The organism is Pedobacter sp. WC2501 (assembly GCF_052682415.1).
The window spans coordinates 3342380-3400050 of record NZ_JBQZFI010000001.1; the positions used below are offsets into that span (position 1 = coordinate 3342380).

42 protein-coding genes and 1 tRNA gene (2 of these 43 running past the window's edge) are annotated in these 57671 nt (G+C 39.9%); 31 read left to right on the forward strand and 12 right to left on the reverse strand.

The window, feature by feature from the left end:
* From ACUN24_RS14280 to lpdA, 4 genes are all read right to left on the reverse strand, one after another.
* A protein-coding gene (locus tag ACUN24_RS14280; protein WP_132396499.1) for a hypothetical protein crosses the window boundary here: on the reverse strand, window positions 1-134 show its start. The gene continues 226 nt to the left of window position 1, outside the view; 134 of the gene's 360 nt are visible here — the first part of the coding sequence; its start codon is at window positions 132-134; the stop codon falls past the left edge of the window.
* A gap of 391 nt (window positions 135-525) precedes the next feature.
* Window positions 526-1089: a GNAT family N-acetyltransferase gene (locus ACUN24_RS14285; protein ID WP_445563093.1), complete on the reverse strand. Its 564-nt coding sequence runs from the start codon at window positions 1087-1089 to the stop codon at window positions 526-528.
* Window positions 1089-1928 (reverse strand): MBL fold metallo-hydrolase, encoded by an 840-nt coding sequence (locus tag ACUN24_RS14290; protein ID WP_445563094.1) that lies wholly within the window; start codon window positions 1926-1928, stop codon window positions 1089-1091. The genes ACUN24_RS14285 and ACUN24_RS14290 overlap by 1 nt, the downstream gene beginning before the upstream one ends.
* A 215-nt stretch (window positions 1929-2143) precedes the next feature.
* Entirely contained in the window at window positions 2144-3532 is a 1389-nt protein-coding gene (gene lpdA, locus ACUN24_RS14295) for a dihydrolipoyl dehydrogenase (RefSeq protein ID WP_445563095.1), read from the reverse strand.
* 602 nt (window positions 3533-4134) lie between these two features.
* On the opposite strand from lpdA, the gene ACUN24_RS14300 reads away from it, so the two are divergent.
* The gene (locus tag ACUN24_RS14300) at window positions 4135-7299 is read left to right on the forward strand and encodes a TonB-dependent receptor (protein ID WP_445563096.1); all 3165 of its coding nucleotides are present in this window, start codon (window positions 4135-4137) and stop codon (window positions 7297-7299) included.
* A gap of 189 nt (window positions 7300-7488) precedes the next feature.
* Entirely contained in the window at window positions 7489-7800 is a 312-nt protein-coding gene (locus tag ACUN24_RS14305; protein WP_445563097.1) for a hypothetical protein, read from the forward strand.
* Between the two features lie 449 nt (window positions 7801-8249).
* Here the strand turns inward: ACUN24_RS14305 and ACUN24_RS14310 are convergent, their stop codons facing one another.
* The gene (locus tag ACUN24_RS14310; protein ID WP_445563098.1) at window positions 8250-9431 is read right to left on the reverse strand and encodes an AIR synthase related protein; all 1182 of its coding nucleotides are present in this window, start codon (window positions 9429-9431) and stop codon (window positions 8250-8252) included.
* Between the two features lie 716 nt (window positions 9432-10147).
* The gene (locus ACUN24_RS14315; RefSeq protein WP_121283457.1) at window positions 10148-12322 is read right to left on the reverse strand and encodes a glutamine synthetase III family protein; all 2175 of its coding nucleotides are present in this window, start codon (window positions 12320-12322) and stop codon (window positions 10148-10150) included.
* Between the two features lie 202 nt (window positions 12323-12524).
* On the opposite strand from ACUN24_RS14315, the gene ACUN24_RS14320 reads away from it, so the two are divergent.
* Entirely contained in the window at window positions 12525-13373 is an 849-nt protein-coding gene (locus tag ACUN24_RS14320) for an energy transducer TonB (protein WP_445563099.1), read from the forward strand.
* 325 nt (window positions 13374-13698) lie between these two features.
* On the opposite strand, the gene purL is transcribed toward ACUN24_RS14320, so the two are convergent.
* Window positions 13699-17403 (reverse strand): phosphoribosylformylglycinamidine synthase, encoded by a 3705-nt coding sequence (gene purL, locus ACUN24_RS14325; protein ID WP_445563100.1) that lies wholly within the window; start codon window positions 17401-17403, stop codon window positions 13699-13701.
* 247 nt (window positions 17404-17650) lie between these two features.
* On the opposite strand from purL, the gene gloA2 reads away from it, so the two are divergent.
* From gloA2 to fbp, 4 genes are all read left to right on the forward strand, one after another.
* Window positions 17651-18031 carry an SMU1112c/YaeR family gloxylase I-like metalloprotein gene (gene gloA2, locus ACUN24_RS14330; protein WP_445563101.1) on the forward strand — a complete coding sequence of 127 codons (381 nt, stop codon included), beginning with the start codon at window positions 17651-17653 and terminating at the stop codon, window positions 18029-18031.
* Between the two features lies 1 nt (window position 18032).
* Window positions 18033-18734, forward strand: a complete 702-nt coding sequence (locus ACUN24_RS14335) for a tRNA1(Val) (adenine(37)-N6)-methyltransferase (protein WP_445563102.1) — start codon at window positions 18033-18035, stop codon at window positions 18732-18734.
* A 190-nt stretch (window positions 18735-18924) separates the two neighbouring features.
* Window positions 18925-19416 (forward strand): metallophosphoesterase family protein, encoded by a 492-nt coding sequence (locus tag ACUN24_RS14340; RefSeq protein ID WP_445563103.1) that lies wholly within the window; start codon window positions 18925-18927, stop codon window positions 19414-19416.
* Between the two features lie 19 nt (window positions 19417-19435).
* Complete coding sequence (fbp, locus tag ACUN24_RS14345) at window positions 19436-20515, forward strand: class 1 fructose-bisphosphatase (RefSeq protein WP_445563104.1); 1080 nt, start codon at window positions 19436-19438, stop codon at window positions 20513-20515.
* On the opposite strand, the gene rnhA is transcribed toward fbp, so the two are convergent.
* Window positions 20512-20982 carry a ribonuclease HI gene (rnhA, locus tag ACUN24_RS14350; protein WP_132396469.1) on the reverse strand — a complete coding sequence of 157 codons (471 nt, stop codon included), beginning with the start codon at window positions 20980-20982 and terminating at the stop codon, window positions 20512-20514. The genes fbp and rnhA overlap by 4 nt on opposite strands.
* A 175-nt stretch (window positions 20983-21157) precedes the next feature.
* Here rnhA and ACUN24_RS14355 point away from each other — a divergent pair.
* The 3 genes from ACUN24_RS14355 (at window position 21158) to ACUN24_RS14365 (ending at window position 22936) form a co-directional block, all read left to right on the forward strand.
* Window positions 21158-21231, forward strand: a tRNA-His gene (locus tag ACUN24_RS14355).
* A gap of 928 nt (window positions 21232-22159) precedes the next feature.
* Entirely contained in the window at window positions 22160-22708 is a 549-nt protein-coding gene (locus ACUN24_RS14360; protein ID WP_445563105.1) for a DUF6934 family protein, read from the forward strand.
* Window positions 22709-22747: 39 nt separating this feature from the next.
* Entirely contained in the window at window positions 22748-22936 is a 189-nt protein-coding gene (locus ACUN24_RS14365) for a hypothetical protein (protein ID WP_445563106.1), read from the forward strand.
* Window positions 22937-23266: 330 nt separating this feature from the next.
* Here ACUN24_RS14365 and ACUN24_RS14370 read toward each other — a convergent pair whose 3' ends face one another.
* Both ACUN24_RS14370 and infC read right to left on the reverse strand, forming a co-directional pair.
* A complete protein-coding gene (locus ACUN24_RS14370; RefSeq protein ID WP_445565139.1) occupies window positions 23267-23464 on the reverse strand; it encodes a transposase in 198 nt (65 codons plus the stop codon).
* Window positions 23465-23581: 117 nt separating this feature from the next.
* Window positions 23582-24151, reverse strand: coding sequence for a translation initiation factor IF-3 (gene infC / locus ACUN24_RS14375; protein WP_445563107.1), 570 nt, complete (start codon window positions 24149-24151; stop codon window positions 23582-23584).
* A gap of 765 nt (window positions 24152-24916) precedes the next feature.
* Between infC and ACUN24_RS14380 the strand changes: the two genes are divergently transcribed.
* From ACUN24_RS14380 to ACUN24_RS14405, 6 genes are all read left to right on the forward strand, one after another.
* Window positions 24917-25786, forward strand: a complete 870-nt coding sequence (locus ACUN24_RS14380) for an STAS domain-containing protein (RefSeq protein WP_445563108.1) — start codon at window positions 24917-24919, stop codon at window positions 25784-25786.
* Window position 25787: 1 nt separating this feature from the next.
* Window positions 25788-26195 carry an STAS domain-containing protein gene (locus ACUN24_RS14385; protein WP_138820174.1) on the forward strand — a complete coding sequence of 136 codons (408 nt, stop codon included), beginning with the start codon at window positions 25788-25790 and terminating at the stop codon, window positions 26193-26195.
* Complete coding sequence (locus ACUN24_RS14390) at window positions 26176-26589, forward strand: anti-sigma regulatory factor (protein WP_445563109.1); 414 nt, start codon at window positions 26176-26178, stop codon at window positions 26587-26589. The genes ACUN24_RS14385 and ACUN24_RS14390 overlap by 20 nt, the downstream gene beginning before the upstream one ends.
* An 88-nt stretch (window positions 26590-26677) precedes the next feature.
* Window positions 26678-27589, forward strand: coding sequence for a serine/threonine protein kinase (locus ACUN24_RS14395; protein ID WP_445563110.1), 912 nt, complete (start codon window positions 26678-26680; stop codon window positions 27587-27589).
* 1 nt (window position 27590) lies between these two features.
* Window positions 27591-28799, forward strand: a complete 1209-nt coding sequence (locus ACUN24_RS14400) for an ATP-binding protein (RefSeq protein WP_445563111.1) — start codon at window positions 27591-27593, stop codon at window positions 28797-28799.
* 178 nt (window positions 28800-28977) lie between these two features.
* A complete protein-coding gene (locus ACUN24_RS14405; protein ID WP_445563112.1) occupies window positions 28978-30513 on the forward strand; it encodes a serine hydrolase in 1536 nt (511 codons plus the stop codon).
* 182 nt (window positions 30514-30695) lie between these two features.
* On the opposite strand, the gene ACUN24_RS14410 is transcribed toward ACUN24_RS14405, so the two are convergent.
* A complete protein-coding gene (locus ACUN24_RS14410) occupies window positions 30696-31967 on the reverse strand; it encodes a hypothetical protein (RefSeq protein WP_445563113.1) in 1272 nt (423 codons plus the stop codon).
* A 610-nt stretch (window positions 31968-32577) separates the two neighbouring features.
* Between ACUN24_RS14410 and ACUN24_RS14415 the strand changes: the two genes are divergently transcribed.
* From ACUN24_RS14415 to ACUN24_RS14425, 3 genes are all read left to right on the forward strand, one after another.
* Complete coding sequence (locus ACUN24_RS14415) at window positions 32578-34572, forward strand: glycoside hydrolase family 97 protein (RefSeq protein WP_445563114.1); 1995 nt, start codon at window positions 32578-32580, stop codon at window positions 34570-34572.
* A gap of 13 nt (window positions 34573-34585) precedes the next feature.
* The gene (locus ACUN24_RS14420) at window positions 34586-36376 is read left to right on the forward strand and encodes a glycoside hydrolase family 2 protein (RefSeq protein ID WP_445563115.1); all 1791 of its coding nucleotides are present in this window, start codon (window positions 34586-34588) and stop codon (window positions 36374-36376) included.
* Window positions 36377-36437: 61 nt separating this feature from the next.
* Window positions 36438-36665, forward strand: coding sequence for a hypothetical protein (locus tag ACUN24_RS14425; protein ID WP_445563116.1), 228 nt, complete (start codon window positions 36438-36440; stop codon window positions 36663-36665).
* 58 nt (window positions 36666-36723) lie between these two features.
* Here the strand turns inward: ACUN24_RS14425 and ACUN24_RS14430 are convergent, their stop codons facing one another.
* The gene (locus tag ACUN24_RS14430; RefSeq protein WP_445563117.1) at window positions 36724-36891 is read right to left on the reverse strand and encodes a hypothetical protein; all 168 of its coding nucleotides are present in this window, start codon (window positions 36889-36891) and stop codon (window positions 36724-36726) included.
* Here ACUN24_RS14430 and ACUN24_RS14435 point away from each other — a divergent pair.
* The 12 genes from ACUN24_RS14435 to ACUN24_RS14490 form a co-directional block, all read left to right on the forward strand.
* Window positions 36872-40957 (forward strand): hybrid sensor histidine kinase/response regulator transcription factor, encoded by a 4086-nt coding sequence (locus ACUN24_RS14435; protein ID WP_445563118.1) that lies wholly within the window; start codon window positions 36872-36874, stop codon window positions 40955-40957. The two genes, ACUN24_RS14430 and ACUN24_RS14435, sit on opposite strands and share 20 nt — an antisense overlap.
* Window positions 40958-41074: 117 nt before the next feature.
* On the forward strand, window positions 41075-42187 hold the full coding sequence (locus ACUN24_RS14440; RefSeq protein ID WP_445563119.1) for an alginate lyase family protein: 1113 nt from the start codon (window positions 41075-41077) through the stop codon (window positions 42185-42187).
* Between the two features lie 10 nt (window positions 42188-42197).
* Window positions 42198-43076, forward strand: a complete 879-nt coding sequence (locus ACUN24_RS14445) for a glycoside hydrolase family 16 protein (protein ID WP_445563120.1) — start codon at window positions 42198-42200, stop codon at window positions 43074-43076.
* Between the two features lie 12 nt (window positions 43077-43088).
* Window positions 43089-44237 carry a glycoside hydrolase family 88/105 protein gene (locus ACUN24_RS14450; RefSeq protein ID WP_445563121.1) on the forward strand — a complete coding sequence of 383 codons (1149 nt, stop codon included), beginning with the start codon at window positions 43089-43091 and terminating at the stop codon, window positions 44235-44237.
* A gap of 5 nt (window positions 44238-44242) precedes the next feature.
* Complete coding sequence (locus ACUN24_RS14455) at window positions 44243-45187, forward strand: DUF4886 domain-containing protein (RefSeq protein ID WP_445563122.1); 945 nt, start codon at window positions 44243-44245, stop codon at window positions 45185-45187.
* Window positions 45188-45375: 188 nt separating this feature from the next.
* Window positions 45376-45498 (forward strand): hypothetical protein, encoded by a 123-nt coding sequence (locus ACUN24_RS14460; RefSeq protein WP_445563123.1) that lies wholly within the window; start codon window positions 45376-45378, stop codon window positions 45496-45498.
* Window positions 45499-45771: 273 nt separating this feature from the next.
* Entirely contained in the window at window positions 45772-48942 is a 3171-nt protein-coding gene (locus ACUN24_RS14465) for a SusC/RagA family TonB-linked outer membrane protein (RefSeq protein ID WP_445563124.1), read from the forward strand.
* Window positions 48943-48955: 13 nt separating this feature from the next.
* Entirely contained in the window at window positions 48956-50629 is a 1674-nt protein-coding gene (locus ACUN24_RS14470; protein ID WP_445563125.1) for a RagB/SusD family nutrient uptake outer membrane protein, read from the forward strand.
* Between the two features lie 33 nt (window positions 50630-50662).
* On the forward strand, window positions 50663-53485 hold the full coding sequence (locus tag ACUN24_RS14475) for a SusC/RagA family TonB-linked outer membrane protein (protein WP_445563126.1): 2823 nt from the start codon (window positions 50663-50665) through the stop codon (window positions 53483-53485).
* A gap of 12 nt (window positions 53486-53497) precedes the next feature.
* Window positions 53498-55153, forward strand: coding sequence for a RagB/SusD family nutrient uptake outer membrane protein (locus ACUN24_RS14480; protein ID WP_445563127.1), 1656 nt, complete (start codon window positions 53498-53500; stop codon window positions 55151-55153).
* A gap of 71 nt (window positions 55154-55224) precedes the next feature.
* Window positions 55225-56421: a glucuronyl esterase domain-containing protein gene (locus ACUN24_RS14485; protein WP_445563128.1), complete on the forward strand. Its 1197-nt coding sequence runs from the start codon at window positions 55225-55227 to the stop codon at window positions 56419-56421.
* A 635-nt stretch (window positions 56422-57056) separates the two neighbouring features.
* A protein-coding gene (locus tag ACUN24_RS14490) for a DUF4832 domain-containing protein (RefSeq protein WP_445563129.1) crosses the window boundary here: on the forward strand, window positions 57057-57671 show its 5' end (the start). It continues 1374 nt past the right edge of the window; 615 of the gene's 1989 nt are visible here — the first part of the coding sequence; its start codon is at window positions 57057-57059; the stop codon falls past the right edge of the window.

Here is a 57671-nt window from a genome sequence, read left to right on the forward strand (position 1 = left end):
AGACAGTTGTAACGTGCAAACTTTCCACCAAAATCTACATAAAAGCAGTTTAATTTATCTGATTGATAAACAGAACCCTGGGTATTTGAGAATACGTTAACCAGTTCGTTGATATCGATACATGCTTTTTCCATTGATTACAAAAATTGGTATTATTTAGATTAAATACAAATAAAAGAGAAAATAAATTTTGAAGGTGCTGAGTGCGGGATGTTTTTCGGGTTGCCAAATCTGCGCTATAAAAATATTATACGTTTTATTTATTATTGATAGAATACCAAAAGTGATTTACTTGTTAGAACGTAGTACTTTATAACAATTGCCGGTTAAAAGAAATGAGCTATAATGACCTTATATTTCTTAAATGGTAAATAGCTGAAGCTGGTACATAAAGTAAAATGTCTGAAAAAAGTACATCGCATATTTAAACCATATAAGTTATGTAAGGAAATATAAGCAGCGTTATGCCTATCCTTAAAGTAATTTTAGTTACTTAAATTGGTTAATAACTGAGGTGATTATTCGCTAACAATTGATCTTAAAAACCATGTGATGGTATAATCCTCCCATAAAGTGTTTTTCGTTCTGGATAACGAAATTCATTTTTTCGTAGAGCCTTAATGCATTTGGGTTATTTTGTTCTACCAATAAGCCGACATTATGGTGGCCAAGCTGTTTAGCCCAGTCTATACCCGCTTTAATCAGCTGTTTTCCAATTCCTTTTCCCTGGGCAGAAGGATTGACGCTGATACTGTCGAGGTAAAACTCCCCGGCTTCGGTTTCAGTGCCTTGATTAAGGCCGCTTGCCTGGTAGTATTCATTTACATAATTAAGAAATGGTTTGCGGAGTTCGGGCAGTTTTCCTCCATCATAAGCGTTCAATGATCCCAAAACTTTCCCTTCTTTTTCAAAAACCAGTGTATTTTCATAACTGTATTGATTGCCCCGCTGCATAAAGAAGTGTTTTAAAATTTGATTGATCACATTTTCATCTTCAACATTGGTTAGTTTCTGTGCCAGTTTGCCCATTGCCTGGATAATCAATGGCACTACTGCTGTAGCATCTGAAGGGCTTGCTGGTCTGATCATTATATGTCGCTCAGGTTAAAGGTTTCTGCTACGCGGATTCCCTTTTCTGTGCGTTGAAGGGTACAGCATTCGTTAATGGGATCATGCTCTAAGTATAATATATAGTTGTTATTAACCGCTTCTTCTAAAAAGGCTTGTTTTTCGGTTAGCGTTTTTAAAGGGAACATGTCATAAGCCATAACGTAGGGCAGGGGCAAGTGACCGACCGAAGGTAAAAGATCGGCCATATATACGATTGTCTTTCCTTTATAATTGATTTTAGGCAACATCATGGCATCAGTATGGCCATAAGCAAAGCTGATATTGATATCCTTTTGCCATTCTGTATTTTCTTCTTCGGCTACAAATTTTAGTTGTCCACTTTCCTGGATTGGTAAAATGTTTTCTTTTAAAAATGAAGCTTTTTCCCTTGCATTTGGTTCTACCGCCCATTGCCAATGTTTTTCATTGCTCCAATAGTGTGCATTTTTAAAGGCTGGGATCAGTTTTTCATTTTCTCTCACTATAGCTCCGCCCACATGGTCGAAGTGCAGGTGTGTAAGGAAAACATCAGTAATATCTGTAGTGTTAAAGCCCAAATGTGCCAGCGATTTTTCCATCGAATCATCCCCATGCAGATAATAATGACTGAAAAACTTTTCGTCCTGTTTGTTTCCAATTCCGGTATCCACTAAAATCAACTGGTTGCCTTCTTCTATTAACAGACAACGCATGGCCCAGGTACAAAGGTTGTTCGCATCAGCTGGATTGGTTTTTTGCCAGATGGTCTTGGGTACAACGCCAAACATAGCGCCGCCGTCTAATTTAAATAAGCCTGTGTTTATGGTATGGAGTTTCATTTAGGGTTTAGGGTTTAGGGTTTAGGGTTTAGGGTTTAGGGTTTAGGGTTTAGGGTTTAGGGTTTAGGGTTTAGGGTTTAGGGTTTAGGGTTTTAAAAAAAATGGACTATAAAAATACAAAAACCCTTTAGGATTAACTAAAGGGTTTTTGTAAATGATATTGGTTTTACTTACCGATGTGACACCTTATGCCTTCCACCTTTAAACCCTCTACCTTATAAGTGTATCACTTCTCCGTAAGCATCAGCGGCAGCTTCCATAATGGCTTCGCTCATGGTAGGGTGAGGGTGAACAGATTTAATCATTTCGTGACCAGTAGTTTCCAGTTTACGGGCAACTACGATTTCGGCAATCATTTCAGTAACATTGGCACCGATCATGTGTGCGCCTAATAATTCGCCGTATTTAGCATCGAAAATTAATTTTACGAAACCATCTTTAGCACCGGCAGCACTTGCTTTACCTGATGCAGAGAATGGGAATTTACCGATTTTTAATTCGTAACCAGCCGCTTTAGCTGCTTTTTCGGTATAACCTACTGAAGCGATTTCTGGGGTACAATAAGTACATCCCGGGATATTATTGTAATCTAATGCTTCAACATGCTGACCAGCGATTTTTTCTACACAGATAATGCCTTCTGCAGAAGCAACGTGGGCTAAAGCTTGTCCGCCTACCACATCACCAATAGCATAATAACCTTTAACTGAAGTATTGTAGAATTCGTCGGTAATAATTTTGCCTTTTTCCGTTTTGATACCTGTTTCTTCTAAACCGATGTTTTCGATGTTGGCTACAATTCCTGCTGCTGAAAGCACGATGTCTGCCTCGATAGTTTGCATGCCAGAAGCTGTTTTAACAGAAACCTTGCAACCTGCACCGCTGGTATCAACCGATTCAACACTTGCTGAAGTCATTACATCGATACCCACTTTTTTCAGGCTGCGCAATAATTGTTTAGAAACGTCTTCGTCTTCCACCGGAACAACGTTATCCATAAATTCTACAATGGTTACTTTGGTACCCATAGTTGCATAGAAATAAGCAAACTCTACACCAATTGCGCCAGAACCTACTACTACCATGCTTTTTGGTAATTCAGGAAGTACCATAGCCTGGCGGTAGCCGATAATTTTTTTGCCATCCTGTTTCAGGTTCGGCAATTCTCTTGAACGGGCACCTGTAGCAATGATGATATTTTCAGCACTTAGTTCCTGTTGAGAACCATCCGCACCTTTAACCTCTAACTTGTTTCCTGGTTTTACTTTACCCGTACCCATAATGACGTCAATTTTATTTTTTTTCATTAAAAATTGAACGCCTTTGCTCATGCCATCGGCAACACCACGGCTGCGTTTTACCACAGCAGCAAAATCTGCAGTTGCACCAGCAGTAGTAATTCCGTAATCAGCAGCATGATTAATATATTCGAAAACCTGAGCGCTTTTTAAAAGTGCTTTAGTAGGGATACAGCCCCAGTTTAAACAAATACCACCTAATGATTCACGCTCAACAATTGCAACTTTTAGTCCCAACTGAGAAGCTCTGATTGCAGCTACGTAACCACCTGGGCCGCTGCCTAAAACAATAACGTCGTAATTCATCTGTTTTTAATCTATTTTAAAGAGATTTGTTTTTAATTGTTTTATACCTGTAATCTGCTTCATATCCCTTGACAAGGGTTGCCTACAACCTGATTACAAAAGTTAAAAGATTTTCACCTCGCAACAATCCTTCAAAACTAAAAAAAAAATGTCAATTGAATAGGGCAATGTTGAGATAGCTTTTAAAAATTACAATGGATGAATATTGCTTTGAATATTTTATGCTAAAACAATAGCTATAATCAAGTTGATTTGCAGAATAATATATTGGTTAGGTAACAAAAAGTTAAATAACCGCGATGTAATGGTTGAAAAAATGGTGTTAATATATATTATTCGAAAAATACCAATATTAACATAAGTTTTATGCTTAAATTATAATCAACTGATTGTTTCTTTATTAAAAATTTAGCTTTATTATCAAAGTGTTGATAAACTGAAAGTTATAATCTGCCCAATATGTGTTAAATGTTGAAAAGTTTTGCCTGACTTAATAATTATTTAACATTAGATGTTAAAATGTGTTAAATTTAATTAGGACATTTGCAGCATAATATCATTAATTAGATTATCAACAACAAAAAACATTTAAAAAACAAAGTATGAAGAAATCTTTACTTTTAAGATTAGTACTGGTTATTGTTGCATTTGTAGGTATTACCATTGGTGCTAATGCACAGGTAACCTCATCATCAATGGCAGGAACAATTAAGGATGCCAAAGGCGCCTTACCTGGGGCGAGTGTTAAAGCAACACATACACCAACTGGTACAGTATATTCTGTGTCGACAAATAATGATGGCCGTTTTGTAATTAATAACATGCGTGTAGGCGGTCCTTATATTTTTGAAATCAGTTTTGTTGGCTATCAACCAGAAAAAGTAACTGGAGCAATGTTAAAGTTAGGTGAGCCTTACTTATTAAACCTTGTTTTAAGTGAAAATGGTAAACAACTACAAGAAGTTGTGGTTGCTGGGAAAAGAGACGCCGTATTTAGCAGTAAGAAAGTAGGTGCTTCTACCAATGTTAGTAAGGATCAAATTCAAAATTTACCATCTTTATCACGTTCATTACAAGATTTTACACGTTTAACACCACAAGCTAATGGTAATTCATTTGGTGGTATTAACAATCGTTTTAATGGCTTAACTATTGACGGAGCTGTAAATAATGATGCTTTCGGTTTAGGAAGTACAGGTGCTCCAGGTGGTCAGGCAAATACTCAACCGATTTCTTTGGATGCGATTCAAGAACTTCAGATTGTTTTAGCTCCATTTGACGTTACGAACAGTAATGCAATTGGTGGTGGAGTTAATGCTGTTACCCGTTCTGGATCAAATACTGTAGAAGGTTCGGCTTATTTTTTCGGAAGAAATCAAAACACAATTGGTAAAAGTGTTGATGGTACAAATACCAAAGCATTACCTTTCCATAATTTTACTTACGGTGCAAGAGTAGGTGCCCCAATTATTAAAGATAAATTATTTTTCTTTGTAAGTGCCGAAAGACAAAGTATTGTTCAACCAACAACTTTTAACTCAGGTGATGTTGGTGCAGTTTCTACAGCTGAGCTTCTAAGAATCGCTAAAGTTGCTAAAGATCGTTACGGCTATGATGCAGGTGGTATTGACGCATTTGATGCAGAAACTAGAAGTGATAAATTATTTGCTCGTTTAGATTGGAATATCAATTCAAAAAACCAACTAACCTTGCGTCACAACTATATTAAAGCTTATGATGATAACATTTCAAGAAGTGCAACATCTTTCCGGTTTGCAAGTAACCTATATCGCTTTAATGATCAACAAAATAATTCAGTATTAGAGTTAAGAAGTGCTATTTCAAGTACTTTATCTAATAATTTAATTATTGGTTATTCTAGAATTAGAGATACAAGAGCTACTGTTGGCGATTTATTCCCGCAAATCAGAATTAATGGTTTAGGTACTGGTAGCCAATCTGCTACTTTAGGTTCAGAAGCATCTTCAACAGCGAATGAATTAGATCAGGATATTTTCGAATTTACTGATAACTTTAAAATTTTCGCAAATAAACATACTTTCACAATTGGTACACACAATGAGTTTTATAAAATTAGAAACTTATTTGTGAATAATTTAGCCGGAAGTTATGCATGGAATAACTTAGCGGACTTTGAAGCCAATACTAAACCTTCTGCAGCTACAAGTACTTCAAAAATTCCAGGAGATCCAAGACCTGCAGCTAGATTTAGCGCTGCACAGTTAGGATTTTACTTCCAAGATGAAATAGATGCCTTTAAAGGTTTTAAATTAATCGCTGGTTTAAGAGTAGATGTACCGCTAATTTTTGATACTCCGTTAGCTAACCCTGATGTTGTTGCTACTTTTCCTAATTACAGAACTGATCAGGTCCCAAGTGGTCAAATACTTGTTTCTCCTCGTTTGAGCTTTAATTGGGATTTAACAGGAGATCGTTCGGTTCAGTTGAGAGGTGGAGGTGGATTATTAACAAGTCGTGCTCCATTTGTATGGATATCTAATCAATTTTCAGGAAACGGTATGTTAACTAGTTCTGTTAGCGCACCAATTGGTACAGGTACTTTTATTCCAGATGTAAATAATCAATCGGCTGCTGGTGGTGTTGCTGGTACAACTTCACAAATTAGTTTAATTGATAATAATTTCAAATTACCTCAGGTTTTTAGAGCCAATTTAGCAGTTGATTTTAAATTACCTGGTGGAGTTCAGGCAACAATCGAAGGATTGTATTCTTCTACAGTTAACAATATTTCATATAAAAATTTAAATATTAAACCTTCTGTAGCGTCAATTAATCCCGCTTTGTCAGGTGGTGCCGATACCCGCCCACTTTTTGTAAATACAACGGCAGGTAGAGTAAACGGAGCTAAGTTTACTGAGGTTTATTTGTTGCAGAATACAAGAAGTGGTTCAGCTTATAACGTAACTGCTCAGTTGCAAAAATCATTTGACTTAGGGTTATATGCTTCAATTGCCTATACTTATGGCAAGTCAGAAGATATTAACTCAGGTTTTAGTAGTACAGCAAGTTCTGGTTTCGGAGGTGTGTTAATTTCTGGCGATCCTCAAAACCCACCTTTAGCTTATTCTAACTACGATCTTCGCCATAGAGTAGTTGGTGCTTTAAATTATTCAATTAAATATGGTAAAAATAAAGCTTCAGCAACTACTTTCTCATTATTCTATGTAGGTAAATCTGGAACCCCATTCTCATATATCTACAATGGAGATCTGAACGGTGATAATTCAATTTCTTCTGGTAATCCTAGTAATGATTTGATTTTTGTACCTCGTACATTAAGTGATATTAAATTAATTCCTTTAGCTGCTTCAGGGTCTTTACCTGCTCAATCGGTAGCTGAACAATGGGCTGCATTAGATAACTACATTAGCAACGATCCTTATTTAAGTAAAATTAGAGGTCAATATTCTGAGCGTAATGTTGCAAGAATGCCATGGGAACATCAGTTTGACGTTCGCATTATGCAAGATCTAGGTATTGTATTTAAAGGCACTAAAAATTCATTACAGCTTTCTGTTGATATTATTAACGTTGGTAATCTGATCAATAAAGATTGGGGCAGATCTTATTTTATTAATAATACTGCATACTCACTTATCAATTATGTAACAACTAGTGGCGGTGGTTTTACATTCAGAGCACCAACTGGTGGTGTTCCATACGCACCATCTTCTTTCCTATCAAGATGGCAAGGACAAGTTGGCATTCGTTATAACTTTAATTAATACTTAATCAATTTATATTATGAAGCTCCGATCAAATCGATCGGGGCTTTTTTTATAATTACTGAGCTGTTTATAAACGCTATTTAGATAGCTTAGAGTAAATGTTGAATTTGGTTAGCTGTGTTAAAGACCGATATTGTCGTAGCGTTTATTAACCATGATACGTTTTTGTAATAAAACTAAAATAATATGAAAAATCTCATCTATTTAATGCTCTTGTTTTTATGCTTTGCTTCTTGTAAAAAGCTAACTGTAAAAGAAGAAAAAACATTTTATGAAATTAATGTACCTAAACCTAATGGATACCTTACCAGTGCGATACGTGTTACACTCATGGTAGATGGCAAAGCAGATATTGTGCCGGGTGGTGATGTAGCAGATAGAGGTACTTACAAAGTCAAGGGTAAAAAGCTTACTGTTACAGCAGGAAAAGAATATGAATTTGAAATCATATCGGAAACAGAAATTAAGTACGCTGAACGGATTTTGAGGTTGCAATAATTTATTTAGATAAGTAAAGGTTTTGAAACGCCCCGATCATTCGATCGGGGCGTTTGTTTTTACCAGGTTTTTAAAATAAATCAATTTTTATATGGTAGTTGGTATAGTAAAATAGCCACTTCATGTAAAAATAAGAATTGCTTAATAGTTGATGTATATTTTTATAAAGGAAAACAAAAAAACTATTATGAACAAAGTACGCTCTTTCTTTAAAATAACATACTATTCAATATGAGGAATTATTAATGCCTGGAAATAATAGCGATCATATAGCTACTTACGATACTAATTTTTTAGTGGATTACGGCTTGTAAAGTGGTTTTATAAATGTGATGACTAGTATTGGTGCAAATAACCCGAATCATTTTATCTCATTTAATGTGAGCTAAAAATTGAGTAAAAAAGGGCTGAAATAAAATTTCAACCCTTTTTCATTAAGTTCTATTATCTTAATTATAAATAAAAGTTCCTTTTTCGCTTTCGATGGTTACCTGTTTCTGATCGCCTTTTTCTACCCGACCGATAATTTGTGCATCGATATTAAAGCTTTTTGATATCTCGATGATGTTATCTGCAATTTCTTGTGGTACATATAGCTCCATACGGTGACCCATATTAAATACCTTGTACATTTCTTTCCAATCTGTACCCGATTGTTCCTGTATGAGCTTAAATAGCGGCGGAATAGGGAAGAGGTTATTCTTGATGACGTGGATATCATCATTGATGAAATGCAATACCTTGGTTTGCGCACCACCACTGCAATGTACAATACCATTGATCTGGCTGCGGTAGCTTTCTAAAATCTTTTTAATTACAGGCGCATACGTGCGGGTTGGCGATAATACCAGTTTACCAGCAGTGGTTTTGCCGAAACCTTCAATCTCGATTTCTTCGGCTAATTGTTTTTTTCCGGAGAAAACCAGGTCGAAAGGAACGGCCGGATCAAAACTTTCAGGGTAATTATTGGCAACAGCTTTTTCAAAAACATCGTGACGGGCAGAGGTTAATCCGTTCGATCCCATGCCACCATTGTATTCGGTTTCGTAAGTCGCTTGTCCGGATGAGGCTAAGGCCACAATTACGTCGCCAGGTTTAATGTTATCGTTGCTGATGATGTCTTCGCGCTTTAAGCGACAAGTCACCGTAGAATCGACGATAATAGTTCTTACCAGATCGCCAACATCGGCAGTTTCACCACCTGTGGAGTAGATGGAAATGCCCTGTTCGCGCAAATCGGACAGAATCTCTTCTGTTCCGTTAATTACGGCCGCGATTACTTCGCCGGGAATCAGGTTTTTATTCCGCCCGATGGTTGAGGATAACAAAATATTATCGGTAGCACCCACGCAGATCAAATCGTCGATATTCATGATAATGGCATCTTGTGCAATACCTTTCCATACCGAAATATCACCGGTTTCTTTCCAGTATACATAAGCTAAAGAAGATTTGGTACCGGCACCATCGGCGTGCATGATGTTGCAATAATCCTCGTCACCACCTAGAATATCGGGGATGATTTTGCAGAACGCTTTAGGGAAAATTCCTTTGTCGATGTTTTTGATGGCATTGTGCACATCTTCTTTTGAGGCAGAAACGCCACGTTGATTGTACCTGTTATCACTCATGTTGCCGCAAAGATAGTTTTTTAAGGTGGAAGGTAAAAGGGGAGAAGATAGAAAGGTTGGTAGAAAGTCCGAAGTCTGGAGTCCGAAGTCCGGAGTCGATGGTGCAGATATTAATTTGCGTTGGGGTTTTACTTGCACGGGCTTTTCTTTACAATATAATTGAAAAAGGTTTTGGAAGTGAACGTTCGTTTTTCCTGGCGGCCTGCAGTCCCGCTTTTCCTACTGCCGTTTTAAATTCTGGCGATTAAAAAACTGTCGATTAAAACGGCATCCTTACAATCGGGCTTAGGTACAGCGGGCTGGTTCCTTGTGGCTGGGTTTTTCCCTGCACAGGCCTATCTGAAATAAACCTGATTGCATGGATGCTGTAAACGATGAATTAAAGACATAGAAAAAATTTACAGCAGGAAGGAAAGCAGGAGTGTTTTAACCGATGAGCACAGGTATTGCTTTCCCAAAAAAAAAGCATTTGCCAACGTAAGTAATTTCGATTAGATCCTGACCACGAAGTAGCTATTAGACCTTTGAAACTATAAAAATTGCTAATAAAACAAGTTCAGGATGACGCTACTTCGGAACTGCAGCTGATGGACTTACTTAGTAGCGATCGTTGTAAGATTGCTTCATCGTTCCTCTTACAGCAATGACGGATTTATGAAACAAAAAAGGCGTAGAGTATAAACCCTACGCCTTAGACCTTTTAGCTTACGCCTTTCTTATTTCATGAATAATAATTCTCTGAATTTTGGTAAAGGCCAAACGCTATCGTCAACAATTTGCTCTAATTTATCAGCGTGGTAACGGATGATATCGAAGTAAGATTTAACTTTCTCATCGTATGCAATCGCTTTTTCGCGGGTATCTTCGATTTTGTTGGTTACTTTACGTTCTTCTAACATCGCATCGATATTGGTTTTCACAATTTCTAAATGCTCAGTTAATTTTTTAACGATATCAATAGAAACTTTGCTATCTACACCAATTGCTTTTAATCCCTGTACGTTTGCGATTAAAGAATTTTGGTAAGCAATTGCAGCAGGAATGATAGCGGTGTTCGCTACTTCGCCCATTACACGTGCTTCGATCTGTAATTTTTTGTAGAAGTTTTCTAACATGATTTCATGACGGGCATGAATCTCACGTGCACTGTAAATACCAGTAGTAGCAAATAACTCAGCAGATTTCTCCGTTAAATAAGCATCTAAAGCTTTTGGTGTAGTTTTGATGTTTGATAAACCGCGTGCTGCAGCTTCATCTTCCCACTCCTGGCTATAACCATTTCCTTCGAAACGGATGTTTTTAGATTCTTTGATGTATTTTTTGATCACCGTTAATAAAGCGATGTCTTTTTTATCACCTTTTTTGATCAATTTATCAACTTCAACTTTAAATTTAACCAATTGCTCGGCCATAATTGCGTTTAAGATCGTCATCGGAGCAGAAGAGTTTGCTGAAGATCCAACCGCTCTAAGCTCAAATTTGTTACCTGTAAATGCGAAAGGTGAAGTACGGTTACGGTCGGTATTATCTAATAAAATTTGAGGGATTTTAGGGATACCTAACCAAAGTGCATTGTCTTCCTTGATTTTTTTGCTGATACGTGAGTGCTCAATCTCATCTAATACATCGTTCAATTGTGAACCCAGGAAGATAGAGATAATTGCAGGTGGCGCTTCGTTAGCACCTAAACGGTGATCGTTGCTTACTGATGCAATACTTGCACGTAATAAATCGGCATGCTCGCTAACTGCTTTAATGGTGTTTACAAAGAAAGCAAGGAACATTAAGTTGTTTTTAGGCGTTTTACCTGGTGCCAGTAAGTTTTTACCTGTATCGGTAATTAACGACCAGTTGTTGTGTTTACCTGATCCGTTGATACCTGCATATGGTTTTTCGTGTAATAAAACACGGAAGTGGTGACGACGGGCAACTTTTTCCATCAAATCCATCAACAATTGATTGTGATCGATTGCTAAGTTGATTTCTTCGTAAATTGGCGCACACTCAAATTGAGACGGTGCAACCTCATTGTGACGGGTTTTTAAAGGAATACCTAATTTTAAAGCTTCGTTTTCGAAATCTACCATGTAGCTGAATACACGCTCAGGGATAGAACCGAAATAGTGATCTTCTAATTGCTGGCCTTTAGCAGACATATGCCCGAATAAAGCACGACCAGTTAACAATAAATCCGGACGGGCGTTAAATAACGACTCATCAACAAGGAAATATTCTTGCTCAATACCTAAAGATGCATTTACTTTAGTGATGCTTTTATCGAAATACTGGCAAACATCAACAGCAGCTTTATCTAATGCAGCTAATGCTTTTAATAAAGGTGCTTTATAATCTAACGCTTCACCAGTATAAGATACGAAAACTGTAGGGATACAAAGGGTTTTACCTGCTTTACTTTCCATAATGAATGCTGGAGATGATGGATCCCAGGCAGTATAACCACGGGCTTCGAAAGTATTACGGATACCACCGTTAGGGAAACTAGAAGCATCTGGCTCTTGTTGAACTAAAGCGCTTCCTGCAAATTTCTCGATAGCTCCATCGCCACTTGGCTCAAAAAATGAATCGTGTTTTTCAGCAGTTGTACCAGTTAATGGCTGGAACCAGTGCGTATAATGCGTTGCGCCGGCACTCATTGCCCACGCTTTCATAGCGGTTGCAATTTGATTGGCATCGTCTGAATTAATTAACTCACCCTGGTTGATAGATGATATTAATTTTTCATATACGTCCTTAGATAAGAAATCTCTCATTTTTTTCTTATCAAATACATTAGCGCCAAAAAAGTCAGAAATTTTTGCCGCTGGTGCTTTAACTTCTGGTGAAATTCTGTTTTGAGCCTCTTTTAATGCGATGGTTCTTAAGCTTTTCATTAATTCGTTATGTTTTTTGTCAAAAATAGTATATTTTATTAATTCTCGTCAAAGAATCGTGTTGTTTTTATGAATTTTATTGAAAATGAAATAAAAAAATGTTTTTCGGGTGAGAAATTTCATTTTTTGTAAAGAAAATAGATTTTTCGAATGTTTTATGGAATTGAAGATTTTGCTGCATCATGGTATAAAAATAAAAGCTATGTTCAACTCTTCAATTAACGTATACAAAACCGAGTGGCTCGATCTTGTATTTGCAAACCGCAACAAAAACTATGGTGCTTACGATTTAAGGTCTAAATCTTCGAAGATTATGACAAGGGCACTTTTTGTATCTGGAAGTTTATTTGTACTTGCCTGTTTCTCTCCCTTAATTTATGCAAAATTGGTTCCTAAAGAAGAAGCGGTTGTAGAAACGGCAAAAATTATAGACTTAACGGATGTGATTCACCAGATGAAACCGGATATGCCTAAACCAGAGGAAAAATCTGAACCCAAAAAAGCAGAACCGGTAAAGGTTAAAACAATAGCGATTCCATCACAAGTGGTGGTGGTTAATAAAACAGAGCTTCCTCCTCCTCCAACAGTTGATGATATAAAATTAGCGGTGATCAGCGCTACGACACAGGATGGAGTAGTGGCTCCTGCTGCGGTAGTAACCGAGAATAAAGCTAAAGGTAGTGGTGATGGCTCAGGAACAGCTAAAGAGGGTACTGGAACCGCTGAAGATAAAGAGATTTATTTGGGAGCTGATGAATACCCTGAATTTACAGGTGGCGCGAAGGCCTGGTCTAAATACATGGAGCGTAACTTAAGGTACCCATCAAGAGCTCAGGATGAAGGCGCAGCCGGAAAAGTATTTGTGAGTTTTGTGGTGGAAAAAGATGGTTCTATTACTGATGTATCGGTAATTAAAGGAATCGGTTTTGGCTGCGATGAGGAAGCAATTAAAGTGATTAAAAAATCGCCACTTTGGAAACCTGGAAAAAATAAAGGTATTCCGGTGCGTGTAAGGTATAATATGGCCATTAACTTTCAGATTTCTAACTAGAAAGGTATGGAAGATGTGCGATGGAAGATGGATGATGGGGGACTTTCTATTAACGCCCTTGGTTTTTAGGGAGATGTAGTGTTAGGTGAATTGAACGGTTTGGGCGGTGCCCAGGCCGTTTTTTATGTAATCTGATTTAAATAGTTGCGTCATTTCGAGCGTAGAGCAACGCAGTCGAGAAATCTATTATAGATCTCTCCATTTCGCTTCGCTTCAGTCGAGATGACGGCGCTATAAGGCACTCCGCTCGAAAGGATAACTAATAAATAAAAAATGGATGATGGTTTTTCATTCCATCATCCATTTTACATCTTCCATCAAAGTATTACCGCTTGTTCTCAATCCACTTGCGTGCATTTACAAAGGCTTCCATCCATGGCGAAACTTCATCTTTACGGCCTTGCGGATAATTTGCCCAGTGCCATTGGAACAATGAACGCTCAATGTGCGGCATCATCACCAGGTGGCGACCGCTTTCATCGCATAACATTGCGGTGTTGTAATCAGAACCATTCGGACTAGCCGGATAAGTTTCGTAAGCATATTTAGCTACGATTTTATATTTGTCTTCTGCGTATGGTAACGAGAATCTGCCTTCACCATGTGATACCCAAACCCCTAAAGTACTTCCAGCCAGTGTAGATAACATGACCGAATTGTTTTCCTGTAAGGTTAAAGAAGTGAAAATACTTTCGTGCTTGCCACTTTTGTTGTGCAGCATTTTCGGTTTTTCTTCGTGGTCTTTATTAATTAAGCCCAACTCTACAAATAACTGGCAACCATTACAAACGCCAACAGATAAAGTATCAGGACGGGCAAAGAATTTCTCTAAAGCTACCCTTGCTTTCTCGTTGTATAAAAATGCACCTGCCCAGCCTTTTGCTGATCCTAAAACATCAGAGTTGGAGAAACCACCCACTGCACCGATAAACTGAATATCTTCTAACGTTTCTCTTCCCGTAATTAAATCGGTCATGTGTACATCTTTCACATCAAAACCTGCCAGATACATGGCATTGGCCAGTTCGCGTTCAGAGTTACTTCCTTTTTCGCGGATAATGGCTGCTTTAGGTCTGGGTTTAGTTTCGTCGATTACCGGTTTCTTTCCATCAAATTGTAAAGGGAAAGTGTAATTTAAAACGTGGTTTTTATAATTGTCGTAACGTGCTTTCGCCAAACCGTTACCTGTTTGTTTGTTATCTAACAGATAAGAAGTTTTAAACCAAACATCACGTAAATGGTCGATATCAAAACTGAAACTATCTGCAGCATTCTTAACTTCCAGCCTAGCTGATGTATTAACCTCACCAATTTTATGGAAAGTAACGCCAGCCTGGGCAAAAGTTTCTTCAACTGAAGCATCAGCCTGGAAAACGATGCCGATATTCTCTGCAAATAATACTTTAATGCTATCTGCTTCTGCTAAAGAAGACAAATCGATCGAAGCGCCTAAGTCGCGGTCGGCAAAACACATTTCCAATAAGGTTGTAATTAAACCTCCACTACCAATATCGTGACCAGCTTGTATTTTATCAGCTTTAATTAACTGCTGTAATGTATTAAAAGCCGTTTTAAATTGATCAGCTTCTTTTACATCTGGCGTTTCTGTACCTATTTTGTTTAAAATCTGTGCGAAAGATGACCCGCCTAATTTATAAGTATCATTAGAAAGGTTGATGTAGTATAGCGATCCGCCATCTTTCTGCAATACAGGTTCAACTACTTTGGTAATGTCATCACAATTTGCTCCCGCAGAAATAATTACCGTTCCTGGCGCAATTACATCACCATCTTTGTATTTCTGCTTCATTGATAGCGAATCTTTTCCTGTTGGGATATTGATTCCTAAATCGATGGCAAAATCGGAACAAGCTTTTACTGCAGCATATAAACGTGCATCTTCACCTTCATTTTTACAAGCCCACATCCAGTTGGCAGAAAGTGAAACACTTTTTAAACCATCTTTTAAAGGAGCCCAAACAATATTCGAAAGTGATTCGGCAATGGCATTGCGGCTACCAGCAGCCGGATCAATCAAGGCTGAAAGTGGCGCATGACCAACTGAAGTGGCAATCCCTTCTTTTCCCTGAAAATCTAAAGCCATTACACCACAGTTGTTTAACGGCAATTGTAATGGGCCTGCACATTGCTGTTTGGCTACACGGCCACCCACACAACGGTCTACTTTATTGGTTAACCAATCTTTAGCTGCCACTGCTTCTAATTGAAGCACTTGTTCCAGGTAAGTATTTAATTGGGTAGTATCATAATTAAGCGCACTGTATTTATGGTCTACCGTGGTATCTTCCATTACAACTTTAGGCGAGCTGCCAAACATATCGGCCAACTCAAAATCCATGGGTTTTAAACCGGTAGAGGCCGATTTGAACGTGAAACGGTGATCGCCGGTAACTTTACCTACAGTATACATGGGTGAACGCTCACGGTCGGCAATTTTTTGCAGGGTTTCGATATGCTCGTTGCCAATTACCAATCCCATTCTTTCCTGCGATTCGTTACCAATAATTTCTTTGGCCGAAAGGGTAGGGTCGCCCACTGGCAGTTTATCGAGGTTAATTAAACCACCGGTTTCTTCAACCAGTTCTGATAAACAGTTTAGGTGACCACCTGCACCATGATCGTGGATGGAAATAATCGAATTGTGATCACTTTCTACCATACCACGAACGGCATTTGCAGCACGTTTTTGCATCTCAGGGTTTGATCGCTGGATGGCATTTAATTCAATGCCGCTTCCATGTTGACCGGTATCAGCAGATGAAACTGCTGCACCACCCATTCCGATTCTATAATTTTCGCCACCTAAGATCACGATATTGTCGCCTTCTTGTGGTTTAAGTTTTTGTGCCTGGCTGGCTTTACCGTAACCGATACCGCCGGCAAGCATAATCACTTTGTCAAAACCCAGTGTGCGGTTATTTTCTTCGTGCTCGAAAGTTAATACCGAACCTGTAATTAGCGGTTGTCCAAATTTATTGCCAAAATCGGTAGCACCGTTTGATGCTTTGATCAGGATATCCATTGGCGTTTGATATAACCATTCTCTTTCTTCAACACCTTTTTCCCACGGGCGGTTATCTTCTAAACGCGAAAGCGCAGTCATGTAAACGGCAGTTCCGGCTAAAGGTAAAGAACCCTGGCCACCAGCCAAACGGTCTCTGATTTCGCCACCCGAACCGGTTGCGGCACCGTTAAAAGGCTCAACTGTTGTTGGAAAATTGTGTGTTTCTGCTTTTAAAGAGATTACTGAATCAAAATCGCTAGTGGTGTAATAATCGGGCTCATCTGCACGTTTAGGTGCAAATTGCTGCACTTTCGGGCCTTTAATAAAGGCTACGTTATCTTTATATGCCGAAACAATATCGTTCGGATTTTCTTCTGATGTTTTGCGGATCAATTTAAACAATGAGGTAGGCTGTTCCACACCATCAATTACGAATTTTCCGTTAAAGATTTTGTGACGGCAATGTTCTGAATTCACCTGCGAGAAACCAAATACCTCAGAATCGGTTAAAGGTCTTGCTAGTTTTTTTGCTAATGTATTTAAGTACTCAACTTCTTCATCACTTAAAGAAAGTCCTTCCTGTTTATTGTAAGCCGCAATATCGGTAATTTCTAAAATCGGTTCAGGTTTAATGTTGATGGTATAAACCTCCTGATCGAGTTTGTCGTATTTTTGAGAAAGCATCGGGTCGTAATCAGCAAAGTTTTCGTCAACCTGCTTAAATTCTTCAATCCTGATGATGGCCTGCATGTCCATGTTCTGGGTGATCTCTACAGCGTTGGTACTCCAGGGGGTAATCATTGCTGCTCTTGGTCCAACGAAAAAACCTGTCAGGGCTGTTTCTTGCGAGATTTTGGCGCCGCCAAATAACCATTCAAGTTTAGTAATATCAGTGGTAGAAAGCGCTTTGTCTGTTTGTAAAACAAAAATCGCCTGTGATTGCCCTTCGACAGGCTCAGGATGACAAGAGAAGAAATGAATCATGCTTTTTTTTTGAAGTTGCAAAAATAGCTTTTTAAAATGAAAAAACTGGTGTGCTACAGTGATTGAATTAGTGAATTTTGAATGATTGAATGTCAAAATATAAAGATTGAATGAGAGAATTATTGAATGAGAGAATGTCCGATGATGGAATGAGTGAATTTTGAATGAGAGAATGTTGAAATAATTATTGGTTAATTCAGTTAGAGAATGCGCATTTTTGTTAAACGTTAAGTCACTCATTTACTCAGTCAAAATTCAATCATTATTTATGCTTCGCATCCATCACATTGCCATTATCTGTTCTGACTACGAAAAATCGAAAGATTTTTATGTAAATAAATTGGGTTTTACTGCTTTGGCAGAGGTTTACCGGGCTGAAAGGAAATCGTATAAGTTGGATCTTGCCGTAAATGGTGTATATCAGATCGAGCTTTTTTCTTTCGAAAACCCTCCTGCACGTCCGTCGCGGCCAGAAGCTCAGGGGTTACGTCATTTGGCTTTTGAAGTGGAAAATATTGAGAAGGAGATTTCTCGTTTAAATGATCAGGGTATTGTAACCGAGCCAATCCGCATTGACGAATTTACGGATAAACGTTTTACTTTTTTTGCTGATCCGGATGGTTTGCCACTAGAATTATACGAGATTTAAGATGAGTATTTTCAAGTTCAAGCAGTTTGAAGTCGACCAGACAGGTTGCGCCATGAAGATTAATACCGATGGGGTTTTAATCGGGGCTATTGTAAATCACCATGCGCCTAAAAACATATTGGATATCGGAACTGGTACCGGAGTAATTGCATTGATGTTGGCGCAACGTTTTCCTGATGCCAATATACATGCAGTAGAAATAGACGGACAAGCTGCGGAAACAGCGGGAAGGAATTTCCAGTCGTCTGTTTTCAGTGAGCGGTTAAATATTAACCATATCGCAATTGAACAATATAACCATAATGAAAAATTTGATCTGATTGTTTCCAATCCACCTTTTTTTGTAAACGACTTAAAGAACGAAGAGATTAGAAAAGGCATCGCCAGGCATGCTTATGAAGATTTTTTTAGCTTATTAGTTGAAAAATCAAACTCACTTTTGGCTGATGGAGGATTGATCTGGCTTATTCTGCCAATAAAACAGGCGGATGAAGTGATTGCGCTCGCATCCCAATATGATTTATCGCTTGCAGAGCGGATCCATATTCATTCTGATCAAACTAAAGCAACCTTCAGGCAGGTGATCTGTTTGAAAAAAGGTAAAGCGGTTTTGAAGGAAAATGATTTTTATATTTATGAATCTTTAAAAGAGCATACTGCAGCTTATAAAGAATTGCTGAAGGATTTTTTCCTGGCCTTCTAGATTAGGGTTTTAGGGTGGGTAAAGTGGGAGGGAACAATGGTAACATTGTACAATCATTACCGTGCTTTTTTATAATATTTAGCCACCATCTATAAAAGATTTGTCAATCGCTGGAGAATTTGTTTTAACGAAAATTGCTCGAAAGATTTTGCCAATCCTGTAAATTAGAGGGCGCAATTAACTTTACATAATGAAAAAAATAGGATTAATTTCTGATACACACGGTTTTTTGGATGATGCGGTTTTTAAACACTTCGATGGTGTAGATGAAATTTGGCATGCAGGAGATTTTGGCCCTAACGTAGCCGAGCCTTTGGCAGCGTTTAAACCTTTGCGTGGCGTGTTCGGAAATATAGATGATAGTGCGATTAGAGCGGAGTTTCCAGAGCAAAATCGATTTAGCTGTGAAAGGGTTGATGTTTGGATGACGCATATCGGTGGATATCCAGGAAGATACTCGTCTTATGTTAAGCCAGATATATACACTAACCCTCCGAAATTATTTATTACAGGACACTCGCATATCTTGAAAGTGATGTATGACGAAAAAATAAAATGTTTGCATATAAACCCCGGTGCGGCAGGTAGACATGGTTGGCATAAGGTAAGAACCCTGATTAGATTTTGCGTTACTGATGAAAATATTCATACCTTAGAGGTCATAGAGTTATCGGGTAGATAATGTAAAATGTACACTAAGTATGGTTTGTGGCGTTAAAACACTAGGACAATTTATTATAGAAAAACAGGCAGATTTTCCTTATGCCAAAGGTGAACTCTCCAGGCTGCTAAGAGACATTGGTATTGCCGCAAAAATCGTAAACCGAGAAATAAATAAGGCAGGTTTGGTTGATATTCTGGGCGATATGGGCACTACGAATATCCAGGGAGAAGAACAGAAAAAATTGGATGTTTATGCTGATAAGCAATTTATTGCCGCACTAACCAGTGGCGGTGAGTGCTGTATCGTGGCCACTGAAGAGGAAGACGAGATCATTCATATCGAATCGCCGGTTTCGCAGAATGCCAAATATATTGTTTGTATCGATCCTTTGGATGGCTCCTCAAACACGGATGTGAATGTTGCGGTTGGTACTATTTTTTCCATTTACAGAAGGAAATCACTTGAGGGGAGGGCCAGTTTGGAAGATGTATTGCAAAAAGGTACACAACAGGTTGCTGCCGGTTATATTATTTATGGCTCATCAACCATGCTGGTGTATACCACCGGAAAAGGTGTTAACGGTTTTACGTTAGACCCATCAATAGGCGAGTTTTGCCTTTCGCACCCGCAGATGAAAATACCAGAAACAGGCTATATATATTCGTTAAACGAAGGTAATTATGTGCATTTTCCTGATGGTGTTAAAAAGTACATTAAATACTGCCAGGTAGAAGATGAGGCCACCAAACGGCCATACACATCACGTTACATCGGATCGATGGTAGGCGATATTCACCGGAATTTAATTAAAGGCGGGATTTATATTTACCCTACAACTTCAAGTTCGCCAAATGGAAAATTAAGGTTGTTGTACGAATGTAATCCAATGGCTTTTATTATTGAACAGGCTGGGGGCAAGGCCAGTACAGGTTTTGAGCGGATCCTCGAGATTAACCCAACTGAACTGCATCAAAGGGTGCCAATTTTTATCGGATCAAAAAAAATGGTTGAAAAAGCCGAAGAGATGATGTTGCTATACACGGCAAAATCGATCTCTGTTGAGGCTAAAGCGGAAGCTAAACTGGAAGATTTAAATATTATCGGTGGATTGGATTAAAGCTGTGCTTTACTTCTTTCTACCTCAAAAAAAGTATCAATCGCTAAATTTTGCTTGTCTTGCGACGCAAAAACAGCTAAACGGTCGCAACGCTCATTCTCCGGATGGTCGTTGTGACCTTTAATCCAGATGAATTTAACTTTGTGAAGTTTATATAGTTCAAGGAAACGCATCCAAAGGTCTTTGTTTTTTTTGTCTTTAAAACCTTTGCTTGCCCAGCCGAAAACCCATTTCTTTTCTACGGCATCTACTACATATTTCGAATCGGAATAAACGGTTACCTGCTGGTTCAAGCTTTTTAGTGCTTCTAATCCTTTTATTACAGCTAACAATTCCATGCGGTTATTTGTGGTCATTCTAAAGCCACCACTTAATTCTTTATAGTGTTGTCCTGCTCTTAAAATTGTACCCCAACCACCTGGTCCGGGGTTACCGCTAGCTGCTCCGTCTGTATAAATTTCGATCATAAACGCCGTAAAGTTATGTTTTTAGGTTCAAAATAGCTTGTTTTATCTGCTGCTGAATATTTTTTTCAATTTCAAATAATTGAATGTTAAGGAATTAAAAATTTGTTGTAAAAACATTGAAAAAAATATTTGCAAGGAATATTTAAAGTCGTACTTTTGTGACATCAAAAACACGGTGGTTGTAGCTCAGTTGGTTAGAGTATTGGTTTGTGGTGCCGAGGGTCGTGGGTTCGAGCCCCATCAGCCACCCCGAATTTTGAAGCAGTTCTGAAAAGAGCTGCTTTTTTTGTTTTAATTATTTGTTATCAGTCAGTTCGATGTTTTGATATTAAAAATGTAGATATATTCAAAAATGCCTTTTTTGGATCTATAGGCGTCGGTTTTTTGGTTCGAGCCCCGTCATTGAGTTGCCTCGTAGCTGAATTTTTTTGAAATATAAAAATGTCTTTTTAACCTGGTTGGAGGATATCTAAAAAGTGGCCACCTGTTTTTTTGCAAAGTGTCCACTCCGTTTTGCCTGAAAGTGTCCATTTGGCTGATTTTAAGGTGTTTTAAGGTTCTGGGGATGCCTTATTGATTCAATCCGACCCATACCAGAAAAGGAATCCTAGCTGCTATAAGTGCTTAAAAACAACACGGCGTTCAGTCGTTGTCTGATCAATATCTATTATCCTTTTTTTGTGAGTGTTCTGAAGGTGTTTATCTGCTTTTGCTGCGCAAAAGGCATGGTGATGGAGCTTGGAATAGTCGGGTTCAAGCTGCGATGGATCCCAGTGGATGGGATGCTGCTAAAAAGAAAAAGCCCTGATCGGGCTGGACAGTTTAGAACGAAACAGGGTGGATACTTTCACTGAAATACACAATTAGATGAAGAAAAAAATGAGTTTAAGGAAAATGATTAAAACTATATTTTATTATTCAAGTATTTTTAAAAACCGCCTATTTCAATCAATTCGTCGACAAAATGGCTAATTAGAGGCTGCAAATATCCGAAAGCCCTAGAGGGCTTTTTTAATTTTTGATAATTTGCAAATCTTTGATTAGAACAAATGAAACCTGATTTTTTGTTTAAGGTTTATTGTCGGGACAGCTTAATTAGCATTAAAGATTTCACTCATTGAGTCCTTTTTAAATGATGGATATTATATAGATTTTCTCATAATTCGTATATTCGGAAATGGTAATATTAGATCTGCAAAATATTTATGATATAATTGCTGTAAATGATAATGGTAATGAATTAATTGCGGAATTTGATGCGCCACAAACAAATGGAGACTTTATACATATGCATGTTAAGCTTTCTTTGCATCCAGATCCTTTCTTATCGAATGTTTATAATCTATGTTTAGGTCCGGTTGATGAAAATGGATCGATAGATGATAAGATAAGACTCAAACATCAAGATGTAAGCAAAGTTTTATCGACTGCTATTTTTGTTGCCTATTACTTTTTGAATGATAGACAAGATAGCATTATTGGTTTAGATGGTTCGGATGATATTCGTGCAAATCTATACCACAGCATGTTCATACTAAATCGCGAACTAATGTCAGATTTTTTTGTTTGTGTTGGGGTAGATTGGTATGTGAAACTATTAAGAAACAAAATAGATGTGGAGAGAGATGAACAAGAAAAACCACTCTTTAAACCTATTATTGAGCCATTTGATTACTCAAGGGATAGAAAACAATTATATGGTTATTATATGTTTTCATTAAAATAAATTTTAATTTTTGTAAAATTTTATTATTATATTTGTATTATGAATCCACGTATGCAACAACAGCTAGAACATTTTAAGAAAGTGACTAGCCACCAAAAAGCGTCTGGAGAAACAAGACGCACAAGCAATAATTCTTATGAAGATAGCCTTTCAAAAGCTATTCGCACAGAAGAAGATGGTAAAAGATTTATGGCTAATTTAAAAAGCGTTTTAGAAAAGTCAAAATAATTCAAAAGAAGATAGTATAAAAAAAGCAACTTTAATACAAGTTGCTTTTTTTATACTAAATGGATTTAAATAGAACCATAATGGCTTCTTGATCGTTAGCGAGTAGATTTGAATGAATGAAATTTAATTGTTTCATTTTTTATTAATCTTACTCTAAAATTTTTGAAAAACCGCCTATTTCAACCAATTCGTCCACAAAATGGTTAGAATTACGCACCGCAACTGGCCCGAAAGTCCTTTAAGATATCTTAAAGGACTTTTTTGTTTTTAGGAGATTTTCAAATCGTTGAATAGAGGGATCAATTTGACATATCTAACTCACCTAAACTGCTACCTGAATACCTTAATCTTAGCATTAAAAGATTCTGCCGATGCATTCGTACTCCTATTAATGAAAAAGTTTAGAATAGATAAGTAATGGGCCTTTATTGATTTTGCCGCAGTCCTAAAAGAGTCAAAAAATTTGGGGAGTTGCGCAGAGGACCAAAGATGGCATAATAAAAAAAGAAAATTGCGGTTGAAAAGCAGATTTTTTTCATATCATAACAGATTGGTCCGGACGCAGTTTTGAAATTGTCACAATTGTTTTTTTGTAACTTCAATAATCAACAAATGATGTGTTAGCGCTGTTTTTTAGTTAAGGATTTATTTTTTTCCTGCTTTTGGCGCTAAGGTCAGAAACATTCGCTTGCCTTCAAGTTTTGGTAATAACTCTACTTTGCCCACCTCTTCGAGGCCTTGCGCAAATTTCAGCAGTAGTATTTCTCCCTGGTCCTTATAAACAATCGATCTTCCCTTGAAATGCACAAAGGCACGCACTTTTTCTCCACTTTCCAAAAAGGAAATGGCATGTTTGAGCTTGAACTGAAAATCATGCTCATCGGTGTTCGGTCCGAAACGGATGTCCTTGATGATGGTCTGTTTAGCCTTGCTTTTGATTTCCTTCTGCTTCTTTTTCTGTTCGTAAAGAAATTTGCTGTAGTCGATGATACGGCAAACTGGTGGCGTGGCGTTAGGTGAAATTTCAACCAGATCTAAATCCAGTTCTTCGGCCAATTTGAGTGCTTCAGCTAGCGGATAAATATTGGTCTCAATATTATCTCCGGTTAAGCGTACCTCTGGGGAGGTGATAAAATTATTAATTCTGTGTTCTGCTTCTTTTTTTTTGAAGGGCAAGCGTGGCCCCCTGTAAAATCCTGCTTTTTTTAATGCCAAATTTGAAAAGTTTTAATGAAAAAATGATGTTAACTGGAGACGTTAATTTCAGTGTGAGCAATAATATAGCCTTTTACTCCCATAAATCCAAACCTATAGTCAAATGATGACTTTATATGTACTTTTAATGACGCTGATATGTAGTGAATAAAAAGAATTTTAGAGCCTGTTTAAATTTTATTCAATTACATTACTTCTCCTAGTTTGTCACACTGAGCGAAGTCGAAGTGCTTCTCTTAACTATAAAAAAAATGTCTTTGATTACGCTCAGACTGACGTACAAAATAAATTTTACTTAATTTTAAACAGGCTCTTACATTTCACATTCCCTTGAACTGTACCCTAAATGTTTTATTTTGAGGTTGAAAGATTCAGCCGATGCATTTGTACTTCTATTTGGAAAGTAAATCCAAAAATTGGATTTAAAAATGATCTTCGCAATGATAAAACGATAAAGAGATAAACAAATAAGTCTACAGATCCGGAACAACAACATCCAGCTCTGGAGCTGAAGAATCGAAGCACTGTTCCGTCATAATAAATTCATTTATAAACACCTTTGTTTCCAAGAAACTTTCAACTGGTCGATGTAAACGCAATATCATTAACCTTCTTTTCAATATTCGTATTATTTCGTCTTTGGCCTTAATTGAATATTTAATATTGAAGATCAACGCATCATTGAAAATTGCCGAACAATTAGTATCTTTCCACAATAATCCTGTTGGGTGTAAAGTTTAAAACCTTAACTATTCATCAAAAAAAATGTCATCTAATACATTAAAATTGCTACAAAAACATAAAAAAACCATCCTTGAGATCTGGATGAAAAATCAATTGACTGACGATGGTCTTCGCGAAGACCTGATCAGTAACGAAGATCTTAGGGAACAATCAGAAGAATTGGTTGCCGCTTTAGTTGCTAACTTATCCGGAAACGATCTGGAAGATCTTGATGGTGATAACTGGAGTTCAGTTATAGAGATTCTGGGTGGCATTGCCATAACCAGGGCTCGTCAGGGATTCTCCCCACGTGAGACGGGTCGCTTTGTTCATAGTCTAAAAGAATCCATCCTTGAGGTTTTACAAATCCAGATCAAAGACCCACAGCAGCTTTTTGATGAAAGTATGAAAATAATCAGGGTGATGGACAACTTGAGCATTGTCACCTTTGAAACATTTATCAAAGGCCGTGAAGAGGTTATCCTGAGGCAGACAGATGAAATTGCTGAGATTTCAACTCCGGTAATTAGGGTCTGGGACGGTATTTTGGCTTTGCCAATTATAGGCACGCTTGACAGTTCGCGTACCCAGATTGTAATGGAAAACCTTTTGCAGGAAATCGTAGAGACGGGTTCAAGTATCGCAATCTTGGATATTTCAGGTGTGCCGGCGGTTGATTCACTGGTGGCACAGCATCTTATCAAAACAGTGAGTGCTACCCGTCTTATGGGAGCGGAATGTATAATCAGTGGCATACGCCCCGAAATTGCGCAAACAGTTGTGCACCTGGGAATAGACCTTTCAAATATTATTACAAAGGCGAGCCTTGCAAGTGCATTGGCCTATGCGTTCAAAGTTTTGAGATTAGAAGTGCGCAAAACAAATTCAGTAAATAAAATTAATAATATATAGAATGGATAAAATTCCTATTCTCAGGATGGGAAGTTTTCTTCTCGTAACCATTCAGGTTGATCTTTATGACCGTTTAGCGCTGGATCTTGAAGCTGATTTGGTTCAAATGGTCAACAAGACCAGCTCGAGAGGAGTACTGATTGATATATCGGCAGTATCTATCGTCGATTCATTTATGGGCCGCATTATTGGCAACATTGCCAGTATGTCCAAAATATTGGATGCAGAAACTGTAGTTGTAGGTATGCAGCCTGCAGTAGCAATTACGTTGATCGAACTTGGCCTACCACTTAAGGGCGTCCATACTGCGCTTGATGTCGAAAAAGGTATGAATTTGTTGAAGTCAATGATTGGTTCCGATGTCGGAGACGAAGAAGAAACCGATGATGATGATAATTTCGCTCAGTAAAGATAATATTCAGGTTAAGAAGGAGCAGGATGTGGTCTTACTGCGTAACCGCATCCGTGAGGTTGCGGTTAAAATCAAGATGGGGCTGGTAAATCAGACCAAGCTTATTACTGCCGCAAGTGAACTTTTACGCAATATGCTGCGTTATGGTGGCGGAGGCGAATGTCTTGTTGAAATCGTGACGCGTGGCCGGGATACAGGGGTAAGACTGACTTTCTCAGATAAAGGCCCAGGTATTCCCGACATTAGTGCGGCCATGAAAGATGGTTTTTCAACAGGAAAGAGCCTCGGACTTGGATTGCCGGGTGCAAAAAGGCTGAGCAACGAATTCGATTTAAAAAGCAAGCCCGGAGAAGGCACAGTAGTGATGATTATTAAATGGGCAAATGGTTGATGCGACACACATAAGCCTTCAGGCGAGCGATAGAAGTTACTTTTCACTTATAAAAAAAGAAATTCACCAACGACTGGTCAAAGTCGGCATGGAAACGACCAGGATTGCAGAAGTTGACATTGTTGCCGCAGAGATGACCAGCAATCTTTTTAAGTATGCGGATGGTGGAGAAATCCTGTTCGGAGTTTTCAGCGAAAATGGAACACCTTATGTGGAACTCATCTGTATAGATAAAGGACCTGGAATGAAAAACCCCGCAAGGATGATGCAGGATGGAATGTCTACCAGCAATACGCTTGGAGCAGGTCTGGGAAGTATTAAACGTTTATCTGATACCTTCGATATATATTCCATTCCGGATTGGGGTACAATCCTGCTTAGCAGGATTTATGTGGGGAAAAAGCCTGTGCCTAAAAAAGGAATGGTGATCAGGCCTCTGGTGCTGAGTAAACCTGGAGAATCGGTAAGCGGGGATGGGTTTTCTTACCGAATAATGGGCAAAAACTTTAAACTATTTTTAGGCGATGGTTTAGGCCATGGCCCGGATGCAAACTTTGCTGTGAACGAAGCCGTTAAGGCGTTCAAGGTTTTTCCCGATTCCAGCCCTGTAGAAACGCTCCGGTTTATGCATACGTCAATCAGAAAGACCCGTGGCCTCGTAGCCAATGTTACCACATTTAATAGTGAGAGGGGAGAATGGTCATCAGCTGGCATTGGTAACATTGCTGCTAAATGGATTGGGCCAGTTAATTCAAAAAACCACATGTCTTATAATGGAATAGTCGGACACAATATTCCCACAACCATGAATGACCAGGTTTTTAATATTTCCGATTTTAATCAACTTGTATTGTGTTCAGATGGTATCAAAACCAGATGGGAGACCGGGAAATACCCTGGCATCCTTAAGCATGACCCTTCGATCCTGGCATCGGCAATTTATAAAGACCATGCAAGACAAACAGATGATATGTCTGTGGTAGTCATCAAAATCATTTAAAATGAGAGAAATTATCGGTATCACACTCGAAAATGAGATGGATCTGGTTTTGGCACACAAGCGGTCCATGCAGATTGGTGAGCAGCTCGGATTGACTGTTGCAACCAGAACAACACTTGCAACAGCGGTGTCGGAAGTGGCCAGAACAGTTATCGATTTTACCAATGAGGGCAGATTAAGTTTATATATATCTGGAAAGTTCCCCCGTTTTACAATAAATGCAGGCATTAAATTTCATTCTGACCATGTTTTCAGGGAAACAGATGAGGGCTTTTTTTATGCCAAAAAGCTGATACCTGATTTCAACTTTAACGTAACCGGACAGGAATACTCGATAACCATGGCACTCGGCCTGCCGCGGTCCGCGAGGGTTGACGAAGCTAAAATATTAATTCTCCAGGATTATTTTATAAATGCCGTTCCTCTAAATTCATACGAGGAGATCAAAAACAAGAATAGCAAGCTTAGTCAATTAACACAGGCGCAGGAACTGGAAATCAAATTGGGTCGGGAACTTGATGAGAAAAAAAACGAATTCATTTCTGTTGCCAGTCATGAATTAAAGACTCCGATTACCGTTATTAAAGCATATACACAGATGCTTAAGTTATTCAAGGATCAATATTCCGAAAAGGTGGGTGAGGTGGTAGAGAAACTGGAAATTCAAACCAGCAAGCTGGCACGGTTAACTTTTCAGCTAATGGATGTTTCCAAAATTGAAAACGGCAGTCTTCAATACGACCTTACGAGGATTGCGCTTAACTCATTTCTTAACGAGACGGTAACTATGCTGACCAATGTTTATGCTAATAACAAGATCAATGTTCAGTTGGGCGATGATTTTTCGGTTATGGCAGATCCATTGCGACTTGAGCAGGTATTAAGCAATTTAATAGGCAATGCTGCAAAGTATTCAGATAAAAATTCAAATATCGATGTCACCTCATTTTTATCAAAAGGAGGCGGTAGCGTTACAATCCAGATTACAGATTATGGGTTGGGGATGTCGAAAGAGAGTATAGCAAGAATATTTGAAAAATTCTACAGGGCCGAAGACATCGTTTCTTCGCACCCGGGCTTGGGGATGGGTTTATATATTTCCTCTAAAATAGTGGCCGATCACGGTGGGAAAATCTGGGTGAACAGCGAAATGGGAAAAGGGTCGGTATTTTACTTTACACTACCCCTGGCAGCTCATCCGGATTTATAAAATTCGGTGGCAAGGCGTTCGGACCGGCTTAATTCGCATTAAAATTTGTTGAAATTTATTGTTGTAAATAATCGTGAATTTCCGAGCAGTGGAGACATAACCGCAAATTAGGGGGGGAAGCTTGTAACCATTTGCCAAAATCATCGTCTTTACCAATATCTTACATCATAATTTTTATATGAAAATTTCAGTACGTATTTTAATCATCCCGATCTTATTCAGTCTAGCATTTACCTCAACGTACGCGCAGGAATTATCTGCTTCTGACAGTATTGATGTTTTTCTGAAAACCAAAATGCGGGAGCGTAGTATTCCTGCGCTCCAGATAGCGGTGGTGAGAAATGGTAAAATAGTAAAGGACACTACTTTTGGCGTCGCCAACCTGGAGTACAATATCAAAGCTGGTAACGAAACTGTTTTTTCCATCAATTCTATTACCAAAGCCTTTGTCGGTGTCGCAATTATGCAACTGAGTGAAGCGGGTAAGTTGAAGATTTCTGATCCTATCTCTCTACACTTGGATGGTTTGCCCGAAACTTGGAAGAAAATTACCATTAAGCAGGCGATGAGCCATATTTCTGGCCTGCCAGACATTATAGATGCCGATGAGCAGATATTGGGACATAACGATGAGCGAGAGGCTATGGAGAAAGTTAAAGCTTTACCAATGGCATATAATCCTGGCGAAAAATTCAGCTATAACCAGACGCGTTATGTGCTTTTAGGACAGTTGATTACCAAGTTAAGCGGTATGCATTTTACTCAGTTTATACAGGAACGTCAATTTGATGTGGCGGGAATGCCCTTGACTCGATTTGGAGATTCGTATGATGTTATTCCGAACTACGCAGGTGCTTATACAATGACCAGGCAAGTGGGCGATAGCTTTGTCCGGAATAAAGTGCCGGGTCATGCCTATATGCAGTTTCCGGTCTTTTTTAGAACTGCCGCAGGTATTCAGTCGACCGCAACTGATTTAGCCCGTTGGATTATGGCAATAAATAATGGGAAATTACTGAAGAAGCAATCCAGTATTGATTCATTGTGGAAGCCGGCTGTGTTGAACAATGGTAAAATCGGCGGATTCAACCGCCTGACTAACGGCTATGCGCTGGGCTGGCCCACTGTTACCAGGGAAGAGCATCCTGCTGTTGGTCCGGTGGGCGGAGGAAGATCTGCTTTATTTGTTTATCTAAAAGACAATCTTTCCATTGTCGTACTCACCAACCTGATGCAAGGAAATCCGGATCAGTTTATCGATGAGATCGCAGGTTATTATATTCAGGAAATGCACCAGGTTAATGGCTTTGGGCTGCCACCAAACTTAAAAACACTCCGGGCTGAACTGTTGAAAAAGGGCTTTGAGAAAGGTATTGAGGTAGTTTCTGAATTAAAAAAGAAAGACCGATCTTTTCAGGTATCGGAAAATGAGCTAAACGGTTGGGGTTATCAGCTTTTGTCTCAAAAGAATTTTAAAGCGGCATTGGCTATTTTTAAATTAAATGTGTCCCTGTATCCTCAAAGTGCGAATGCTTACGATAGCCTGGCTGAAACGTTAGAAATGTTAGATAGCAAGCCTGAGGCAATAGCAAACTATAAAAAGTCACTGGCGCTTGATCGGAAAATAAGCATGCAGCCGAGCGCATTGACGCACTTACCAAAAACTAGTCAATGCTGGCTTACCATATATATGATTAGGTCAATAAGAAGATAAAATAGTAGTGAAATTATTCAATTATGAATTGGAACAATTCATAATTGAATAATGTTAAATATTAATATATCGAAGATAAACCGATGAGTGGGAATTTCAACAGAAAAGTCCGGTAAGTATTAGATCATCCTGTATTCATGTTTACCACTTATACATAATGCAAGCATAGCCTCTAGTAAACTTTAATAAGAGACGAGTGTGGTAACGCTAGATGCCGCCAGGTTTATGCCGAAACTACCGCCTGATACAGCTAAGTTGTTTGAACTAAGATTGGTGGAGCTGGTTGTGAAATAGCGGTTAAATCCACTCACTGTTATTCCTGAATAATTGAAAGTTTGATAGGTGATTGATGGATTTTGGTTTACAATAACCAGGACTAGTTTTGTACCACTTTTATAAGCAGTAACATAAACACCTGTACTGGGGTTTGATGTACAGCTGATTTTTGTATATCCCGGACGTACGTACCTGGCGTAGTGTGCCATGATGTAGCCGATTTTTTGAATATTGCCGCTTTCGCTAATTGGGCCGTAACTTCTCCTGATATACCACCATACATAGGCACTCCATCCGGAATTCATACAGTCGTGTATTTCTTTGGCAGCAGTCATGGCATTTGACCAGTCATCTCCACTGATATTTGAATTTGTATAGTGTTCTGTCATCCATACGGGTTTACCGATGTTGCCCAGGTTGTAAGGGGTCTTGCCATATATATGTCCGCAAACGAAGCTGGTTTTAGATTTTGCTGTGGCATTGCTCAGGTAAGTATTGATGTAGGTTTGATTCATCTGGAAGGGTTCAGGTGCCATAATTGGGGCACCACAGTTGCTGCCTTGGGCAGCAACAAAGTCTGCTACTTCCGGAGCGGTGAGTTCCATAGATTCGTAATTAACCTGGTAATCTGGTTCATTTGTAGGACTAATTGCCGCAAGCCCGCCAACTGCGGTGTTAAATGCACTTAAATGGGCAGCATAATTTGCGTAAGATGTTGTTTTTATTTTGCCGCCTACAATACTCCCGTTGGTCTTCATTGATGCAGGTGCTGACCAGGCGGAGGCAATTGCTGAGCCACCGAAAGACTTACAGGCATCTATGGTCGCTTTTTCAGCGGCAAATTCTGAACTGGAATTGGGGACCCGAACCCGGACGATACTAAGTCCGATGCCACTTGTAGGTGAAAATGCAGTAGTTCTTTGGGTGCTTGTCAGGTCTCCCGTCCAGGCAACGATATTTGCTCCGCCAAAACCCTTGATGGTTTGTTGAACAGTTGAAGCATTAATTTCTGCTACGCCCTGAACGGCCAAAGCAGCCGTGGCTCCGCCCAAGGAGTCAGTTTTCTTAACGGCCAATGTTTGCTGGGATAATTTTGGATCTGAGCTGTTGATCTCGTTTTTAGAACAGCCCGCAAACAATAACGCTGATGCGAGTGCACATAATAGTGTTTTTTTCATAATTAGATTCGGTTAGAATGTTAATGATCAATTTTAAGCAACCTGACGATTTTTAAATGCGTCAAATAGTTTTTTTTCAGGAAGAGATGTTGAAAAAAGTAATTAAAACAAGCTTTTATGTTAATGATTAGTTTTAATCTTATGTAGGATTAGATTGGTCTTTGATTAAGGTGTAACTTCAGTAATTTTTAGCCCCCCATCGAACGACTTAAAATCTTACGCTACCCCGAGATTATAAAAAATAAACTGCAAATGTCAGGCATTTTCGATTTTGCATGCCTGATTCGCTCCGTGGGTTAACGAAATAACAAGAGATCCAGATCTGCCTGATACTTGCATTTCATGACAACAAATCTATTCTTAACCTTTGACCAAACACATAATTGATGATTTTGTACAAAACTGAACCATTTCCGTACAAAACTGAACCCTTCAGATAGGCACTTGTAGCTAGTTTTGGACTCACCAAATACAATAGCTACAAATTATTATGAGATCGATGGGCGAACATTTCCGCATACTGTTGGAAATTCTCCAATACCACAAGCCGCATACAATTAAACCACTGCCCGGTCAGGAGAAATCAACAATTAAATAACAGGTATAACTAATGAAACAAAAAATATTACGCTTATTCCTTTTAACGTTCCTAACTATTCCTGCAATCGCCCAGAAGAGGCTCAGTGTTAGTTCGCCCGATGGGCGGTTGCAAGTGGGAGTTCTCCTTACTGATACTATTGGCTATCAACTGCTTCACGATGGCAAACTGATATTGAGTGCTGACGCTATTGCCATGAAAATGGGTAATGGAAAGGCCTTTGGGATCAAATCCCAATTGAAGCAGGCTAAAACCATACTTGTTAATGAAAAAATTGATGCGCACTTTTACAAAAGAAGCCGTATAAATGACGAATATTCGGAATTAATGCTTGATTTTAAACAAGATTTCAAACTGATTTTCCGGGTTTATAACGAGGGAATGGCCTATCGTTTTGTATCCAATGGTAAAAAGGACTTCATCGTAAATGAAGAACTGGCATCGTTCCGATTTCCTAAAGATCACAGAGCCTACATTCCATATGTGAAAAGTAAAGAGAAGACGCTTGAAGGACAATATTTCAACTCATTTGAAAACACATACGACTACACTCTTCTGAGTGAAATGAACAGGAATAAATTGGCTTTTTTCCCACTGTTGGTAGAACTTGATGGCGGGAAAAAAGTATGTCTGGCAGAAACAGATCTGCAAAGCTATCCTGGCATGTATCTCTATAATCCTGGCGGCAATACAACGCTAAAAGCAAATTTTGCACCTTATCCGAAGTCTACACAGCAAGGCGGACATAACCAGCTGCAACAAATGGTGACCTCCCGCCAGCCTTATCTGGCTAAAAGCAAGGCTCAGACTAAGTTTCCTTGGCGTATTGCCATCATAACCACAACGGATAAAGCATTGGCCGACAATGATATGGTTTATAAACTGGCTGAACCCAGCAGGTTAAAAGATGTTTCATGGATAAAGCCCGGGAAAGTAGCCTGGGAATGGTGGAACAACTGGGGCATCAGTAAAGTAGACTTTGTTACAGGGGTAAATAATCAAACCTATAAAGCCTATATCGACTTTGCATCCAAAAACGGAATTGAATATGTTATTCTAGACGAAGGCTGGGCGGTAAACCTGAAAGCTAGTTTATTCGAGGTGGTACCCGAAATTAACCTAAAGGAGCTTGTTGCTTATGGAAAATCTAAAAATGTAGACCTGATCCTTTGGGCCGGATACTACGCTTTTGAGCGCGATCTGGAAAAGGTGTGTAAACATTATTCACAACTGGGCATAAAAGGTTTCAAGATCGATTTTATGGATCGTGATGACCAGGATATGGTCGATTTTCATTACCAGGCGGCAGAGATAGCTGCTAAATATAAACTGCTTGTTGATTTTCACGGAACCTATAAACCAACAGGCCTGAACCGCACTTTTCCTAATGTCATCAACTACGAAGCGGTTAACGGCCTTGAGCAAATGAAATGGACAGGCCCTGAAATGGACATGGTTACCTATGATGTTACCATGCCCTTTATCAGGATGGTTGCAGGCCCTGTTGATTATACTCAAGGAGCCATGCGTAATGCAACCAGGCGTAGCCATAGGGGGATAAATGACGAACCGATGAGCCAGGGAACCCGCTGTAGGCAGCTGGCCGAATATGTAGTATTTGAATCGCCTTTGAATATGCTTTGTGATAGTCCCGATAATTATGAAAGGGAGCAGGAATGTACTGACTTCATCAGCGCAATCCCCACAGTATGGGACAATACCATCGTGCTTAATGGCGAGATTGGACAGTATATTACTACCGCACGCAAAAAGGGCGATACCTGGTATTTGGGATCGTTAACCAATTGGGATGCCCGCAAGCTAGAACTTGATCTCAGTTTCCTCGGCACAGGAGATTATGTAGCAGAAATTTATCGCGATGGCGTAAACGCGAATAAGATCGCAACCGATTACAGAAAAGAGCGGGTCACTATCCCTGCTAATCGCAAACTATCCATTTCGATGGCCGAGGGTGGAGGTTTCGCTATGAAAATCGTTAAAAAGTAAACCCAATAATTTTATGAAGCTAACCAAACCCATTTTTTCTTTGCTGATACTGCTGTGCTGCTTGCTGTCGAACATTTTCGCGCAGGACATTTTGGTCAATGTATATGGAAGAAAAATTCAATCTCTTAATGGGAAATGGGATGCCATTATAGATCAATACGATCAGGGGAGGAAGAACAAAATTTACCTGAATAAAAAACCTGTTGGTAAAACAGATTTTTATGAATATTCCTTTGATGGCGGTTTAAAACTAAATGTACCCTCAGATTGGAACAGCCAGTTGCCGGAACTGAAATACTACGAAGGTACCATTTGGTATGCAAAACATTTTGATGTACCCAAAGAGCAGAATAGACGCTTGTTTATTTATTTCGCAGCGGTAAGTTATCGTTGTAAGGTATATCTCAATGGAAAAGAAATTGCTGAGCATGAAGGTGGTTTTACACCTTTTCAGGTTGAGGTAACGGACTTGGTGAAGAAGACAGATAACTTTTTAGCCCTGGAGGTAAATAATACCCGGACCACTGATGCCATTCCTGCAAAATCGTTCGATTGGTGGAATTATGGAGGCATTACCCGTGATGTGATGTTGGTATCAACACCCAAAGTTTATATTCATGATTATTTTATTCAATTGGATAAACACCACAGCAATCAGATCAATGCTGTGGTTAAGATTGCTGGCAACCAGGCAAATGTAGCGGTAACAGTCGAAATTCCTGAGCTGAAAATAAAACAAAAGCTGGTTACAGAACAACAGGGAATTGCCAGGGCCTCAATCCGCAATGTAAAACAGCTGCAGCGCTGGTCGCCTGAATCGCCCAAGCTTTACAGCGTACGCGTATCTACTGCCGAAGATGTGGTAAATGAAATGATCGGTTTTAGAAACCTGGCTGTAAGAGGAACGGAGATTTACCTCAATGATAAACCAGTTTTTTTAAAATCCATCAGTTTTCACGAAGAGATTCCACAGCGCAAAGGCCGCGCTTTTTCTGAGGCCGATGCCATGATGCTTTTGTCTGAAGCGAAAGCATTGGGTTGTAACATGATCCGTTTGGCACATTATCCTCAAAATGAATATACGGTACGTGCAGCCGAAAAAATGGGCTTTTTGTTATGGGAAGAGACACCAATCTGGCAGGGAATTGATTTTGAAAATCAGGAAACTAGAAAAAAGGCCGGAACCATGATAAAGGAAATGGTGATGCGGGATAAAAACCGGTGTGCCATCTCATTTTGGGGCATGGCAAATGAAACACAACCCTCAAAAGCCAGAAATGAATTCTTGAAATACCTGATCAAATGTTCAAAGGAGATTGATAGCACCCGGTTAATCACGGCCGCATTTGATTTAGTAAAGTTTGATCGCAGCATGCAATGTTTTGTTATGGACGACCCTTTTATTAAGGAATTAGATGTGGTAGCTATCAATAAATATATGGGTTGGTATCAACCCTGGCCGGTTACACCTGATAAGGCCATTTGGGATGTAGCCAGAAACCAGCCTTTAATTATCTCCGAATTTGGCGCAGAAGCCTTGTATGGAAAAACAGGAGACGCCGATACAGCGAGCTCATGGAGTGAAGATTACCAGGCCCGGCTGTATAAAGACAACCTGGAGATGTTTAAACATATTCCAAACCTGCGGGGAATTTCTCCCTGGGTATTGTTCGATTTTCAATCACCTTTCCGTTTCCATCCCACTTACCAGGATGGCTGGAATAGAAAAGGCCTTGTTTCAGACCAGGGATTCCGCAAAAAAGCCTGGTATATCATAGCAGACTATTACAAAAACATCAAATAAATATTTATATGACTAGATATATTTTAAAGTGGCTTTTGCACTCCTTAATGGTAATAATAACGTGAAGAAAGTCTTTGTTGATAGCAAAGCCGAACCATCAACCTGGTTAAAAAATAACCCTGCTACATACGAATTTAAGCTAACAGCAGGTGTGCCCGCAGGAAATTATACCTGGGCAGTAGCTATTGTTGATACGACAAAAGAAAATCAACCAGGGATAAAAATTGCCGTAAATGGCGATTTAACTTCCACCGGATGGCTCAAGCTGATGGATGTAGCTGTTCAATAAGAAGACCCTTTCGAAGCGCTCGTTTGTTGCTGCGTAAACGAGCACTTCGATCTAGAAATTATTGAACACCATCATTTAGTGATTTCCCTTCCAGGCATGTAACATCGTCAATATAAAAGAGAATAGAAATCGAAATAAATTTATAGATAAAAATTTTAGTGGTAATTTCAAAATCCAATAATTTACCTGCTTCTGCTTTAACCCTTATGGATATCCGGAAAATCATTTGTTTGCTGTTTTGTTTCGGTGCATTTCTACTAAAGAGTGCATTTGCGATTGATATTTCCAGGTATCGTTTTCACGTGATGCCCGAAACATTCTATTACGGAGGCATTCAGAGCATCACTAAGGACAGCCTGGGGCGAATCTGGTATACCGGCCCTGATGCTGTTTTTATGTATGATGGGAACAGCTTTTATCAGTTAAACGAACTGGCCTCGCTGAGTAATCCGAAGGTAAAGTGGGCTTATGGCTCGCTTGTAACCGATAAAAAGGGCGGATTGTTTTTGGCAACCAACCATGGTTTGTTAAGGTTTAATTACGAGCAGTTTAATTTTGATTTAATTCTTCCTGGGAAAATCCGCTCAATCTGCTTGCATGACGATGGGAATGTTTACATGCTTTCGGGCGATAGCCTGTTAAAGTATAACCAGCAAAACAAGGCGGTCAAAAAAATTAAACTGCCTACAAGCAAATATTTCGATAGTGTAATTAGCTTGAAGGGTAATGTTTATCTCTCGCAGGAAAATTTACTGTATAGGATTGATACCAAAACATCGCGCTTTACCGTTTTTGCCGATTTGGGAAAAACCTCTTATGTAGTTAACGATGCAGTGGCCTATCAGGGCGATTACTATTTCCTTACGCAACGCGGTGGTATATTCATTACCGATGCGAAAGGAACAATTAAAAAAAATATTCCAATAGTGGCCGGAGGGAACCAGGCAACTATGGCTAAGAAGATTTTCATTGATCAGGTTGGAATGATGTGGGTAGCTACACAGTCGGGACTTTTGCTTTACGATCCACGAACTGAAACAAGCAAACTGCTCAAAATGAACCTGAACGATGCTTTTTCCCTGCCAAATAATTCGATTTGGACCATCTATGGCGATCCTGATCAGGGTGCCTGGATCGGAACTTATGGTGGCAAAATTGCTTATTGTTCACTCTACGACGCATACGTGCGCTATTTTACACCGAGCCCTGGGGGGCTTAATCATCCAATAGTTAGTGGTTTTCAGGAAGACGACTTGGGCAATGTTTGGATTGCAACCGAGGGCGGCGGGCTTAACTATTGGAACAGAAAAGAAGATACTTTCCGCAATTTCACCAAAGGCGAAGTCAACTCCATCAATTCCAACATGGTAAAGCGCTTAAAATTCGATCCTGAGCGAAAACACCTGTTTATATCTTCTTTTAATGGGGGCATTTCTGCCTACGAAATGGCAACCAGTCGCTTTAGTAACCTGAACATACTTTCGCCAGAAAGTAAACAGCCCTTAACAGTATATGATTTTGTACGCGATGCCGAAGGTACCTGGTGGATGACTGATCCTGATAAAACCTTCTTTCACCGGAAGAAAAACCAGCCAACGTCAGCAACTGAAATCGTGAAACTTATTGGTTTAAACGGTCAACCTCTGGATGTAGGAATTGAGGCCATTTCGCTTGATCAGCAACAACATTTACGGATAGTTAGCCATCAGGGCTTGTACATTGCAGATCCCAAAACCCTAAAAGTGCTGCGGCATTATGTCATCAAAAATGGTCCCTATGCGGTTAATCACCTCTGTAGCTATTATGAAGCATCAAATGGAGATCTTTGGCTCGGCACTTCAGGAAGAGGAGTCAACATTTTAAAGAAAGATGGACGATACCTTAATTTCAACGGGGCAAATGGTTTCCCTCCAAAAATCGTTTTCGGTATTCTTGAAGATGATGCTTCTGGAAATATTTGGTTCAGCACTAATGAGGGACTGTATTTTTTCGATCAAAAAAATCAAAAATTTGAAAAAGCCAGGTTTTATAAGGCAAATAGCTGCGGCTCTTTTTATCTGAGATCGGCCTATAAAACCAAAAACGGAGAGATGTTGTTTGGAGGAACAAATGGCTTTTTACTCTTCGATCCGCAATACCTGAACAAAAACTTACAAAAGCCAAAGGTATTTTTCACTGGTCTGCTCATCAACAACCAACAGGTAAGCAATATTTCCAAAGATTCGCCATTGTTAAAAGATATTTCTACTTTAAGCAATCAGGAGAATGGAAGGATTTCACTCTCCAGTAATCAGTCAAACATCGAAATCCGGTTCTCCTCAAACAGCTATCTATCGGCTGATAAAAATCAATTTTCTTATCGCATGGTCGGCCTTAGCGATAAATGGCTAAAGATTAATACCAGTCAGCATGCTGTACAGTTTTTCAATTTGCCTAGTGGCGATTACACTTTTGAAATAAAGGCCTCTAATAACGATGGGCTTTGGGGCAGCGAGGTTTCAAAACTTTATTTTCATGTAAATCCACCGTTTTTCCTATCATGGTGGGCTTATTCCATTTATACTTTAATTGTATTGGGGCTCCTGTTTTTCATTATGCGTTATTTTACCAATAAAAAGGTTTTTAAGGAACGGCTGGCTTTAGAAGCGATGAAAGAACAGAATATGAGGGATTTAAACCAGGCGAGGACAGATTTTTTCACTAACATTTCACATGATCTGAAGACGCCACTTACCCTGGTAATCGAACCTCTTAAGCAGTTAAAAGAAACGGTGCAGAAAAATGATCATGCCACTGGTTATATGCAGTTAATTGAGGGAAATGTTGCCCGTATCCAACGTACAATCAGTCAATTGTTACGCTTCAGGGAAATCGAAAGCCAGAAAATAACGCTAAACCCTCAGGTTGGAGATTTTATCAGCTTTGTACATGATGTTTTTGGCCTTTTTGAACTTTACGCGAACAAAAAAGAAATCGAAACCAACATAACAGCACATGAAGATCATTTATATGTTGCCTTTGATTATGATATTATTGAAAAGATTTTGACCAATCTTTTTTCTAATGCCTTAAAATATACTTCGAACAAAGGTTATGTTGGCGTACGGATTTATCAATCTACAGCGGAAGAAAAACTGCGTGTGAATGTTATACCAGATCATCAGGACCGGGAATATATTTCTGTGGAGGTATTGAACACCAGCATTGGGTTTTCAGAAGCGCAGATTGCTACCTTGTTTACTTCTTTTAACCGCTTGTCATCTTACAGGCCAACTTTTGAAGAAAGTTCAGGACTTGGCCTTGCTATTGTAAAGGAGCTTGTGGATGCCATTGAAGGGAAAATCTGGATGGTGAATAAAACCAATAAGGTGTCTTTTACCATGATGCTCCCACTCAAAAAAGCAGCCGGCTCCGGCGATATGCAGTCAAGCGTATATGATTATACTATCTCAGAGATAGACGATATCCTGTTAGAAGCTGAAGAACCCGATCATACACTGAAAAATGCCAGAAAAGCCACGAGCATCTTGTTGATTGATGATGACCCTAATCTTCGCAATTATCTGGAACGGCGACTGTCTGAAAAATACAATGTATACATGGCCAGCGATGGAATGGAAGGTATTATTAAGGCCGAAAAGATCTACCCACAACTGATTATTACTGATCTGGTGATGCCTAATACCAATGGATTTGAAGTTTGCAGCCATTTGCGGCAGAATTTTAAAACCAGCCATATTCCCATTATAATGATATCTGGTATGGGCGATGTACACCAGAACAAAACCAAAGCGCTTGAACATGGAGCCACGGTTTTTATCGATAAACCTTTTGAAGTAGAATACCTCATTAAACAAATTGATACCATTTTGAAAAACCAGCAGGAAATGCGCCAAATGTACAGCAAGCGCCTGGTGGTCGACCCATCTAATGTTACCATCACCTCAATGGATGAGGAACTGCTGATTAAGGCCATGAAATTTATTGAGCAGAATATGGCCAATCCTAATTATTCGGTCGACGATTTTGTATCGGATATGAACACCGGAAGAACAATCCTTTATCAAAAGATCAATGATATTGTTGGCATGTCTATCAAAGAATTTATTTTAAATATCAGATTGAAAAGAAGTGCTTACCTGCTCGAACATGCAGACTTAACAGTGGCAGAAGTTGCTTATCAAACCGGGTTTAACAACGCAAAATATTTTAGTGTTTGTTTTAAAAAACAATTCGAAACCAGTCCGTCTGAATATAAAAAGCGTTATAACGCTGAAAGCAATACGGTGTAGCCATGATAGGCGATGGGCATATAACTGCCTTATTGGACACAGCAAAAAGATTTAATATCATACTTAAAGGGAGCAGTTGCATATTTCAGCATCCCATTTTTAACTAAATAAAATACCATGAACCATTTAAAGTTTTTTCTTTTCATTTTTCTCACAATATGCCTTTTAAGTACGCTGCAAGAACAGCAGGCGCTTGCGCAAAACCAACATAAGGGCATGCACCCACAACAACAGATTGATTTTGTTAAAAGGCAGCTCAAAGCCAAAAAAGAACCTTATACCTCAGCTTATAAAGCGCTGATCAGCAAAGCAGATTCTGCCTTGCTGGTAGAGCAGCATGCAGTAGCAGATTTCAGCATTCCCGGATTTTACCAGGACAAGGATGGCCACCGGAAAACCTCACTGGCTCTTCAGGTAGATGGTTTTTCGGCTTATAGTTGTGCCCTGGCCTATCAACTGAGCGGCAAGACCAAATATGCCGATAAAGCGATTTATTTTCTCAATGCATGGGCATCTGTTAACAAAAAATATTCACAATTAGATGGTTCGCTGGTAATGTCTTACTCTGGTACCACCCTAATGATCAGTGCAGACCTGCTTAAAAATTATAAGAAATGGAAGCCGCAAGATGTTGCGCAATTTAAATTGTGGACTAAAAATGTTTTCCGGGAAGCGGCAAATAGCATTCGTTTCCGCAACAATAACTCAGGCGATTGGTCCCGGCTGGCTTCCATACTGGCTGATACCTATCTCAATGATCAGGAAGATTTACAAAAAAATATTACGCTAATTAAAAATGATCTTTTCGATAAGCTTGCGCCCGATGGTCACATGGTTGAAGAAGTAAAAAGACAGGGTAAAGGAATCTGGTATACCTATTTTTCTCTAGCTCCGTTAACTGCTTCGAGTTGGGTGATCTATAACCAAACCGGTGAAAATCTTTTTGCCGCAACAAAAAACGGGGCATCATTTAAGAAATCGCTTGATTATTTGCACTACTATAACCAGCATCCTGAAGAATGGAAATTCTTCAAAAATCCTGCTACGGGGGCGGTGTATACAGAAACGGGCTTCTGGCCGGCTAATCTTCTGGAGGCCATGAACGGCATTTATCCCGACGCGGAATATGAGAAATACCTGGCACCATATCGTCCGATCATGTATCCGAAACACGATTATGCCTGGACATTTCCAACACTGATGCCTTTACGTTTAAATGGATACCAATAAATCAACCCAAATGAGAAAATATTTAATAACCCCCTTTTTAATGGCCTCTATGCTCTGTATTGGCTTATCTGCAGCAGCACAACAGCAAAAACAGCTTATGCCGCCAGCACTCACCGCCGACGGTTTCAAACTGGTATGGGCCGAAGAATTTAATGGCAATGGAGCGCCCGATCCGGCAAACTGGACCTACGAGCTTGGATTTGAACGCAATGAAGAATTTCAATGGTATCAACGCGAAAACGCCAAATGTGAAAACGGAAAATTAATCCTCGAGGCAAAAAGAGAAAAAAAGACAAATCCCAATTTTAAGGAAGGAAGCAACGATTGGAAGAAAAACCGCAAAGAAGCCGATTATACTTCCGCCAGTATCAAAACACAGGGATTGCAAAGCTGGCTTTACGGCAGGTTTGTGATGCGTGGTAAAATTGATATTGGCGATGGCATTTGGCCAGCCTGGTGGACATTGGGAATAAAAGGATCGTGGCCTGCAACCGGTGAAATTGATATGATGGAATATTACCGGAAAAAACTGCTCGCCAATATTGCCTTTATGGGAGCCGATCGAAAAGATTCCTGGTTTAGCACGGAGAAAAATATCGATTCTTTGGGCGGCCAAGCCTGGGCAGATCAATTTCACATTTGGCGAATGGACTGGGATGAAAATAGCATTGCACTTTATGTAGATAACCAGCTCTTAAACAAGGTGCCTTTAGATAAGCTGGCGAACCAGAATGGTACCAATATTAATCCTTTCAAACAACCGCATTATATGTTGCTCGATTTAGCAATAGGTGGAAAACAAGGTGGAGATCCTTCAAAAACGTCCTTTCCGGCCAGGTTCGAAGTAGATTATGTAAGGGTTTATCAAAATAATAAATTAAAAAATTAAAATATGAAACACATGAATTTTAGACACTTGCTTTTAATATTAATACTTACTGGCTGCTTCGGATACAGCGCTTTTTCTGAACCAATGCATGCAAAAAGAGATTCGGTTCTGCAAACCGCCAACATTTTTAAAATGATGCAGCGGGTAGCAGACTGGCAATTGGATACCTGGAAAAATAAAGGTTTTAACCATCGAAAAGCTGATTGGACAAATGGAGCCTGTTATACTGGTATTTTCGCTTTTGGCAACATTAAAGGTAATGAGCATTATCTTAAAACACTGGTAGATATTGGCGATGAGCTGGGTTGGAATACCGGACATTTACGCTTTCATGCAGACGATTATTGCGTGGGGCAAACCTATGCTCAACTTTACAGTAAATTCAAAAAGAAAAAGATGATTGTACCGTTTATATCACAGGCGGACAGCATTGTAAGTAAACCACATGACGAGCCTTTAAACTGGAAAAATAGCATCCAAAACAGAGAGTGGGCCTGGTGCGATGCCCTTTTTATGGGACCTCCTTCTTTAGCTTATCTGAGTACTGCTACCAAAGATGAAAAATACTTAAATACAGCCGTAAAACTGTGGTGGAAAACCACCGAATTCCTCTACGACCCAACAGAGAAGCTGTTTTTTAGAGATGAAAGTTTCTTTAACAAAAGAGAAAAAAACGGTCAGAAAATATTTTGGTCAAGGGGCAATGGATGGGTTTTGGCTGGTTTGGTAAGGGTGCTGGAAAATATGCCGAAAAATCATCCCGACAGGGCTAAATTGGTACAGCTTTACCAAGATATGGTAGGTAAAGTTGCCAGCCTACAGCAGCCAGATGGTAGCTGGCATGCATCATTATTGGATCCTGCCAGTTTCCCGGTTAAGGAGATGAGCGGTACAGGTTTCTTTAGCTATGCAATTGCCTGGGGCTTAAACCACGGGCTTCTGGAAAAGAAGCAATATCTTCCCGTGGTAGAAAAATCATGGAAAGCTTTGGTATCTGCTGTTCATGATGATGGCATGCTGGGTTATGTGCAACCTATTGGCGCAAGTCCGGATGCCGTAAATGCAAACAGTACCGAGGTTTACGGTGTGGGTGCATTTTTGTTGGCAGGAACTCAATTGTATCAATATTTAAAATTGCAGGAGAAGGCTCATAAAAATTAACGAGAATGAAGATTAACATCAAAATACAGCTGCCTGCTTTAGCTAAATCCATATCTTTTTTTCTGCTGCTAATCTGCCTGGTTACCGATCTTTTTGCTCAAAACCAGCAGGATACCTTACGCTTGTTTATCATAGGAAATAGCTTTTCACAAAACGCTTCGGCCTTTTTGCCACAAATGGCTAAAGAAAGGGGGAAAACCCTCATTATCGGGCGTGCCGAACTCGGTGGGCACTCACTCGAACAGCATTGGGGTTATGTAGAAAAAGCAGAGGCCAATGGAGACGATCCCAAGGGAAAACCTTATAATGGTAAATCGTTAAAAATGTTATTGGGGCAAGGGAATTGGGATATGGTCACCATACAACAATACTCTTTCCTTTCGGGAGATTCCTCGAGCTATTATCCCTATGTCAACAAACTGGTTGCCTATGTGAAAGCACTGCAACCTCAGGCGCGTATCGTCATCCACCAAACCTGGGCTTACCGTTCGGATGCAAAGAAGTTTGGGCGTATAGGCGAAAGCAAAATTGCGAAGAATCAGGAAGAAATGTGGCAAAAATCCCGTGCAGCTTATCACCTCCTTGCAAAACGGATCAATGCCCGTATTTTACCAGTTGGCGATGCTTTTGAAATTGTGGCTACCAATAAAAAATATGCTTTCAAACCCGATCTTTCATTTGATTATGATCATCCAGTTGCGCCAAATTTACCAGATCAGACCAATTCGCTAAATATTGGGTACTTCTGGAACAAGGATCAATTAAGCTTCGATCCTAATCACGCCAATGATGCAGGGAAATATTTAGGCGGATTAATCTGGTATAGCATATTGTTTAATGATGATTTGAAAAATATCGCTTTCAAGCCCCAGCGGGTATCTGATGACTTTGCGGCTTACCTTAAAAAAGTGGCACGCAAAGTTGTAAGGGAAGGGCAGGATGGCCAATAAGGATATGATATCCACAGATTAAAATGATTTCCGAAAATTTTGCCCTCAGCATCAGTCTGAGGGCAAATTTAATCGAAATAATGCGCCAACTGTACAAAACCAAACCATTTCCGTACAAAAGTGAACCCTCTGTAAGGGGTAAGTACTATAGATTTGTGTTAACCAAATAATAATAAACCCAACTAAGTATGATAACCCATTTCTCAACCATCCAGGCTATTGCCAATGAGGAAAACACAAAGTCTAAACTACAGGCCAGTAAAATAGAAAGGCTTATGTATTTAACTGATATTTCCCGACATAAAGTTTAAACCAAACGGCAAAATCAAAATTATTACATCTGGTAATGCTTTCATATCTCCTTTCTTAAAGTTCAGCTAATAAACCAAACCCTTTTTTGGGATCATGAGGATGCTTATACAGTATCCTGCAGGTGAATTATGCGTGATAAAAAGCGTAACCATGTTAATTCAATTGATTTTGCCTGAAGCATAAGTTTAAAAAAATGAGGCTACGACTCTAAAATCAGATAAATAAGGCTCATCCTTTTCGAAAAAAAATAATTCTAACCATATATCAAATAGATGATAAAAAAATTAAACCTCAGGCCCAAAAGCTGGTTTTTCGTGGTTATTGCAGTATGGTGTCAGGCACATACACTTGCTGCCGAGCCAATTAAAATAACCACCAGCGCTGTTACTTCATCTCCCAAACTAATGTTTCAGGAAATAACCGGAACAGTTAAAGATGATAAAAACCAACCGATTCCGGGTGCAACAATCAAAATAAAAGGAACTACCACCGGCGTTCAAACCGATCTGGATGGAAAATATAAAATCAACGTTAACCGTGGTCAGGTTCTGGTTTTTTCTACCATTGGTTTTGAAAGCAAGGAAGTAACTGTAGGTACTTCCAGTGTAATTAGTATAACCTTAACATCTTCAAGTAGTTCGCTTAATGAAGTGGTGGTGAATGGTTATTCTACACAAAGAAGATCGGCCGTTACTGCTGCCATCAGTACCGTTTCAGGTACCGATTTATTAAAAGCACCAGTAACCAATGTTAATAACGCTTTGGCCGGGCGGGTACCTGGTTTGGTCGTACAGCAAACTTCTGGCCGGCCGGGGATTAACGGTGCAGCTTTGTATATCCGCGGACAGGTTTCCCCCTCAGCAACAGCACTTATTATTGTGGATGGTGTTGAACGGACTTCTTTCGGCGATATTGATCCCAATGAGATTGAAAGTATTAACGTACTAAAAGATGCATCATCTACGGCTTTATACGGATTAAAAGGCGCTAATGGCGTATTTGTGGTAACCACGAAAAGGGGAGTTGAGGGGCCGGCAAGGGTAACACTTTCTGGGAATGTGGGCATTGTTAGTGCCACATCCCGTCCGGAGATTCTGGGCGCCTATGAAAGCGCGATGTTGCTAACCGAAGGCCAGCTTAATGTTGGCGAGCCCCGTACTTTTACCGATGAAGATTTAGCCACATTTAAGGCCGGAAACGGTAATCCATTACTTTACCCAAATGTAATGTGGTACGATGAACTGGTTAAAGACCATTGGATGCAGAACCAGCAGAACCTGACAATCTCAGGCGGTAGCGAAAAAGTAAAATATTTTACCTCGTTCAGTCACCTGCGCGAAGATGGAAATTTCAAGGAATTTAAAACACCTTTAGATTATTCTACCTCGCCGAGCTATAGCCGTTACAATTTCAGGGCCAGGGTTGGCATAGATCTTAGCAAGACTACAAATTTTGAAGTTAACCTTGCAGGCAGGAATGAGCACCGCTACAGTCCGGCAGGAATGAGCGAATACAACGACCCTGCTGGTGTGGTGAGCAATGGTATAGAAGGGCTTGTAGGCCGGGCGTTGAAAATGCCATCTTGGGCAGCCCCATTTTTTAAAGAATACATCAACTCCGACGATCCTAAAGTAATTGCGTTGGATGGAAACTATAACCACATCGTAAATTATGGGCTGGGTGGGGTAAATGCCTTCAATCCTTACGCTTTGTTAACTTATGGAGGATATGCTTTTACCGATAACAATATTGCCGAATCGATTTTTACGGTACGCCAAAAGCTTGATTTTGTAACAAAAGGCTTGAGTTTAAAAGCCCAGTTTGGTTACGATGCCACCCAATTATCAGGTAAGTTGCAAAGAGGGAGTACAGGATACCTCGAACTCAACCGGTCAACTTTAGTGCTTACACCGGTTGGCGGAACTTACAACGATTTTTTTGGTGCACCAGCTTACTCAAGGAGCGGTTTTACCAAAACGAACTTACAGATGTTTTTAACCTACGGCAGATCATTCGACAAGCATAACCTGAGTGCTAATTTAATCGGTCAGCGCGAGTTGCAGGGCTCAGCGGCAGCTGCTGCTCCATATGCCAATCAAGGTATAATTTCCGAGGCAACCTATAATTATGGCAATAAATACTTTTTAACAGCCAGTGCTACCTACAACGGCTCGGAGAACTATGCCAAAGGCTATCGTTATGGCTTCTTTCCCGCTGCAACTTTAGGTTATAACTTGGCCAATGAAGAATGGATGAAAAAGTTTACCTGGATCAGTATGCTCAAAATACGTGGTTCGATTGGAAGGGTAGGGATTCCCAGTCCGGGTACGAGCCGGTTCTATTATCAGAATAGGTTTGGGGCAGGGGCAAACGTAGTATTTGGAAACCCAAACAGCAACTTTAGTGCGCCAACCTATACCCAATTGCAATATGGTAATCCATTTATCACCTTTGAGATCTCGTTAAAAAGAAATATAGGACTTGATCTCTCTTTATTTAAAGATAAACTGAATATCACAGCAGATCTTTTTGATGATGAGCGTTCGGATATTTTAACTACCCGATCGGCAACCAGTTTTGCCACTTATGGAGCCACGGTTCCAAGTACCAATTATGGCATCAATTATAACCATGGATATGAACTTTCAGTAACTTATCGGGATAAGATTAATGATTTTAACTATTCCTTCACCGGAAACCTGAGTTATGCACGTAACCAGCGCAGGGTACTGGACGAGGCTCCCGGACTTGCAGAAAACCTGCGGGTATCTGGCAGGCCCATCGGTACTTATTTCGGATACCATGTGCTTGGCTTTTATGCAGACCAAAAGGACATAGACAGCAGTCCGCTAAACAAAATAACGGCATATCCATCTATACCAGGCGATTTTAAATACCAGGATGTAAACGAAGATGGAATAATCAATAACCAGGATGTGGTGGCCATTGGGCATCCAAACATCCCTGAATACAATGCCAGCTTAAATATGCAGTTCGGCTATAAGGGCTTTCAGTTGTCTGCATTGTTTAATGCGGTAACCAATGTGAGTTCTAATGTGGTGTTCCAAAGCGGTGGTCTTAACCAGTATTATGCACCGATGCTGGAAAGATGGATGCCTGGCAATACCAACGCCAGCTGGCCGGTAATCCGTCCGGGCCTGAATGCAAACCCCAACGAAAGTTTGAACGATTTTACACTGCAGGATGCGTCTTACATCAAATTGCGAAATGTGCAACTCAGTTACAGTTTGCCTAAAAAATGGATCACGAAACTTCGGTTAAGTAGCCTTACGGTATTTGTTAGCGGGCAGAATTTAAAAACCTGGACTAATTTCTATGGTATAGACCCTGAAAATAGTTTGTCGGGAAATGCTTATGCTTCATCCGTTGCCACCATCCCAACCACCAAGGTCTTCAATTTTGGTCTCAATTTATCACTCTAATTAAAGGTATAACATGAAAAAAATCATATATCTCTTGCTTTTAGCAGTCTTGTCAATTGGTTTTTCCTGCAAAAAGGATTTTCTACAACGCGATGTAGGAATCCAGAGCGACCTCGAAGAAGTTTTTAAAGACCCACTATTGGCCTCCCGTTTCGGCGATTTTACTTATACGTTTTCCATTTCAGATTATGGCCGCCTGAGTGGTTATAAAGGCATGACCTCACAATTTACAGATGAATCTATTGTTAATAACGGTCAGATAGAGGTAGCAGCGATGAATAGCGGTCAGTTTTTAGACCCCGGAGCCTCTGATGTAACAGGCATTTATGCACAAATGTACAGAGGAATCCGAAATGCAAACCTGATGCTGGCCAATATGGATAAAACCCCATGGACAGATCTTTACAATCCCAATTATATTAAAGGTGAGCAGCTTTATCTCCGGGCGTATTTTTATTTTGAGCTTTTAAGGCGCTTTGGCGGGGTGGTTATATTAACGCAACCTCAGGATTTTACCGAAGCTTCAACAGACCTTCCCCGTGCGAGTTATGCGGAAACATTAGCGCTGATTTTGGGTGATCTGGAGCAGGCCACCACACTATTGCCATTAACCAATGCGGATTGGCCAAATCCTGCTGCACAATCTAACAGGGCTACAGGCGCAGCAGTTATGGCGCTTAAAGCAAGAGCCTTGTTATTCGATGCCAGCCCGTTAAATAATGCCAACAATGATTTAGCCAAGTGGAAGAAGGCCGCAGAGGCATCCAAAGCAATTATAGACCTCAATAAATTTTCGCTTGAGCCCAACTATGCCAGCGTACTCACTGTGGCAAACTCTAATGAATACATCCGGATCTGGCCCCGCGGAGGCCGTGGATTTATTGGTACCTACCTCAGCGATTTTTTAATTCCTACAAGTTATGGCGGAGCACAATCCAATCTTTCGCCTGTCCAGAATCATGTTGATCTGTATGAAATGGCAAATGGCAAACCGATTACCGATGCCACATCGGGATACAATCCGCAAAATCCTTACCTCAACAGAGATCCGCGGTTTTATGTCAACATCCTTTATAATAATGTTGCCTGGCAGGGGCGTGCGGTACAAACCTGGCAATCAGAGCCCAATGCACAGGGTATTATCACATACGGAACTGATATCAGTACAGCTACTTCCATTACCAAAACCAGCTATTACCTAAAAAGGCTCTGGCCTGAAGCTTCGCGTTCGGGCTCTACAGCATCTGCGCTTCTTAATTATGTTTTCTACAGGTATGCTGAAGTGCTGATTAATTACGCTGAGGCTTTAAATGAAGAAGCAGGACCAACTGCTGAGGTATATAACGCGGTGAACGCCATTCGTTTGCGTGCTAAAATGCCGGCTTTGCCGGCTGGCCTCAGCCAAGCTGAAATGCGCGGGCGTATCAGAAATGAACGTGCAATAGAATTTGCATTCGAAGACATGCGCTGGTGGGATATCCTCCGCTGGAAAAAAGGACCGGAAATCGTTGCGCAGCCAATGAAAGCCATGAAGGTGATTAAAAATGCGAATGGCTCATTTAGCTACAGCGTGGTAGAATTGCCCGCATTTAAAAAGGTATTCAATAATAACATGTATTTATACCCGATCCCGAGAGCAGAAATGAATAAAACCAGCGGCGCTTTAAAACAGAATCCAGGCTGGTAACTATTCAGTTATATATAATTTAAAAGATAAGAAATGACAAGATATACTAAATGTTCAGGCATAATTTTGGGCATCATATGCTATCTGTTTACCTGCACAGCTTTAGCACAAAATACAAATCAGAAGGTGTCTACCACAAAGGAAAATGATGGACAGACCGACTCAACTGATAAATTGATTGAAATTCCCTTTGGCACGCGCAGTAGGGAAGAACTTAATTTTGCCCAGAGTTCGCTTCGATATAACCAGCTCACAAAAGTGCCTATCAGCAACCTGTCTGGTTTACTCGCCGGAAGATTAAGTGGTTTTTTGTTCAGATGGACAGGCAATCAACCTGGTGGTGGCAACGTATCCTACCAGATCCGTGGAAGGTCATCTTATGCACAGGGCTCCACACCAGCTTTTTTGGTAGATGGAATTGAGCGTGATTTCGAAGATATGGATATCAGCGAAATTGAAAGCGTAACCGTATTAAAAGATGCTGCTGCTTTAAACTGGTACGGATTAAATGGAGGCAATGGTGCAATTCTGGTGACAACCAAAAGGGGCAAAGTTGGAGAAAACCTGATCTCTTTCGATGCCCAGGGTGGTTTTCAGTCGGCCAGCAACCTGATCAAGCCCTTAAATGCCTACGATTTTGCCACCCTGTATAATCGTGGCTTAACCAATATCGGGCAAACGCCAGCTTATAGTGAGGCAGCCCTTGAAGGGTACAAAAATCATACAGATTCCTATTTGTATCCTGATAACAATTATTTAGATCGTTTTCTAAACAAACGGGCTGCCACCCAAAGGTATGCACTTACTTTTAGTGGTGGGAGCAACAAGGTGCGTTATTTTAGCTCTGTTAGTTACTTTAACCAGCAAGGACTTTTTAAAGAAACAGAAACGCCCAATTACGATTCTAATTATGGTTATAAACGTTATAACTTCAGGATCAATCTGGATTATGATGTGACTAAAACGCTTACACTAACCTTATTGGCAGGCGTTAGAAGTGAAGTTCGGAACGATGTTGGAGATGGTACTGCAACTGTATTTAACAACTTGTATAATTTGCCGCCAAATGCGTTTCCTATTTTAAATGCGGATGGATCTTACGGTGGAACTTCACTCTTTCAGAATAATCCACTCGGCCAGTTACAGGGCACAGGATTTTCGCGTACCACCACAAATATTTTATTGGCCAGTATTATGGCGGATCAAAAACTGGATTTTATAACGAAGGGACTTTCTGCCAACTTATTCTTTTCTTATGATGGCTATGGTAATTATGGCGACGGATTATCTGAAAATTATGCCGTTTTCAATCAGACAGTTACCCCAATACAAACCTATCGTACACCTGCGGTTATTGCTTACAGAACTGCGGCATTCCAAACCAATACCAAAAATAATGAGCTCTGGTTTGGCTTCGATTATAACAGAACTATTGGTACAGATCACCAAATAAAAGCCAATGTACGTGGGCAGCAATATGTAAGTGCAGCGGTAGATCGGTTAGACTATCGTTCCCGTATGCTTGTTGGGCGAGCAGATTATAGTTTCAGACAGCGCTATATGCTGGGTTTCACAGCGAGTTACTCCGGATCAGAAAACTACGCCCCGGGAAGACGTTTCGGGTTTTTCCCCGCAGTATCGGCAGGATGGCTTATCTCCAAAGAAGATTTTCTTAAAGATGCCTCAGCAATCAGCTACCTCAAATTGAGAGGGTCTTACGGGCGTTCGGGCAATATCGGGCCAACTTATGATGCCAGCGGTAATATCGTCAGATTGCCTTACCGTACGCTGTTTACCAGAGATGCTGGGCCATTTCTCGGTTCTACGTTTTCTACCTCAACAACAGCAAGATTGGTAAGCCCTGCGGGTAACCCATTAACCACCTGGGAAAAGGTTGACCGATTGAACCTGGGTACAGATGTAGATTTTCTTAAAGGGGCACTTTCGTTCTCTTTTGATTATTTTGATGAAAAACGCACAGACATTTTAGGCCCCGCAAATTTACCGGGTATCGTTGGGATAGCCATTGCACAGGTAAATTCCGGCAAGGTAAGCAGTAAAGGATTTGATGCCAGCGGTGCTTTTAATAAAAGAATCGGTGAGGTGCTGATCAGTACGAACGCCAACTTTACCTATGCTAAAAACGTGATTTTGGAAAGGACCGAAAATGTATTGCCCAATCAATCTACAATAGGACGTTACGTAAATGGAGGGAACTATTACCTAGCTGAAGGTATTTTTCAAAACCAGGCAGAAATTAATGCAAGCCCAAAGCAAACCTTGTCAAGCCTAGTGGTACCTGGTGATCTTAAATATAAAGACGTTAACAATGACAATATCATAGATGCAAATGATGCTGTATCAAGCGATTATACCGATATTCCTAAAATATACTATGGCTTTGGTTTTAACATCAGGTATAAACAGTTTGATCTCGGCGCACAGTTTCAAGGCGTAGAAGGGCGAACAATTGATCTTTCTGATATTATGTATGCAGGCCCTAATGGATTGAACCAGTTGAGCTTAGATAGCTGGACACCTGCCACTGCGGCTACGGCAAAATATCCACGCGTTGGAATTTCAGATAATGGAAACAATACCGCAAATTCTACCTTTTGGTTGTATTCAGGTGATTTTTTGAAGCTTAGGTCTGCTGAAATCGGTTATAGCACTTCAAATAAATTCAATCAACGCTTACGTTTTAAAGGCGCGAGGATTTTTGTTAGTGGCAATAATATTTTTACCATTTCCAAACTCAATGAGCTGGATATTGATCCCGAAACACCCAATGCAGGTCGTTTCTCCTCTTATCCCTACGTAAAAACCTTTGCAGTAGGCATAAATGTCAAATTTTAATTCAAAATGAAGATGAAAAAGAAACTATATGGTATGTATACCCTTCTGGCAGTTTTGCTAATGGGCCTTGGCGCTTGTAAGGATGAATTTTTTGAACCTTCGTACAGTGAAGGCCCCGTAAGTGAAGAAGCAATCTGGAATACAGACAGACGCGTGCGGGAGTATTTGAACAACGGATACAATTACATGCTGGCCAGATACAATGTTGACGGTTCGGGTGCATTAATGGCCAGCGGAAGTGACGAAGCTGTAAATTCAAATTTAAACAGCAATGTAAACGTTTTCAATAATGGTAACTGGAGCAGTTTAAGGACCTTTGATGAACAATACACCAATCTTTATACCGGACTATGGGTGGTAAATACATTTCTGGAGCGATCGCCCACGGCGGTTATCTTTCCGGCAAGCGATCTGCCAGGGTTAAGGGGTGAGGCTTTCTTTCTGAGGGCTTTATTCCATTATGAATTATTTAAGCGGTATGGTGGGATCGTGCTTGCTACCAGATCCTTTTCACCGGTAGAAGATCTGAACCTTCCACGGAATACTGTTGATGATGTGGTAAAACAAATTGTTAAAGATTGCGACTCGGCAATCAGCCAGATTCCGGCAGCTTCTACCAAAGATTGGGATGCGGCCAATTATGGCCGTGCTACAAAAGCTGCGGGGATGGCACTAAAAGCTAAAGCCCTGTTGGTTTATGCAAGTCCGCTTTATAACCCGGGTAACGACCTGCAGCGGTGGCAAAATGCAGCTAAAAGTGCAAAAGATTTAATCGATTTAAACAAACACAGCTTGTTGAGCGCGGCGTTATTCCCAAGCTTATGGGATTATACCACCACCGCTACTTCTTACAACAATGAGGTTATTTTTGCCACACCGGCAAGCAATACCAATACAATAGAGGCAAATAACGCACCCATTGGCTTTACCGGTGGATTGGGAAGAACAAATCCTACACAGAACCTGGTCGAGGCCTTTGAAATGACCAATGGTAAATCCATAACAGATCCTGCATCAGGTTATGATCCTCAAAATCCGTATGCCAACAGAGATCCACGTTTAAACCAGTTTATTGTGTATAATGGAGCAAATTTTAAAACGGGAAGTTTAACCCGTGCAGTGGAAACCTATGAGGGCGGCCGTGATAATGTTCCTTCTAATGTAAACAGTACAAAATCAGGCTATTATCTGCGTAAGTTTCTAAGTGGCAACGCAACTTACAACATCACCGGTACCACAAGCGTAAGAAGACCCTGGGTATTGTTTAGGTATGCAGAAATCTTACTGATCTATGCAGAAGCTTTAAATGAATTTGGAGGTCCGAATGCAGAAGTTTATAATGCCATAAACGCTGTGCGCACCCGTGCCGGGATGCCCGTACTGACCGGGTTGACGCAATCTCAAATGCGCGATCGGATTAAAAATGAACGGCGTGTAGAATTATGTTTCGAAGAGCAGCGGTTTTTTGATGTGAGGAGATGGAAGGATGGGGAAAGTAATTTTAACGGACCAGTTAAAGGAATAAAAATTACCAAGGTGGGTACTACGCTAACTTATAGTTCTTTTGTAATTGAAAACAGAACCTTTACAAGTAAAAACTATTGGTATCCTTTTCAGCAGTCTGAAATCAATAAAGCAAATAAACTGATTCAAAATCCAGGGTATTAAGTATGAGGTATAGCTTAAAATTTTCTCTTCATCAAGGCAGATTTGTAATAACCGGTTTGGTAAGAAAAACCATGATTTTTTTGCATGCGCTAATCCTGTTTTCAGGTAGTTTGTATGCACAGAAAACGGATAAGTTTATGGGAGAAATTGTCAATTATGATGAAAGCACTGTTCCTGCCTACACCTTACCCGAAATACTGCTCACTAAAAAGGGAGAAAGGGTGAAAAACACTTCGATTTGGGAGAAAAAGCGCAGGCCTGAACTATTAGCCCTTTTTGAAGAACATGTTTATGGGAAAACGCCCGGTAGTTTTGATAGTTTGAAATTTATGGTAACCAATGAAAAAGCGGATGCGATGCAGGGAAAGGCCCATTTGAAAGAGATAAAGATTACCGCCTGGAATAAAGGTAATTCGGTATCCTTTCCTGTGGTGCTCTTTATTCCAAACAAGCGGAACAAACCAGCTCCGGTATTTTTACTGATCAACAACCGGAGCAGTAGAAATACGGATCCAGCAAGAATAGAAAAGAGTACTTTTTGGCCTGCAGAACTGTTGATCGACAGCGGTTATGCTATTGCTGCTTTTCATCATGGAGATGTAGCTCCTGACCGTAAGGATAGCTATCAGAATGGTGTATTGGCACATTTTTTTCCGGCAGAACTCGAAAAAGATAATGGAATGAAAGCAATCGGTGTATGGGCCTGGGCAGCAAGCAGGGTAATGGATTACTTCAAAACCGATAAAGAAACCGATTTTAACAAAGTTGCGCTCGTTGGGCATTCGCGGGGTGGTAAAACGGCGTTGTGGGCAGCCGCCCAGGATCAACGTTTTGCAATGGTGTTTAGCAGTTGCTCAGGCAGTACGGGCGCATCGCTTGCACGGCGTAAATATGGCGAAACAATAAGCCTGATCAATAAACAGTTTGGCTATTGGTTTAACAATAATTACAAGAAATATAGCAACGATGTAAACAGCCTGCCTGTTGATCAGCATATGCTCATCGGTCTCATTGCTCCACGGCCAGTGTACACCACCAATGCTACCGAAGATCGATGGGCAGACCCTTATGGCTCGTTTTTGTCATTAGTGAATGCCAAGCCTGTTTACGATCTCTATGGTAAAAAAGTTGTCCTTCCTAAAGATATGCCCGCAGTGAATAGTCCCATCATTAATTCGACTATGGGTTACCATTTAAGGGAAGGAAAACACGACCTCAACGTTTACGATTGGACAAATTTTATCCGCTTTGCCAAACTCCATTTTTAGTTATGCTATGGCAAGTCGCTATTTTACACTATGTTCTGCTAGCATAGCCTGAAAACATTAGATTGTTTAGTTTTAGTTGACGGAGGAATGCTGCAAAGCTCCTCCGTTTTTTTTGTTTCCTGTTGATATGCAATGATTTGTAAATATTTTTTGAAGGCGAATCTCGGTTTTAATACCCTTCAGGGCAATTTTTTCCTTCTTGTACAAAATTGAACCATTTCCGTACAAAAACGAACCCTTTAGCAGCCTCTTGCCGTGTATTTTTATCACAACCAAATTATATTCTTATGAGCCAATAGCGTAAGTGCCATTAACCCAGAGCGAGGTGAAACGGAGGCTAAGTGTAATTATATGAGTCCAGATTGGATGCATTAAAGATCTCTTTTGCCTTTCCTAATCAGTGTAACATCGTACGCTGATCCCCGATTTTTTTAGCCCCATCATTGTGATTCGAATAGCGGTCTGTCGACAATCGCGCTTCGATTTATAATGTCTCTTTACGTCAATCCCTTATTTAGGTAGCAACTGGTGCGCATGTAATTTTAGCGAAAGGCAAAAATTGCCCTAAGCTTTCAGAAGCTTGCTGCATTCAAATTTAAAGAATTTTTAAATCCAATAATTTAATGTTTATTACCATGAAAAAACTAAATTTAGAGAAGACCGGAAAGATCGCTTTGCTGGCAGTTTTATGCTTGCAAATGCTTTCGTGTACTAAAAACAAAGACGAAGATCTTTTAGAAACCTTTAGCAGCGGAGCACAAAAAATGGCTGTTGTTGGTGCTGCCAACAACGTACTGATTAGGCCTGTATACAATAGTACATCTGTATTGCGCAACCCGTTAAATGGCTGGGTGATGTATGGAAAGCGTGATGCGCTGGATACCTATTGGGATAGTCAGTTTTATGTGCCAGAATTGGGTAGAAATGTAAAGGCTATAGATTATGCATCAGCCTGTTACATCCGTACAAGTTGGAGATCGCTTAATCCCAGTCCAGGCGTTTATGCATGGAGAGACTTGAGCTCGCAGATCGGTAAATTAATTAATGGCGTTAAGACCAGGGGATTACCCATCGCATTCCGGATCGTTGTAGACGGGCGTGACCAGGGAGAAAATACGCCTGCTTTTGTGTTCAACGCAGGAGCTGGATATTGGTTGTCAAATCCCGCCGTGCCTGCACAGAAAACCCCTTACCCTCAGGATCCAATATTCAGGCAGTATTATAGCACCTTCATTGAAGAACTTGCAAAA

Excerpts from the sequence above, each read along its gene's own strand:
- ACUN24_RS14285 (WP_445563093.1), bottom strand. The coding sequence starts at position 1,089 with ATGATCAGACCAGCAAGCCCTTCAGATGCTACAGCAGTAGTGCCATTG.
- ACUN24_RS14290 (WP_445563094.1), bottom strand. The coding sequence starts at position 1,928 with ATGAAACTCCATACCATAAACACAGGCTTATTTAAATTAGACGGCGGC.
- lpdA (WP_445563095.1), bottom strand. The coding sequence starts at position 3,532 with ATGAATTACGACGTTATTGTTTTAGGCAGCGGCCCAGGTGGTTACGTA.
- ACUN24_RS14300 (WP_445563096.1), top strand. The coding sequence starts at position 4,135 with ATGAAGAAATCTTTACTTTTAAGATTAGTACTGGTTATTGTTGCATTT.
- ACUN24_RS14305 (WP_445563097.1), top strand. The coding sequence starts at position 7,489 with ATGAAAAATCTCATCTATTTAATGCTCTTGTTTTTATGCTTTGCTTCT.
- ACUN24_RS14310 (WP_445563098.1), bottom strand. The coding sequence starts at position 9,431 with ATGAGTGATAACAGGTACAATCAACGTGGCGTTTCTGCCTCAAAAGAA.
- ACUN24_RS14315 (WP_121283457.1), bottom strand. The coding sequence starts at position 12,322 with ATGAAAAGCTTAAGAACCATCGCATTAAAAGAGGCTCAAAACAGAATT.
- ACUN24_RS14320 (WP_445563099.1), top strand. The coding sequence starts at position 12,525 with ATGTTCAACTCTTCAATTAACGTATACAAAACCGAGTGGCTCGATCTT.
- gloA2 (WP_445563101.1), top strand. The coding sequence starts at position 17,651 with ATGCTTCGCATCCATCACATTGCCATTATCTGTTCTGACTACGAAAAA.
- ACUN24_RS14335 (WP_445563102.1), top strand. The coding sequence starts at position 18,033 with ATGAGTATTTTCAAGTTCAAGCAGTTTGAAGTCGACCAGACAGGTTGC.
- ACUN24_RS14340 (WP_445563103.1), top strand. The coding sequence starts at position 18,925 with ATGAAAAAAATAGGATTAATTTCTGATACACACGGTTTTTTGGATGAT.
- fbp (WP_445563104.1), top strand. The coding sequence starts at position 19,436 with ATGGTTTGTGGCGTTAAAACACTAGGACAATTTATTATAGAAAAACAG.
- rnhA (WP_132396469.1), bottom strand. The coding sequence starts at position 20,982 with ATGATCGAAATTTATACAGACGGAGCAGCTAGCGGTAACCCCGGACCA.
- ACUN24_RS14360 (WP_445563105.1), top strand. The coding sequence starts at position 22,160 with ATGGTAATATTAGATCTGCAAAATATTTATGATATAATTGCTGTAAAT.
- ACUN24_RS14365 (WP_445563106.1), top strand. The coding sequence starts at position 22,748 with ATGAATCCACGTATGCAACAACAGCTAGAACATTTTAAGAAAGTGACT.
- ACUN24_RS14380 (WP_445563108.1), top strand. The coding sequence starts at position 24,917 with ATGTCATCTAATACATTAAAATTGCTACAAAAACATAAAAAAACCATC.
- ACUN24_RS14385 (WP_138820174.1), top strand. The coding sequence starts at position 25,788 with ATGGATAAAATTCCTATTCTCAGGATGGGAAGTTTTCTTCTCGTAACC.
- ACUN24_RS14390 (WP_445563109.1), top strand. The coding sequence starts at position 26,176 with ATGATAATTTCGCTCAGTAAAGATAATATTCAGGTTAAGAAGGAGCAG.
- ACUN24_RS14395 (WP_445563110.1), top strand. The coding sequence starts at position 26,678 with ATGGAAACGACCAGGATTGCAGAAGTTGACATTGTTGCCGCAGAGATG.
- ACUN24_RS14400 (WP_445563111.1), top strand. The coding sequence starts at position 27,591 with ATGAGAGAAATTATCGGTATCACACTCGAAAATGAGATGGATCTGGTT.
- ACUN24_RS14405 (WP_445563112.1), top strand. The coding sequence starts at position 28,978 with ATGAAAATTTCAGTACGTATTTTAATCATCCCGATCTTATTCAGTCTA.
- ACUN24_RS14410 (WP_445563113.1), bottom strand. The coding sequence starts at position 31,967 with ATGAAAAAAACACTATTATGTGCACTCGCATCAGCGTTATTGTTTGCG.
- ACUN24_RS14415 (WP_445563114.1), top strand. The coding sequence starts at position 32,578 with ATGAAACAAAAAATATTACGCTTATTCCTTTTAACGTTCCTAACTATT.
- ACUN24_RS14420 (WP_445563115.1), top strand. The coding sequence starts at position 34,586 with ATGAAGCTAACCAAACCCATTTTTTCTTTGCTGATACTGCTGTGCTGC.
- ACUN24_RS14435 (WP_445563118.1), top strand. The coding sequence starts at position 36,872 with ATGGATATCCGGAAAATCATTTGTTTGCTGTTTTGTTTCGGTGCATTT.
- ACUN24_RS14430 (WP_445563117.1), bottom strand. The coding sequence starts at position 36,891 with ATGATTTTCCGGATATCCATAAGGGTTAAAGCAGAAGCAGGTAAATTA.
- ACUN24_RS14440 (WP_445563119.1), top strand. The coding sequence starts at position 41,075 with ATGAACCATTTAAAGTTTTTTCTTTTCATTTTTCTCACAATATGCCTT.
- ACUN24_RS14445 (WP_445563120.1), top strand. The coding sequence starts at position 42,198 with ATGAGAAAATATTTAATAACCCCCTTTTTAATGGCCTCTATGCTCTGT.
- ACUN24_RS14450 (WP_445563121.1), top strand. The coding sequence starts at position 43,089 with ATGAATTTTAGACACTTGCTTTTAATATTAATACTTACTGGCTGCTTC.
- ACUN24_RS14455 (WP_445563122.1), top strand. The coding sequence starts at position 44,243 with ATGAAGATTAACATCAAAATACAGCTGCCTGCTTTAGCTAAATCCATA.
- ACUN24_RS14460 (WP_445563123.1), top strand. The coding sequence starts at position 45,376 with ATGATAACCCATTTCTCAACCATCCAGGCTATTGCCAATGAGGAAAAC.
- ACUN24_RS14465 (WP_445563124.1), top strand. The coding sequence starts at position 45,772 with ATGATAAAAAAATTAAACCTCAGGCCCAAAAGCTGGTTTTTCGTGGTT.
- ACUN24_RS14470 (WP_445563125.1), top strand. The coding sequence starts at position 48,956 with ATGAAAAAAATCATATATCTCTTGCTTTTAGCAGTCTTGTCAATTGGT.
- ACUN24_RS14475 (WP_445563126.1), top strand. The coding sequence starts at position 50,663 with ATGACAAGATATACTAAATGTTCAGGCATAATTTTGGGCATCATATGC.
- ACUN24_RS14480 (WP_445563127.1), top strand. The coding sequence starts at position 53,498 with ATGAAAAAGAAACTATATGGTATGTATACCCTTCTGGCAGTTTTGCTA.
- ACUN24_RS14485 (WP_445563128.1), top strand. The coding sequence starts at position 55,225 with ATGATTTTTTTGCATGCGCTAATCCTGTTTTCAGGTAGTTTGTATGCA.